Genomic DNA, 55057 nt, shown 5'->3' on the forward strand with positions numbered 1-55057 from the left:
CTCGTACCCTCCTGTCGGAAGGCCCTGCTCTCGCTCTTCTTCGCCTGTCATGCTGCCCGCCTCGCTTGAGGCTCAGAAAAGATACACCCCACCCCAGCGTCTGTCAACACCCCCCGCCCGAGTTCGGGGGATATCCCAAAACCAGCGGCTGGGTGGGCATACTTGGGCATGTTCACAATCGAGGCCGCCGAAATCACGCTGGTGCGTCTGCCCCTGAAGTTCCGGTTCGAGACCAGCTTCGGGGTGCAGACCGAGAAGCTGGTGCCGCTGCTGACGCTGCACGGCGAGGGGGTGTCGGGGCTGAGCGAGGGGACGATGGAACCCGCGCCGATGTACCGGGAGGAGACGATTTCGGGGGCACTGGCACTGCTGCGCGAGGTCTTCCTCCCCCGCGTGCTGGGCCGGACTTTCGCCAACCCGCAGGCGCTGGAAGCGGCGTTAGGACCCTTCCGGGGCAACCGCATGGCCCGCGCGATGGTGGAGATGGCAGGCTGGGACCTGTGGGCGCGGACGCTGGGCGTGCCGCTGGGCACCCTGCTGGGCGGCACGAAGACGGAAGTGGAGGTCGGCGTGAGCCTGGGCATCCAGCCGGACGAGGCAGCGACGGTGGACATCGTGCGGCGGCATGTGGAGCAGGGGTACCGCCGCATCAAGCTGAAGGTGAAGCCGGGCTGGGACGTGCAGCCGGTGAGAGCGGTGCGGGAAGCCTTCCCCGACATCCGCCTGACGGTGGATGCCAACAGCGCCTACACGCTGGCCGACTCCGGGCGGATGGCCGCGCTGGACGCCTACGACCTGACCTATATCGAGCAGCCGCTCGCCTGGGACGACCTCGTGGACCACGCCGAGTTGCAGCGGCGGTTGCGCACACCCCTCTGCCTCGACGAGAGCGTGGCGAGCGCCGCCGACGCCCGCAAGGGGCTGGCGCTGGGGGCCGGGCGGGTCATCAACGTGAAGGTCGCGCGGGTGGGCGGGCACGCCGAGGCGCGGCGAGTGCATGACGTGGCGGCGAGCTTCGGCGCCCCCGTGTGGTGCGGCGGGATGCTGGAAAGCGGCGTGGGGCGGGCGCACAACATCCACCTCTCGACGCTGCCGAACTTCGCGCTGCCGGGCGACACCAGCTCTGCCAGCCGCTATTGGGAGACGGACGTGGTGAACGAGGCGCTGGAAGCCACCGATGGGCTGATGCCAGTGCCCGCCGGACCCGGCATCGGGGTGACGCTCAACCGCGACTTCGTGGCGACGCGGGCCGAATTGCACGAGGAGTGGCGGGCTTGACGGGGCGGGCCTTCGTGGTCCGGGACGTGACCGACCCCTGGGCGATGCGGGCGCTGGAGGACGTGCAGGTGGCGGCCTGGGGCTACGCCGACCGCGAGGTGCTCCCCGCGACCATGTTCCGCATCGGGGCGCACACGGGGGCGGTGGTGCTGGGCGCGTACCCGGAGGACAACTCGGAGACGCCCTTCGGCCTGGCTTATGGATTCCCGGCGCTGCGGGGCGGCGAAGTCTGGCACCACTCGCACCTCCTCGCGGTCCAGCCCGACTGGCGTGGGAGCGGTGCCGCCGTTGCGCTCAAGCACGCGCAGCGGGAGCGGGTGCTGGCGCAGGGCCTGACGCGAATGACCTGGACCTTCGATCCCCTCGTGACCCGCAATGCCCGCCTGAACCTGGGAAAGCTGGGAGCGCGGGCGGTGAGTTATCACCCAGACTGGTATGCGCTGGGGGAAGCGCGGGAGACGGCCTTTCCCGCCGACCGCCTGATGGTGGAGTGGGACCTGACCCGGCCTCATGCCGAGCGGCCCTCCCCCGGACCGGAGGGGGAGGCCGTGCTGGAGGGAGACGGCGACGTTCCTCATCCGCCCCGTCTGGACGCCACCTCCCCACGCCTCCTCGCGGAAGTCTCCCCCCACGCCGAGCATCTGCCAGCGGAAACGCGGCTGGCCTGGCGGCTCGCGTTGCGGGCGGCGCTGGGGACCTATCTGGAGCGCGGTTACACGGTCACCGATCTCGCGCGGGAGGGCGAGCGGGCCTTCTACGTCCTGACCAAGTGAAAACGGGCACCCCGCAGGATGCCCATTTCAAGTCAAGAGTCCTCAGCGCACGGCGTTGAAAAAGGCGATGTCGCTGATCCAGTCCTGCTGGGGAATGGGCTGAGTGACCGGATTGACCACGATGCTCAGGGCCTGCGCGAGCTGCTGGCTGCCCTGAGGCTTGACGGTGGCGAAGGCGTCGCCCGCGCTGAAGGTGCTGAGTTCGGAAAGGTTGAGCTGGCGGCGGCTGGCGATCAGCAGCACCTTGTTCAGCCCGGCGGGGCCGCCGACGTTGAAGACGAAGTTGTCGCCCGCCGACGGGAAGCTGCGGACCTCGCCCTTGCGGACGTAGTTGCCGCCGCCCAACCGGTTGGGGAAAATCTGGTCCACGCTGCCGTCGGGGCTGAGGCAGAACAGGTAGACGTAGGCGTTCTCGTTCACGCTGACCGAGAGCTGGATGCGGTCGCCGATGCGGTAGGTCGGCGTGCGGGTGCCACTGGTGTCGCGGTCCACCCAGACGCGGCCCTCCAGCGTGGTGGGCACCGGGTTGACGATGATGCTCTGGGTGCTGAGCTTGGGGGCGGCCTGCGCGGGCAGGGCGAGGCTGGAGAACACGGAAGCGGTCAGGGCGAGGATCAAGGCGGGCTTCTTCATGGCGTCTCCTTGCAGCGAAAGCCGGGCGCCGACTGCGGCCTGCCGCTGGCTTTCCGGTCTGCTGGGGCCAGCGTAGGCCCGCCCGCCTGACGCGGCGTGAACGCTGGCTGACTGAACGTGAGGAAGGTCGCCTTTGGACCTCATGGAGCCGGGCGGAACAGCAAAAAGCCGCCCGGAGGCGGCTCTTGTGGCAGGGATACTAGGATTCGAACCTAGACAAACAGATCCAAAATCTGTTGTGCTGCCATTACACCATATCCCTATTGGGCAGCGCGGCCCCGTACGTGGGGCGCAGTGGAGTATAGCCACGTCCCGCGCGGAGGGTCAACCGCCCGGCGCGGCGGCGGGCGCGGCCTTCTCCACCACCGTCAGCCCCGCGAACTTCAGCAGCAGCCGTTTCTGGCCCACGCCGGGGAAATAGACGAGCACCTCGCGGCGGTCCCCGGCGTGGAAGCCTTGCAGGAAGACGCCCTCCCCGAACTTGACGTGCCGCAAGCGCAGCGGCTCGGTGGTGCTGACCGCCCGCTGCAACTCGCGGCTGGGGATGCCGAGACGGGCGCTGACTTCCGGCAACGAGAGGCCGTGCAGGTCGAGGAGTTCACGGGCTTGCAGCGGCCACGAGGGGGGCAGATCGGGCACCTCGGGCAGGGTGGCCGCGTCGGGTTCGGGCTGGGGTGCCCGCTCGACGCCCAGCAGGGCTTCTAAAAAGGCGCGGGTGGCGGGTTTGTCGGTGGGCCGCCGCTCGCCGCTGGCGAGAAAGGGGCTGTAGCAGCGGCTCACGGCGATGCACTCGTAGCAGCCGTGCGCCTCCTTGCAGCAGGTCTTGGCGGCGAGGTCGAGTGAGCGCCGCAACAGGTCCTCCAGACTTTCGAAGGCTCGGCGGCTGACGCCCAGGCCCCCCACCCAGTCGTCGTACAGGAAGAAGTAGTTGTCGCGGTCCTGCCGGAAGGCTCCCGCGAGATCGTTCTCGTCGCAGGCGACGCGCTCGGGCGTGACCTTTTGCAGCAGGTGCTTGAGGGTGTGGGCGACCGCCGTGGGCTTCTCGGTGGCGCGGGCATCCACGCCGACCTCCAGGGCCGAGGTGCGAAAGGGGGGCAGTTCCAGCGGCTCGTCGTAGAGGTGTTCGGAGAGCTTGTGGTCCTGCATGCGGTCCTGAATACGGCCTCCGCAGGCGCGGCACACCCGCTCGGTGGGGTCGGGCACCCGGTCGCAGCCGGTGCAGACGCGCTCGAAGACCTGCCGCATCATCATGTAGCCCGCGTAGCGCCGCCGGATGACCACCTCGCCGTGCCGGTACGCGAGCGGCCCCCGGCGCACCCACTCGCCCATCTTGACCGGGCTGACCTCGATGGCGTACAGCCCGCGCGTAAAGAGGTTGGCCGCGTCGAAGCGCTGCACCAGAATCGCGGTTCCGGCGGGGTGCGCCTCCCAGCGGGTGACCTTGTAGCCCTGGCCGTCGAGGGTGAACACCGCCCCCTCGTGCTTCTCGGTCAGGGCGTAGTGCTGGCTGGGGGACTCCAGCGGCGTGTCGAAGGCGCGGGGGCCTTTCTGCGCCCAGTCGGTTTCCTCGATCACCGCAAACTTGGCACTCCCCTCCCCCCGCAGGTTCCAGTAGCGCGGCCCCGGCGCGAGGTCCGCCGGAAGCCCCGCCGCTCGGCATTCCTCGTTCGCGCGGGCACGATGGCGGGGCGCGAGGTAGGGATTTTCGGCCTCCACGACCGCTTTTTCGATGGGGCCGGTTACGAGTTCGCGGAAGTTCTCGGCGTTGGAATAGAACGCGTCCACCGGCTGCGGCACCCCCTGCTCGTTCAGCGCGGGGAGGTACAGCACGAGGCCCGGCGCGATCCGCCCCGCCCGCCCCGCCATCTGCCGAAAGGCCATCCGCGAGCCGGGGTAGCCGTCGATGATGACGACCTCCAGGTCCCCGATGTCCACCCCCGCCTCCAGCGCGTTGGTGGCGAACATCACCCCACTTTTCGCGCGGCGGAACTCGGTGAGGCGGCCCTCGCGGTCGGAGGTGCCCGCCATGTAGAGGTGGACGTGCGAGCGGTTCAGCGGCTGCGCCCGGTAGGTGGAATACAGCCGCGCCGCCCGCGAGCGGCCCCGGAAAAAGGCGAGCACCTTGAGATTGCGCTGCACACTGGCACTGATCACCGCGTCCCAGAACCGCCGGGGCTGCCCCCGGTGGTCCGCAAGGTAGTAGCGCTTGCCGTGCCGGGCGGCTCCCGACTCGCTGACCTGGGTGGCCTCCACACCCACCAGCTCGCGGGCGAACTCGGCGGGGTTGCCGATGGTGGCGGTGGAGAGGACGACCTGCGGGTTGGCCCCCAGCGCCCGCGCCAGTCCCAGCAGCCGCCGCAGCATCCCGGCGACCTCCGACCCGAAGCCGCCCCGGTAGGTGTGCGCTTCGTCCAGCACGAGGAAGGAGAGCCGCCGCAGGAAGTCGCGCACGCGGGGGTGGGTCAGCGACCAGTGCAGCTTGTCGGGCGTGGCCGTGACCATCCGCACGTCGTCGCGGAAAACCTCGCCGGGCTGCGCGGTGCCCTGAAAGGCGGCGATGTCCCACCCGAAGCCGCCGCGCTCGCGGAAGGCCGCCAGCTTGTCGCGCTGGTCCTGCCCCAGCGCCACCAGGGGATAGACGAAGAGGGCCGTCGCCCCCGAATCACGCTCCAGCCGCTCAAAAACGGCTGGGAAAAAAGCGCCCGTTTTGCCACTCGCGGTCGGCGTCGTCAGAATGACGTGCTCGCCATCCCGCATCCGGCGGTACGTCTCGGCCTGATGGCTGTAGACCTCCGGGAAGCCGAAACCGCGCTGCACGGCGGGGGACCAGCCGAGGTCGGTGGCCCCCACCGTGCGGGCGGGGGCGGGGTCCTCCTGATGCAGCAGCGCCGCGCCGCCCCCCAGGATGTCGCGCAAGAACCCCTCCAGTCGGGCGTAGGGGGAGCGGGCAGCAAACACGGCTCCCAGTGTAGGCGGGAGCGCGAAAGGGGCGCGGGGACGAGGGTCACGGTGGAGGATGGGGAGTGTCAGTGGGAAGTGGGAGAGCTTTTGCTGAGGCCGATGCTCTGGCACCAATAGCCTTTTCCACCGCCACTCGCAACTTCCACCTACATCACGCTGTCGCTGTCCCGGATCAGCAGCGGCGCGTCAAATGCGGCCGGAAGCCACTCGCGCTGGGGGTGCATCGCGTCCGGCGGGCAGGAGCGCACGCAGGCCATGCAGCCCGTGCAGGCGGCGAGGTCGAGGAGCAGGCGGGCGCCGCCCTCGGGCTTGAACTCGCGGGTGATCGCCTCGGTCGGGCAGACGTTGGAGCAGACCGGGCAGTCGATGCACTTCTCGTCCACCAGTGGGGCAGGCCACATCACAGGCACATCGGGGGCCGGGGCGGGCACCAGCGAACGCCGCCGCCAGCGCCATTCCTCCGGCACGCGCTCCTGCGGCTGGCTCCAGTCCACGAAGGGCAGCGGGCGCTCGGGGAGCAGCCCCACGACCTGCTGCCGCCCCGCCCGGAAAAGGGTGGCGAAGGCCCCCCGGCGGCTGACCCGGCCCGCCCGGTCGCGGTCGTCGGGGGTTGCGGGGCGAACGGTCACCTGGGCGGGGCGTCCGGTGGGAGCGCGGAGGACTTGGGCTTCCCCCAGCACGCGGGTCAGGCGCTCCGGCACATCGGGCGCTCCCACCGGGCAGCCCGCGCAGTCGCCGTGCAGCAGGGTCAGGGGCGTCCCCCAGGCTCCGGCGGCGGCGACCACGGCGGGGGTGACGCGCCCCAGGCAGGTCAGCGCCGGACCGCCCGCCCCGCTCTGCGAACAGGTGAGGGTGGCCTCGCCGTCCACCCCCTGCCCACCGTCGCGCACGCTCTGGAGAGGCGGAGTGAGGTCGTACTCCAGTGCTCCCGAGGGACAGACCTGTACGCACAGGCCGCAGCCCGTGCAGAGGGCGGGGTCAATGGCGATGCGGTGCCCTTCCAGTGCGATCGCCCCGTGCGGACAGGTGACGTGGCAGGCGTCGCAGCCGCCCACCGCCTGCCGATCCAGCAGGCAACGTGGGGGCGTGTAGCGCGGCACCTGATCGCCGTACTCGCCCAACCGCTCCAGCACCCCGCTCAACATGCGGGGAGTCTAGCGGCGGGGCACCGGGACAAGTGGGGCAGGGGTCGCGCTTGCGGGGGCCTCGGCCAGCACGTCTGCCACCGCCCGCACAACCTCGGCCGGGTGGGTCCAGTGAAGCTGGTGGCCGCCGTCGGGGAAGAGGTGCAGCCGAGCCTGTGGCAACGCGGCTGCGAGGGGGACGGCGTGCGACTCGGCCGGGGTCAGGCGGTCGTGCGCCCCGGCAAGGACGGCGGCAGGGACGTGCAACTCCGAATACCCCGGCTCCAGCCCCCCGAGTTCCTGCGCCAGCGTCCGGTTCTCCCAGGCAAGCGCGTGCACCTGCCCCCGGCGCCGGGAAAAGGCGAGCATCATCGCGTGCCACTCGGGGGGGATGGGGGCGGGGTGGAAGGCCCGGCCTCCCTCCAGCCACGCCACCGCCCGGCCAAGAGGCAGCAGCAGCACCCGTGTGAGGAGCGTCTCCAGCACGGGCACCAGCGGCACGTAGGCGAGGGGCCGGGTCAGGCCAGGCACTGGGTACGCCGTGGGCGACACCAGCACCAGGCCGCGCACCCGCTCCGGGAACTGGGCGGCAAACGCCAGCGCCACCGCCGCCCCGTAGGAGTGGCCCAGCAACAGCACGGGCTGACGCACCTCCAGCGCGTCCAGCACCGCCGCGAGCCGCCGCACATTGACTTCCACGGTCACGGGCGTGCCGGGGCGGGCGGGCGTATGGCCGTGGCCGGGGCGGTCGGGGGCGATCAGCCGGGCATGGGGGGCCAGCGCGTTCCACAGCGGCGACACCGGCCAGTCGAGTGCCACCCCGTCGCTGCCGTGAATCAGGACGACGGGGGGGGCGCCCGGCGAGCCGCCCTCGATGATGTGGGTCGGGCCGTCCGCGAGGTCCAGCACCCGCCCACGCGGGGGATAGCGCCGCTCGTGGTGGCGGATTCGCAGGGCGGTGAGAACCGCTCCCAGCGCGAGCCCGCCCACCCAGAGCCAGCGCCTCCTCATGCCCGCCGGGTGGGGACGCGCAGGGTGATGTACAGGATGCCCGCCAGCCCCACCAGCGCCCACGCCACCTGCCCGGCCACGACCGGAATCCGGGTGAGGCTGAACCCCACCGCCAGCGTGATGCAGGTGCAGGCGATCCACTTGGCCCGCAGCGGCATGCCCCGGCCCTCGCGGTAGTCTCGTACGAGGTCACCCACCACCGGCCGCGAGAGCAGCCACGCCTCCCACTTGGGGTTGCCACGGGCGAAGCAGGCGGCGGCCAGGATGAACCAGACCGTGCCCGGCAACCCCGGCAGCAGCAGCCCCAAGAAGCCCAGGCCCGTCAGCACGAAGCCCAGCGCCACCCACAGGGGCCGGACCGGGGAGGCGGGCGGAGGCGTCATGGCGGACAGGGTAGGGCAAAGCGGCCGGGAGCGGTTGTGGCCTCCGTTCAGGTTCGGGGGGCCGCCGCGTGCATGGGCGCGTCGTGAATCCGCCCGGCGTGCCCGCTCAGAAAGCCCCCGTCGTAGCCGCGCCGCCACGCCATCAGCTCGCCCAGGATGCTCAGGGCCACTTCCTCCGGGGCCTCGGCGCCCAGACGCAGGCCCACGGGCGAGCGCAACCGGGCGAGTTGATCGGGGGTGAAGATGATGCCTTCGGCCTCCAGCTCCCGCAACAGGTCCTCGGCCCGCGAGCGCGGCCCCAGCACGCCCACATACCCGGCCCCGGAGCGCAGCGCGTGCGCGAGGCAGGCCCGGTCGCGGTCGAGGTGGTGGTTCATCACGATCAGGTGCGCCCGCTCGCCCGGCGTGAATCGGCCCAACTCCTCCGGGGCGAGGTCGTGCAGGATCGCGCCCGGAAAACGTCCCGGTGTGAGGAAGGCGGGCCGGGGGTCCACGACCTGCACCGCGTAGCCCAGCGCGTGCGCCTGCGTCGCCAGCGGCACGGCGTCGTGTCCCGCTCCGTAGATCACGAGTTCGGGCGGGGGGCTGTTCACGTCGAGGAAGACCGGGGTGCCGTCCGGCGCGGTCAGGGTCGCGGCGCGAGGTTCGCGGGCCGAGAGGCGCTCGCGGGCCGCCCCCACCGCCCAGGCGTGCAGCTCGGGGTCGGGCAGGCGGCCCACCTCTCCCCCATCCGGCAGGACGAGCACGCGCCCGGCTCCCGACAGCGGCACGGCCAGCGCCGCCGCCCGGCCCTCCCGCAGCGCGGCGAGCCACCCGGCGGTCACCGGGTCGGCCGGGTCCACCCGCTCCACCCGCACGTCCACGCTGCCCCCGCAGCCGATGCCCAGGCCCCAGGTGGCGTCTTCCGAGAGGTCGTAGTGGGTCAGGGCAGGCTCAGCCGTGGCGATCACCCCCAGCGCCACCTCCACGACCTCCGCCTCCAGGCACCCGCCCGAGAGCATGCAGACCTGTTCGCCACCCTCCAGCACCAGCATCCGCGTCCCCTCGCGGCGGTAGGCGCTCCCCTGCACGCCGACCACGGTGGCGAGGGCGGCGCCCTGCCCACGGGCCAGGGCGGCGTCCAGCGCCCCCAGCAGCAGGCGGGTTTCAGCGGCATTCACGGTGCCCCCAGTGTGGCCCGCGCGGGGGACGACAGACAAGTCCGGCTGACCCTCCCCTCACCCGTCCCACCCGGCGCGGGGGAGAATGGAGCCATGCTCGACAACATCTTCGACACGGTTCGCCGGGGCGCCGAGCGGGTGCAGCGCCGGGGCGAGGAGGTGGCTCAGACGGCGCGGCTGCGGATGGAAGTCTTCGGCCTGACCCGCGAACTCGACACCCTGTATGCCCGCTTGGGCCGCGCCTACCACGCTGGGGCGGACGCCGCCATCCTCGCCGGGATTCAGGACGACCTGCGCCGGGTCGACGAGGAGATCAGCGCCCGCGAACGCCTGATCGCGGAACTCTCGGCCCAGGAGGGAGGCGAGGAAGGGGGCCGGGTGCCCACCGAGGGAATATCCACCCCTGACTCCAGCAACCCCAGCCCCACGGACGGCGCGGCGGGGTCCGGTCCCGACAACCGCCCCGACTTCACCACCGACCGCGCGGGCACGGTGGAACCCACCATCCCCGACGCGATGCCCCGGCCGGACGAGTCCTCCCGCTCGTCCTGAAGCCGATAGGGAAGCCGCCCACGCTCGGAAAGTGGGCGGCTTTCCTGTGGACCGCTACAGGTCACGCCGACTGAAGCGCCACATCGCCAGCACGACCGCCAGCACCGCGTAGGCGGCGGCCCACAGCACCATGCCCGTGGGAATAGGCGTGGTGCTGAACAGGGGATTGGCCCCCTGCGCGGCCTCGCCCAGTTGCCGCAACACCTCGGGCTGAAGGTGGTAGGTCGCGCCCAGCCACAGCGAGTTGGTGGGCATCAGGATGGACGCCGCCCGCCCCAGCGTGCCCAGGGTGGGGCTGTCCGAAAAGGAGCCGATGGCCGTCAGGATGCCGCCCGCGAAGCCCGCCCCGTACAGCACGAAGACACCGATCCCGTTGGCGAGCGTGGTGAAGAGCGTGCTGCCCAGCACGGTCAGCGCGGTCAGCAGCGTGATGGCGAGCAGGATCAGCCCCACGGCGGGCAGGGCCTCCGGCGGCACGAAGCCCGTCAGGACCGAGATGCCGCCCAGCAGCACCGCGCTGACCAGGGCCACGTAGCCCACGTTGACCACCGTGAACCCCAGCCAGCGCCCCGCCACCAGTTCGGCGCGGCGAATGGGCCGGGCCAGCACCGACTGCATCACGCCGTTTTCCACGTCGGCGCTGACCGCCCCCACCGTGGAGAGCACCGCCATCAGCGACCCCAGGAAGAACACGAGGTACATCCCGAACAGCGCCGCGTACATGATCGGGATATTGGCCGCGCCCGTCGTCGAGCGTCCCTCTAACCCCGCGTCGATGGCCCGCTGGTCGAGGGTGCCCTCCAGCCGCCACACGCCGTACAGGTAAAAGCCGACAAAGGCGGCGGTCAGCAGCAGCAGCACGACCACCAGCCGCTTGCGCACCGCCTCGCGCAGCGAGAGTTCGGCGATCAACAGGGCGTTACGCACGGGCCACCTCCGGCGCGGCGGGAGACGGCCCCTCGATCAGTTCGAGGAACATCGTCTCCAGGTCGGGGCGGCGGGGGTTCAGGGCATACAGCCGCGCCCCGTGCCCGTGGATGGCGTCCGCGAGGACGGGCAGGGTGTCCTCACGCTCCACCCACAGTTCCAGGGCAACGCGGCCGGGGACGTTCGCGTCCACATGCCGGACCTCGCCCAGCCGCCCTAGCGCCGAGCGCAAGTCGGGGCCGAGGGTGTCCACCACCACCTCCACCGGAATCACCCCGCCCATCAGCTCGCGCATGGTGCCCTGGCGCAGCACCCGCCCGGCCTTGACGAAGGCGACCCGGTCGCAGACCTGCTCGACCTCTGCCAGCAGGTGCGAGTTCAGGAAGACGGCCACCCCCTCACCGCGCAACGCCTCGATAATCTCGCGCACCTCCACCCGCCCGATGGGGTCGAGGGCCGAGGTCGGCTCGTCCAGAAAGACCAGCCGGGGCCGCGCCAGGATCGCCGCTGCCAGCCCCGCCCGCTGAAGCATCCCCTTGGAGTAGCCCCCCAGCGTCTCCCGCCCGCGCCCGGCGAGGCCCACCCGCGCCAGAACCTCCGGCACCCGCGTCCGCACGTCCGCCGCCGCCATGCCCGCGAGCCGCCCGTGGAAGTTCAGAAACTCCTCGCCGGTCATCCAGGTCTGAAAGCGGAACTGCTCGGGCAGGAAGCCCAGCCGCGCCCGCACGCCGGGGTCGTCGGGGGAGCCGCCCAGCACGCGGACCTCGCCCCCGCTGGGCCGCACCAGCCCCAGCAGCATCTTGACGGTGGTGCTCTTGCCCGCCCCGTTGGGGCCGAGAAAGCCGAAGACCTCGCCCTCCCCCACGGTCAGGTTCAGGCCGTCCACGACCGCCCGGCCCCGGTAGACCTTGCGCAGTTCCCGCGTTTCGATGGCGCTCACAGCTCCCAGCATAGGCGTGCGCTCCACGCCCAAGCGTGCGCCGAAAGAAGGAGGACTCCCCCCGCGGCTCCCCCCCGAAGGGTGTGACCACGGTGTGACGGTCTGGACAGAACCGGTGGGGCAAAATACTCCACATGCAACCGTCTCCTGCCCGCCTCCCCGCGCTGCCGGACGCACCCGCCCCGCTCCGTGCCGCGCTGGAGAGAGCGGGAGACGCCCACGCGCGGGCCGCCGCGCTGCTCGCCCTCGCGCGGCATTACCGCGAGCACACGCTGGACACGGCCCGGCGGCTGGCACAGGCCGCCCTGGACACCGCCCTGCCGCTGGACGACGCCGCGCTGGTCGTGGATACCCTGTCGGTCCTGGCCTCCATCGAAGAAAGCCAGGGCCTGCACGAGCCCGCCTTTGACCACCTCGCGCTGGCCCTCGATCTGGCCCGCAGTCACGGCCTCGACGACCTGCGCTCGCGGGTTCACAACGGGCGGGCCATCGTGCGGCTCACAGCGGGGGACCTGGCGGGTGCCCGGCGTGACTTCCTGGAAGCCCAGGACCTCGCCCGGCGCTCGGGGGACCGGCTCGACCTGGCCAATAGCCACGTCAACCTCGCCTTTCTGGAGCATCTGGCGGGCCGCGCCCCCGAGGCGCTGCACCAGCTCAACCTGCTGGAGGAACTGCTGGGCACCTGCTCTGCCGACGAGCGGCAGGCGGTCGAACCCTACCTCCACGAGAACCGCGCCGCGACCTACCTGGGCCTGGCCCGCCGTGCCCACGCGCGGGGCCGCGCAGATGCCGGGGCCGAAGCCCGTGGGCGGGCCTGGGCCGCCCTGGCGGCGACCTGGGAGGCCCTGACACGGGCGCCCTCACGCATCATGGCCCTGATCGTGGAGGCCCACACCGCGCGGCTGTGCGTGCTGGAAGGCCACCTGGACCGCGCCCTGGCCCACGCCCAGGCCGCCATGCGCCACCACCACGAGGCCGGGCAGCGCTCCTACCTCGACGCGCTGCTGGCGATGGCGGAGGTGCAGGCCGCCAGGGGGCAGCTCAGCGCCGCACACGGGTATTACCGCGAGGCACTTGCCATCGCCCGCGAGCAGGGACGCCACCGCGATATCCAGTTCCTGCTGCGGGCCATCGCGGAACTGCACGAGCGCGGCGGCGACCTCGGCTCGGCCCTTGCCGCCACCCGCGAGGCGCTCGCGGAGGCCGACGCCACCCTGGAGCGGCTGGCGGCCATCGAGCAGCGCCACGACGACCTCTTTCGCGAACTGCGGCAGGCCCGCGCCCAGGCCCGTGACTGGCAGGAGAGCGTGCGCCGCGCCGAGGAACAGGCCCGGCACGACGTGCTGACCGGCCTGCTCAACCGCCGGGGCCTGCACGACCGCCTGCTCACCCTGCCTGGGGGCAGCGGGCCGCTGCTCGTCGCCCTGCTGGACATCGACGACTTCAAGGGGGTCAACGACCGCCATTCGCACGCCGTCGGGGACGAGGCGCTGCGGGCCGTCGCCGGGCGACTGAGCGACACTGCCCCCCCAGACAGCCTGCTGGTGCGCTGGGGCGGCGAGGAGTTCCTGCTGCTGCTGCCGGAGGCCGACCCCGCGCGGGCCTACGCGACGGTCGAGGGCCTGCGCCGGGCGGTCGCGGAGTACGACTGGCCCACCCTGCCGCGCGGCCTGCGCCTCACCGTTAGCGCCGGGTACGCCTTCGCCCCCACGCCCGCCGAGACGGATGTCGGCGCGGCCACCGAGCAGGCCGACGAGTTCCAGTACCAGGCCAAACGCGCCGGGCGCAACCGAGTCTGCCCGGCGCCACCTGTTCTGGCGTAAAAGAGGCCCCGGCCCCCCTCACGGGGAAGCCGGGGCCGGGCCGAGAACTCAGCGGTTCAGAATCTCGTCGATGCGCGTGACGACGTCCTCCGTGAGCCGCACGCCCGCCGCCTTCACGGTGTCCTCGATCTGACCGACCTTGGTCGCCCCGGTGATCACGCTGCTGACCCCCGGCTGGCGCAGAATCCACGCCAGCGCGAGCTGTGCCCGCGTCAGGCCGAGGTCGTCCGCGATGGGCTTCAGGTCGCGCACCTTCTGGACGTTCTCGTCGGTCAGGAAATTCTTGCCCCAGTTCTCGTTGTCGGTGAGGCGGGCGCCCTCGGGACGGCCCTCGTCGTACTTGCCGGTCAGCAGGCCCATCGCCAGCGGGCTCCAGACGACCAGCCCGACGCCCGCCTTCGCCGTGTAGGGCAGAATCTCGCCTTCCACCCGCTCGCGGCGCAGCATGGAGTACTCGGGCTGCTCGGTGACAGGCGCGTGCAGGCCGTGGGCCTTGGCGAACTCCACCGCTTCCGCGATGCGGGCGGCGGGCCACATCGAGGTGCCCCAGTACAGGGCCTTGCCGTCGCGGATGACCTGGTCAAAGGCCATCACGATTTCATCCATCGGCACGTTCTCGTCGTAGCGGTGGGCGAAGTAGATGTCGAGGTGGTCGGTGCCGAGGCGCTTCAGGCTGCCGTCGATGGAGTGCAGGATGTGCTTGCGCGACAGCCCGCGGTCGTTCACGTCATCGCTCATGGGCCAGTAGACCTTGGACGAGATCACCAGCGTGTGCCGGGGCAACTCGCGCAGCACGGCGCCCATCAGCTCTTCGGAGCGGCCCCGCGCGTACACGTCAGCCTGATCGAAGAAGTTCACGCCTTCCTCGTAGGCCTTCATCACGATGTCGCGCACCATCGTCTCGTCGTGGACCGAGTGCCCGAAGGTGACCCAGCCGCCCAGCGAGACTTCGGAGACCTTGAGGCCACTTCTGCCGAGGTTGCGGTATTCCATGCCCGGTACTTTACCGAGTAAAGCGGAGCGCCACCCCAAAATGGGGACGCGGTTAAGAAGACTCCCGGCGCCGCCGCTGGTCCGCGTACCACTGCGGCCGCGTGCCGTCGAGGTCGGTGAAGCCGTAGAGATCCGCGAGTTCGCCCACGTCCAGAATCCGGCCGGTGTGCCGCCCCACCTCCGGGTCGGCGGCGAGGGCCACCACCCCCCGCGCCGCGTAGTGGGGCGTCTCGGTCTGCCCGGCAAGTTCGGCCTCGCTGTGGTGCTGGAGCATCAACTCAGTCCGCATCCAGCCCGGCGCAACGCCGACCACCGCGATGCCCTTACCCTGCAGCTTGTGCCCCAGCGCATACACGAGGCGGTTTTTCGCCGCTTTGCTCACCTCGTAGGGCAGCCAGCCGGGCGGTTCGTCGGTGTGCCAGGTCGTGGAGACGATCAGGCCGTGACCCTGGGTGCCCATGACGTATTTCAGCGCGAGCAGGCTGGTCAGGGAATCGCTGTACGCCCCCGCCAGCAACATGTCGCGCAGTTGCTCCGGCGGCTCGTCCCAGACCTCACCGACCGCGCCACCTCCCGCCGCGCGGTCATGGGCGCCCCAGGCGTTGTTGACGAGGAGGTCGAGCCGTCCGTGCTGCCCCGCGATGTGGCGAACCACCGACTCCACCTGCGCGGGGTCGGTGTGGTCACATCTCAGCGGAGTGGCCCCACCGCCTGCCGCGCGGATGGCGTCGGCGGTGTCGTCCACGGTGGTCTGCGGCAGGTTCGGCACCGTGCTGTGCCCGCGCGTGCTGCGGGCGGTGACGATGACGTGGGCGCCCACCGAGGCGAGTTCCAGCGCCGTGGCCCGGCCCAACCCGCGTGACGCGCCGGTGACGAGCGCCACCTGGCCCGCCAGCGGCCGGGTCACCCCTCGCGCCGCGTGTCCCCGGTGCTTCCGGCGCCCTCTTCCAGGGAGATGCTGGCCGACAGCACGACCTGATCGCCGCGCTGCTCGACTTCCACGTTGCTGTTGCCCGCCGGGAAGTAGCGCTTGACCACTTCCAGCAGGTCATGGCGCAGCGCGTCCACCTTGCCGGGGGGAATCTGGGCGCGGTCGTAGGCCAGCACGAGTTCCAGGCGGTCTTTCAGCGTCTCCTTGGAGCGGCGGCCCTTCATCCAGGAAAACATCTCAGGCCCCCCCGAACAGGCGGCGCAGCACCGCCAGGAAGCCCCGGTCCTGCTCCAGCTTGGGATAGGGCACGTCCTCCCCCTTCAGGCGCCGGGCCGTGTCCATAAAGGCCTGCCCCGCCGCCGACTTGCCCAGCACGGCGGGCTCACCCACGTTGGTGCTGACCAGAATGCCGTCGTCCTCCGGGATGATCCCGATGGGCTTGACGCCCAGGATCTCCAGCACGTCGGCCTCCGAGAGCATGTTGCCGCTGGCGACCATCTTGGGGCGCAGGCGGTTGATGACGAGGCGAATCTCACGGACCTGCTGGGCTTCGAGCAGCCCGATGATGCGGTCGGCGTCACGGACGCTGGAGACTTCGGGGTTCACGACGACCAATGCCCCCTCGGCGGGCGCGGCGGCGGTCTTGAAGCCCGACTCGATTCCGGCGGGCGAGTCGATCAGGACGCGGGTAAAGCCCTCCTCCTCGATGAGTTGCCGCACCACACCCTTGAACACCTCGGGGTCCAGCGCGTCCTTGTCGCGGGTCTGGGAGGCGGGGAGGAGGTGCAGCGACTCGACGCGCTTGTCGCGGATGATCGCCTGCGAGAGGCGGCACTTGCCCTCCAGCACGTCCACGAGGTCGAAGACCACGCGGGACTCTAAGCCCATCACCACGTCGAGGTTGCGCAGACCCACGTCCACGTCAATGACGACGACCTTCTCTCCCAGTTTGGCGAGGGCCGCCCCGATGTTCGCGGTGGTGGTGGTTTTGCCCACGCCCCCCTTGCCCGATGTGACGACGATGACCTTGGCGTTCATGCTGGGGCCGAGTGTATCAACTCTGCTCCTGCGTGCCCGGCGGTGTGACGTCCGCCCTACCTTCCGGGGAGACGGCCCTGTACACTGGCCGGTCGAGTCTCGCGCCCGGCGTGCTTCCCACGCAGCGGCGCATGCGCGTGGAGGAACCCCGATGACCGTACTCAACCCGCTGCCCCCCGTGGCAGCCCCCCAAATCACGCCGCCGAAGGTCGGTTTCATCTCGCTGGGCTGCCCCAAGGCGCTGGTGGATTCCGAGCGCATCCTGACCCAGCTCCGTGCCGAGGGCTATGAGGTTGCCCCCAGTTACGAGGACGCGCAGGCCGTCATCGTGAACACCTGCGGCTTTATCACGCCTGCGGTCGAGGAATCGCTCTCGGCCATCGGTGAGGCGCTCGACGCCACCGGCAAGGTCATCGTGACCGGGTGCCTGGGCGAGCGCCCCGAGAAGATTCTGGAGCGCCACCCCAAGGTCGCCGCGATCACCGGCTCCGAGGCGGTCGACGACGTGATGGGCTACGTGCGCGAGCTGCTGCCCGTCGAGACCGACGCCTTCACCGGGCTGCTGCCGGTTGCCGCGCCGGGGATGCGGCCTGAGGTGCAGACGCCCGAGCGCGAGGCCACCCGTCACGGCGACGTGTTCGCCCCCTCGGTCAAGCTGACGCCCCGGCACTACGCTTACGTGAAGATCGCGGAAGGGTGCAACCACACTTGCGCCTTTTGCATCATCCCCAAGCTGCGCGGGCGGCAGGTCAGCCGCGACGCGGGCGCCGTGCTGTACGAGGCCTTCCGGCTGGTTGCAGGCGGCACCAAGGAACTGATGATCATCTCGCAGGACACCTCCGCCTACGGGGTGGACGTGCGCTACCGCGAGAGCGAGTTCCAGGGGGGTCAGGTGCGGGCGCACCTCACCGACCTCGCTGTGAAACTGGGGGAGATGGGCGCCTGGGTGCGGATGCACTACGTCTACCCGTACCCCCACGTGGAGAAGATCGTGGAGCTGATGGCGCAGGGCAAAATTCTCCCCTACCTCGACGTGCCCCTTCAGCACGCCTCGCCCAAGATCCTGAGGCTGATGCGGCGGCCCGGCGCGGGCAAACAGCTCGACACCATCCGGCGCTGGCGGGAGATCTGCCCCGATCTCGTGATCCGCTCGACCTTCATCGTGGGCTTTCCCGGCGAGACGGAGGAGGATTTCCAGGAGCTGCTGACCTTCCTGGAAGACGCGCGGCTCGACCGCGTAGGGGCCTTCCCCTACTCCGACGTGGAGGAGGCGGACGCGAACGGGCTGCCCAACCCTGTGCCCGAGGAGATCAAGCAGGAGCGCCTCGCCCGCTTCATGGAGGTCGCGCAGCGCATCAGCGCCGAGAAGCTCGCCGAGAAGGTGGGCCGCGTGATGGACGTCATCGTGGACGAGTTCAACGACGACGAGGGCGATCTCCCCGGCACCCGCCTGATCGGCCGCACCAAGGGCGACGCCCCCGGCATCGACGGGCAGGTGTACCTGTATGCGGGCGACTTCGCTGGGCAGGTCAAGATCGGGGACATCGTGCAGGCCCGGATTGAGGACAGTGACGAGTACGACCTCTACGGCGAGGTGGTGGCGCGGCCGGAGTGGAAGCCCAACGTGCCGCAACTGGGGCACTTCGGGAAGCACTGAGGGCGACAAGACAGGAGGGCGGCGCAGAGAGCTTCTGGCCGCCCTTCTCTCTTGGTCCTCCGCTCAGCCTTGCGGACTCCCCCCCCCCAGCAGGTAGCGAATGACATCCTGGGCCGTGTACCCCGGCGTCCACCCGCCGAGCTTCACGAGGTCGTCACCGCTGGTCAGCAGGGGTTGTTCGACCTGTCCCCCCTTCTGAATCTGGGCGTAGCCCGCGTCGGCCATCAGCGCGTTGCACAGGCACTTGCGGCCCACGGTTTCCTCGGGCTTGCCGCCTTTGCGGACATAGTCGGCGACGGGTTCGGCGGCGCAGCGGAGGCCGACCTTCTCGCCCTCCCAATACGCTTCGCGCAGGTAGCCTATGTCGCAGATACGCATGCGGGCGGCGTACTCCTCCGGCTCGGAGAGCGTGCCGGGCAGCCGCACCACCTTGAAGGGAAACCCGGTGGGCGAGGCCAGCGGATCGGTGTACACGGCGGCCTGCCCCGCGCGGGCGGCGGCCAGCGAAGTCTGCCGGGCGTCATCGCGCAAGCCGCTTTCCCGGCAGTACTGGAAGAGGGTGCCCACCTGCACGCCCGCCGCCCCTTCCGCGAGCGCCCGTTGCAGCCCCTCGGGCGAGCCGCTGCCCCCCGCCAGCCAGAACGGGAGGCCGATCTTGCGCATCTCCGCGAGGTCCGCGAGGTCACGTTCGCCGTAGACCGGCTGCCCGGACTCGTCGTAGGTGACCTGACCGCGCGGCGGGGCGTTGTGGCCCCCGGCGGTCGGCCCCTCGATCACGAAGCCCTGGATGCTCCCGGTCGCCTTGCGGGTCAGCACCCCGGCGAGCACGTGCGAGGAGATGATCGGATAGAAGTTCGGGCGCTTCAGGCTGAGGCCCCCGAAGCCGTAGTCGGCGGGGTCGAGCGAGAGGGGCACGCTGGGCGAGGGGCCGTCGCCCTTTACGTCCACCCGGAAGGAACCGGGCTGGCCCTGCGCGAAGGCGTCCAGCACCCCCGGAATCTCGCGGGGAATCCCGGCGCCCATGATCACGGTGTCCACCCCCGCGAGCATCGCCCCGTACAGGGCAGGCATGGTGTGCAGGTGCAGCTTGGTCAGGAGGTTCAGGCCGACCGGGTTGCCGTGCCCCTCACGGGCCAACCAGACCTCCGCGAAGCTGCCCAGGATGGCGAGTTCCCAGGCGGGCTGCTGGTTGCGGAGGGTGGGCAGCGGCACGCGGGCGTAGCCCTTGCCGGGGGGACGGCCGCCCTCCAGAAAGTACTTGTCGATGGCCTTTTGCGCCCACGCCTGGTCGGGAAAGTGCGCCAGCGCCCGCCGGGTGTGCCCACCGGGATCGCCGTCCTGAAGGCGACGCACGAGCAGGTTGTCGATCCCGGTGCCCGACACCACGCCGAGCTGCCCAGTGCGCGACACCGCCCGCGCGAGTTCCCAGTTGGAGATGGCGACCCCCATGCCCCCCTGGATGATGCGGGGAAGGGCGGGAGGAGGCTGCGGGGAAGGGGTGGGAGAGGCAACAGGCAGAGTCGTCATAGGAATCTCCGGGGAGAGAAAGGGCAAAGGCGGGGCAGAATCTCAGCCCCACTCTGCACCGGATGCACCCCCGGCCCGGCCCGGTCTGAACGCGGTCAAAGGGCCGGGAGGGCAGGCTCCTGTAAGACCTCGGCCCCTACACTTCCGGGGTGAGTCCCGACCTGCTGCTCGTGGTGTTCGCTGGCGTGCTCGGCCTGCTGGTGGGGTCGTTTTCCAATGTGCTGATCTGGCGGCTGCCGCGCGGGGAAAATGTCGCCTTTCCGCCCAGCCATTGTCCCCACTGCGACCACCGCCTGTCTCCACGCGACCTCGTGCCGGTGGGGTCGTGGGTGGCACTGGGGGGCAAGTGCCGTTACTGCCGCGCTCCCATCAAGGCCCGCTATCCGGTGGTGGAGCTGCTGACCGGCGTGGGGTACGCGACCATCGCCGCGCTCTACCCCTTCGCGCTGTACGGCGGGGCCACGCTGGGCCTGTTCGTGCTGTTCACGCTGCTGCTGGTGGCGAGCGCCATCGACCTCGACACCTACACCATTCCCGACGAGCTGACGCTGCCGGGAGTGGCGCTGGGCGTGGGCTTCAGCTTTCTGAATGCGCGGTCGGGGGCGGTGGATGGCCTGGGGCTGCCCACACCCGCCGAGGCCATCCAGGGGGCGCTGCTGGGCGCGGGCCTGCTCGTGACCATCGACCTGATCGGGTCGTGGGTGCTGCGACGCTTCCGCGAGCGGCGCTACCCGGAAACGCCCATCGGCTACCAGCAGATCGCCCTCGCGCTGCTGGTGGGCGCGTGGGCGGGGCTGGGGTGGGGGGTAGCGGCGGCGGTGCTGTCGGCGGCGGCGAATCTACTCGCGCGGCGAGTCGTCCGGGTGCCGGAACTGCTCACGCTGGGGGGTCTGCTTGTCAGCGTGGGGCTGGGAGGATCGGGCTTTGGCCCTGGACTCATCGTGATGGTGCAGGGGGCGCTCGCCGCCGGGGGTGCTGTCGCGCTGCTCGCGGGCGTGTACTGGTGGCGGCGCGGGGACGACGCCGATGAGGACGCGCCCTTCGACCCCGCTGCGATGGGCTTCGGGGACGTGAAGCTGGCCGCCGTCATCGGGGCCTTCCTGGGCTGGGAGCGGCTGCTGGTGGCGGTCGTAGTCGCCGTGTTCGCGGGGGCGCTGCTGGGGCTGGTGCAGGTCGCCCTGAAACGCGAGAACCGCCTCAAGTTCGGCCCCTACCTCGCGCTGGGCGCGGTGGTGGCGCTGATCTGGGGCGGGGCCGTGGTGGAGAGCTACCGGACGCTGCTGGGCCTGTAGGGAACGGTCAACCGCGCAGGGGAGGCATCACCACCGCCTCCTCCTCTTCCCTGGGAGGCTGGGCCTGCGCTCCACCCCGGCGCGGGCGGGGGCCGACAGGCACGGGGACGCCGAGGCCGTCCTCGCCCTCGTCACGGCGGCGGGGAGGGAATGGCTCGGCGGATATGGTGCCCGTCCGGCTGTACCCCCTGTCCCTGGACGCGCTGAGTCTGTCCAGAAATGCCCGTAGCGAGAATCTGGTCATGGGCCACCGTACTCGGCCGCCGTGCCGGGCGTCTCCCCCTCCCCTTCCATTTGCCCCTGTTCGGCTGAGCCCTGTGAGCGGGCCACCACCGTCACCCGCTGGCGCTGGCGCAAGCCCACGAGGCCCACGTCGGCGGTCGCTGTGACCGTGACCCCGGCGGCGTTCGCGGCGTCCTGCGCGGCCACCTGCACGAAGACCTCCATGTCGCGCACGACCGTGTGGCCCACGAAGGCGTCCATGTAGCGGTCGAGACTGAACAGTTCCAGCAACCTCTCTGCCGCCGCGTAGCGCAGGGTCAGGGTGGAACCGGGCGCCGGGTTGCGCGTCTTCGGGCAGAGTTCGGGCAGCTCCAGCACATGCTCGACGACCGTGGGTAGGTCCGGGTGGGCGTTGGCGATGGTGCGCAGCAGGTCGGCCGGGCGCTCCATCACGCGGCGGCGCGGCTGACCTGCCGCACCCGCAGAGCGAACAGGGCCGCGATCGCGTACTTGGCGAGGATGTCCGCGAAGATGATCTGCGTGATGTCGCGGCTGCTCATGTCGCCGTAGAAGGCCAGCAGCGTGAACAGGACGGAGTCCAGCGGCACGCTGACCGCGTTGCTGGCGAGCACGCGGGTCCACCAACTCTTCTGAATCAGGCGCTGATAGACGGCGGTGTCGGCCAGTTCGCCCACCAGAATGGCGAGAAAGGACGCGCCCACGAAGCGCCAGGGCGTGTCGGTCAGGACCGCCGCCACGGTGTTCACGAGCAGGGCCAGCGCGATGGCGATATAAACGGCCCGGAGGCCCCCCGCCCGGTGAATCCGGTCGCGCAGGGTGAACACGGCCGCGAAGAAGATGGTCCCCACGCTGAGCAGCCCGAACACGGGCAGCGGGATGAACTGATTGAGCGTGAGGTTGGCGAGCAGGATGCTCAGGGCGTACAGCGCGGTCAGGATGATGACCGGGCGGCCGACGACGGAATAGGTCATGGCGTTTTTCCTCCAGCCGCAGCGACAAGACAGGTCACGGGCCAGCGCCCAGAGTAGCAGGCAGAGGGGAGCAGCTTGACCCGCCGTCAACCGGCCGCCGAACGGTCCAGCGGTGGCGTCAGCGGCGCGGCGTTCAGCACCCGCGCCAGCCGGAAGAAGGCTGGGTCATGCGCCGGGTTCGTCCACGCGGGCGACTGCACCAGCAGCAGGGCCGTGACCTCGGCGGGATCGGGGAGACCGTCGGTGGGGCTGTTCATCCGGCGCAGGGTGACCCGCTCCAGCACGTCGGGTGGGAGGAGAGACGCGACCTCGCCCCACGTGCGGCTCAGGTCGTACCCTTCCGCGACGGGCAGGTCCGCGTGCCAGTCCGGGTAGAGACAGGTGTAGTGCCGCGCCCGTCCCGACGCCAGGGCCAGCCCCGCCCAGTTGCCGGGCCGCACCCGCGCAGGATCACCGCTGAGGCTGGCGAGGTCGTGGTGGCTGTCCACGTTGAGCACGTGGGCACCGGGGAAGGCCGCCAGCCACTCCCAGGCGTCCGCGTGCGTCAGGGTGACGTGGGCGGGCACACCCGCGTAGCGCTCCAACGCCTCCCAGCCGGGGTAGAGGGGGAAGTCGGCGGCCAGCCTCTCCCAGCCCAGGCCGCCGCGCTTGCGGGCACGTGTCCGCCACGCCTCCACCCGGTCTTCCTCGCGGTCGCGGGTGCCCCAGATGGGCGCGTCGAAGACGAGTTCGCGGGTGCCGGAAAAGGCGTCCCAGTCGATGGAGAGCAGCAGGGGCGGGCGCTGGGGCACAGGCCACCTTACAGCTCCAGCCCCCAGCTCACGCTCGCGGGGTCGCGCACGAAGCCCAGGCGGTCGTTGATGGCGAGCATGGGCGCGTTGTCGCTGGCATTGTCCGTGCGAATCAGGGTGCCGCCCAGCGCCCGGCCCGCGCGGATGGCGTGCAGCTTGAGCCCGGTCGCCACCCCCTGCTCCCGCGCCGCCCGCGTCACGCCTGTCAGCCCGGTCAGCAGGTCGGGGCTGGCCTCGGTGCGGAAGAGGGTGGTCTGGCCGATCCACTCGCCCCCGGCGTTCTCGGCGATCAGGTAGGCGCCAGGGAGGAGGGCGGAGTCGCCCAGCACCGCTTCCTCGAAGACCTGCAGCGAGAGGGGTGTGGCGGGTTCGGCGCGGGGCACGTCCCGGCGCACATCGCTCATCAGGGCGTGGAGGCGGCCCGTCAGGTCGGGGGTGTCCGCCGCCCGGAGTTCCGTGAGGCTCCGCACCCGCACCCCCTGTGCCCGCAGCCGCGCCAACAGGTCGCGGAAGGGGGCCTCGTCGAAGGTGGTCAGGTCAAGGCTACTCGTGAAATATCGCTTGCCTGGCTCGAAGCCCCGCCGCGCCAGGAAGCCGGGCGCGATGGGATGGTCCTCGCGGGCCAGGGTGCGAATCCCCTGTGCCCCCACCGCCCGCAGCCGGGGCAGCAGGGCCGACCACAGCGCCCGCCCCGCCCCCCGCCCCTGCCAGCCGGGATGGACGGCGAGCTCCAGCGTGAAGCGGTGCGGGTGGTAGGCGCCGGGATTCTGGTAGACGCTGGCCTGCCCCACCACATCTCCTCCGGCGAGCGCGACCAGCGTGAAGGCCGTATAGCCCCAGTCGCGCTGCTCGGCCTCCCGCTTGCGGAGGTCGCCGCCGCTGACGGGATCATGTGGGCAGGCCAGGGTCCAGACCCGTGCGGCGGCGTCCCACTCGGCTTCCTCCACCGGACGGGCAGTGAACGTCAGCTCCTGAAAGGTCATAGCGTTCCCTCCTCCACCCGGCCCCGGCGCAGCTCCACCCAGGCGGGCTGGCGCACGAAGCCCAGGCGTCCGTTGAGGCCCAGCATGGGCGCGTTGCTGCTGGCATTGTCGGTCCAGACGCTCTGTGCGCCGCGTTCGCGGGCCAGCCGCAGCGCCGCGAGCTTGAGGGCGAGGCCCACCCCCCGGCGCCGCCACTCCTGGCGAGTCCCGGTCAGGCCCGTCTGGAGCCGGGTGGGGTCGGTGGCGTCCGCGTACAGCTCGGTCAGGGCGGCCACTTCCCCGTCCTCCGTCACGGCGAACAGCACGCCCTCCGGCCAGAAGCGCTCATCCTCCGCCCGCGTCCGGAAGTGCCCGAAGTCCAGCGGCGTGGCCTCGCCCGCGCGGGGCACGTCGGCGCGAACAGCCCTGTATACGTCGAAATAGGCCCGCCACGCGGCCTCCTCCCCCACCTCGGCCACGAGGTCGGCCAGCGAGCGCAGGCGCAGGCCCTCCGGCAACCGCTCGGCTCCGGCCCACCGCGCAGGGTCGAAGGTGGCGAGCGTCAGGGCGCTGGCGAAATAGCGCATGTGCTCCCCGAAGCCACGCCGCGACAGGAAGGCCAGCCCCTCGGGGCAGTCCTCGCGGGAGGTCGCCAGCACCTCGCGGGCGCCGCACTCCCGCAGGTGGGCCTCCAGCGCCGCCGCGAGCACCCGGCCCGCGCCCCGGCCCCGGTCCTCCGGGCGCACCAGCACCTCGGCGTGGTAGCGGTCCGGGTGGAACATGCCCGGCCACTGCATCAGCGAGCCGCTGCCCACCACTCGGCCCGCAGAGTCCTCGGCCACGACCCGCCACAGGTGGGCGCCGATGGGGTGCCGCCGCAGGTCGGCGTCCTCGTGCGCCAGCGTTTCGGCGGTCGTGGCGTGGTCGGGCCACACGGCGCCCTGCACCTCGGCCAGCGCAGGGAAGTCGGTGTCCGTCGCCTCGCGGACCTTCACTTTCCCTCCCCCAGGTGCAGCTCGTAGCGGAAGTGGGTCGGCCCCCGCTGGAAGCCCAGGGCACGGTTCATCTCCAGCATCGCCGCATTCGGCTTGTCGTTGAAGGTGCGAATCTCGCCGCCCCCCGCCCCCGCCAGCGCCCGCATCGCGGCGGCCTTGAGCGCTTTGGCGATGCCCTTGCCCCGGTCCTCGCGCCGCACCCCCGTCATGCCGATGACGTAGAACCCCGCCGGATTCCGCATCAGGGTGGAGTAGCCCACGTAGGGACCGGTGAGGGGGTCGTCCAGCCCCGGCCGCACCGCGACGAAAGACAGGTCGGCGGAGAAGGTGGGGTCGTCCAGTTCCTGCTTCAGCCACGCTTCCAGCGGGCGGCGGGTCAGGGCATTGCCCATCGGCACGTCCTGAAAGAGCAGCCAGTCGAGTTCCCACAATCGGCGGTTTCGCTGGGGATCGGCGGCGAGGTCGGCCACCGAATGCAGCTCCACGCCCTCTGCGGCGACCCCCTCCAACAACGGCCCGAACGCCCCTAGGTTCACGTCCGCCGTGTGCAGGCGCGATTCATAGCGTTCCCAGGCCACCCGGAAGCCCCGGCGGTCCAGGAAGGCGCGGCCCGCCGCGTGCCAGGGCTGGTCGGTCAGCATGGTGCGGACCTCGCGGGCGCCCCGCTCGCGGACCCGCTCCAGCAGCGCCGCGTACAGGGCCGAGCCGATCCCCCGCCCCCGCGCGTCCGGGTGGACGGTCAGGCCGCCCCAGTAGCGCCACTCCTCGAAGGCGAAGTCGTCGTGGCCGATCTGCCCGCTGCCCACGATGTCGCCCCCACGCTCGGCCACGAGTTCGGTATTGAAAAGAGAGGGGTCAGCGGCCTCGTCCCAGACGCGCAGCAGCTCAGGCGTCACGGGCCACTCGGGATCAAAGGTCGAGCGCACGCGGGCCTGGGCCGGATAATCATCCGGCTTGCGGGGTGGGCGGAGGCTGAAGGGAAGCTCGGTCACGCCTCCATCCTGTTCCGGCGCGGGGAGGGCGCACATCGGCCACCGCGCTTAGGGCGGCGTGGAGTGGAGGTGCAGCCCTGGACACGCGGCCACGAAACGGAGCGCCGTCCTGGGCCGCCCTATCCTGGGCCGCATGACCCAGCCCCTCAAGCTGCTGCTGATCGTGCCCCACCCCGACGACGAGGTGTACGGCGCCGCCGGAACCCTGATGGACTTTTTGGAAGAAGGCCACTCCTGCGGCCTCGTGACCCTCACGCGTGGCGAGGCGGGGCGCACGCTGGGGCTGTGTGACAGTCCGGAGGAGCTGGCCCGGATGCGAGCGGCAGAATTGCGGGCCTGCCTCGACGAGATCGGCCTGACCCGGCATGAACAGCACACCTTCCCCGACAAATATCTGCAAGACGAACCCCTGGAGGCACTGGTGGAAGTCGCGCGGGAGGCGATGACTCGGCTGCGGCCCGAGACGGTCCTGACCTTTCCCCCCAACGGCAGCAACGGCCACCCCGACCACGTGACCACCCACCGGGCGGTGAAGGCCGCGTGGGACCGCCTGCCGCCTGCCGGGCGTCCCCGCCTGTGGTACTACGCCAGCCCCACGCCCCCGGAACGCGAGGACCTGCGGGCGGCGTGGCTCGCGCCCACCCTGCGGCGCGACGTGACCCGGCACGTGACCCGCAAGCTGCGGGCCATCGGGTGCCACCGCAGCCAAGCGCTGAGCACGGTCGACTTCATGCGCAAGTTCCCCGAGCGCATCACCGAGGAGACGTTCTACGAGGTAGGCGAGTAACACCACAGGAAAGGGAGCCGGGGTTGACCCCCCGACTCCCCGCATGATCGGCGCTCAGTTGCCCGGCAGCGCCTTGGCCCGCGCGAGGTGGTCGGCCACGACGGGCTGAATCTTGGCGGCGTAGGCGAGCACCTGCGCGTCCTTGCCGATGCTGCGGTAGGTGACGATCAGGTCCAGGGTCATCTGGTGGCCGTTCACCTGCACGTTCTTGTAGGCCGCGTCGAAGGCCGCGCCCGAGAGCGTGGTCAGGCGGTTGTACAAGAGGCGCTGGTCGGCGCCCGGCTTGTCGGCGAGGCGCACGCCCTTGCGGGCGGCCAGGGCGTTCAGTTCGGCTTGGGCCTGGGTGTGCATGGTGATCATCATCTGCGCGAAGGCCCGCACCTGCGCGTTGCTGCTCTTTTGCAGCGCGAGGCGCGAGGTCTGAATCTCGGTGAGGTTGCTCATGGTGGCGACTTCCATGAACAGCACATCGGTGTCGTTGGACACCTGCGCGGTGCTCACCGGGCCGAGGGGACCGGTGGCGCCGCCCGCGACGGCGGCAGTGGGGAGGGCCAGCGAAAGGGTCAGGGCCGACAGGATCAGGGTACGCTTCATGGTGAAACCTCCGGTGGAACGTGCCGCAGCCTGACACCCCCAGGAGGCCCCGCGGTAGACCCGCATTGAGCCTCCATTCATGACTCAAGAAACCGTGAAAACTGCGTCCCAGCCGACGAAACTGATGCTTTGGCTACGATTCAGGTTCAGTCCGCTCGCCAGAAACGGTGCGCGGGTCCGGCGCCTCGGCGCAGGTCGCCTGCACGAGGTCGTACCATCCCAGCGGCCGCAGGCTGGGGCCACACGCGGCGAGGTAAGCCTGGGCGTAGCGCTCGGGCCACTGCTCCCAGAGCTGGCGGTGGTAGGCACTCAACCCCTGCGGGTCGGCCACGCCAAGCTGAAGGTACCGCCCCGCCGCGCAGTGCCCGTACTCGTGCGCCGCCACCCGCACGAGGTCGTGCCGCGACAGGGCCGGGTCGATGTCCACCACGCAGCCCTGCGCCAGCGGCAGGGTCAGGGTGTACCCGGCGTACGGCGTGTCTCCCCGGCGCTGGAGGGTGCCCGGAGCCACCCAGCGCCACGTGACGGTGACGCCGTGAACGGTGGTCGTCCACTGCGCCGCGTCGCGCGGAGTGCTCACGACCGTGCAGCCCGCCAGCAGGGGGGCGAGCAGGCAGAGCCGCCAGCGCTTCACGCCCATGTCACCGCAGCGTCTTGCTGATCAGGCTGTTGGTGTAGAAGGTGCTCGCCTTCGTCCCGGCGGGGAGGCTGCCCTGCTTCACCAGCGCGGCGACCGCCTTCGTCCAGGCGGCGGGGTCGCTCGCGCCCAGGCCGTTGGACCGCGTGTAGGCACTCTGCATCAGCGGGACGCTGGCCCGCAGCACCTCCAGGCTGCCGCCCCCGGTGCCGAAGACCGGCTGCGCCAGCCGGAAGGCCCGCGCGGGGTCGCCCACCGTGAACTTCAGCCCGCGCTGCGAGGCCCGCACGACCTTGCGGGCGAGGTCGCCGCCCAGCGTCTTGTCGAGGGTGATCAGGCCGACGCCCACCATCGGGTAGGCCGCGCTGAGGTCCAGGGTGTAGACCCGCTCCCCGGACTGCCGCAGCCCCACCACCTCGTTGTTGAGGTAGCCCACGGCGGCATCCACCCGCCCGGCCCGCACCGCCTCGAGCTGCGTGAAGCCGATCGAGGCCAGCCGCACGTCGCGGCCCTCGCGCAGGTCCGCCGCGTCCAGCAGGGCGCGGGTGGCCGCGTAGCTGCTGCCGAAGGTGCCGGGAATCCCCAGCGTCTTGCCCTTCAAGTCCGAAGCGCGGTTCAAGGGCCTCGTGCTGAACACTGTCACGGGCGACTTCTGGTACATCGCCATGACGTAGCGCACCGGGGCGCCCTGGTTGCGGGCAAAGACCGCGTCCTCCGGGTCGCCCACCACGAAGTCGAGTTTGCCCTGAAGGAGCAGCGGCATGAGTTCCGAGACGTAGCCGTGCTGGAACTTCACGTTTACGCCCTCGGCGCGGTAGTACCCCAGCTTGTCGGCCACGTAAAAGGGCGTGAACTGCACGTTGGGGATGTACCCCAGGCCGATGGTGACGGTGCGCGGGGAGCCCTGGGCGCACGCCGTGGAAGACGCGAGCAGGGAGAGCAGGAGGAGGGCACGCTTCATGGGGGCGAGTATAGGCAGCCCCCCTGATTTCACGGTGACCTCGCACGCGGTGCCGGGTGGGACACCCCGGCCCGGCCGGGCATGGCACCCTGGGGGTATGGACTTCAACGCCTGGCGGCCCGAGGACACGGCGCGGCGCTTCTCGATCATGGGGGCGAGCAGCCTGGGGACTTTCCTGTGGATCGGCCTGTGGCTGGGGTCGGGCCTGAACCCGCTGCTGGCCCTCCTGGTCGGCATCCTGGTCGGGGCACTCACGCACCTGATCGCCTTTCCAATTCTGCGGGCGATCTTCCGGCGCTGAGGCCAGGGGCGCGGAGGGCCTCCCCCGCCTGGGTGCTAGACTCGGGGGTACGCCTGCGGGACGGCGGAGGCGGCCGACATCCGGCCCCCGCGTGAGCCCCAGGGAAAGGACCCCCATGACCGACGACACCAGACCGCACCTCACGGACGACGCGGCGACGACCGAGGGCACGGCCCAGACGCCCATGTCCGAGCAGCACACCGACGAGCAGACCCCCGAAGAACTGCGTGACATCCTCCCCGAACTCGCGGGCGAGCCCGACGAGGACCCCGTGCTCGACGCCCAGGAAGCCGAGCAGGAGGGCGTGCTGGCCGCCAGCCTGAGCGGGGCCGATGACGCCGAAGCCGACGGCGACGAGGACGCCGACGAGTACATCGACGCCGACGACCTGATCGAGATGCTGGCCGAGATGAAGGAGATGCTCGAAGCGCAGAGCAAGGAAATCCGTGGCCTGCGCCGCGAGATGCGCGAACTGCGCGAGAGCCAGGGCACTCAGGGCGGCGGCGACCGTGGGGGCTTCCGGCCCCGCGAGGACCGTGGCGGCTTCCAGGGTGGTGGCGACCGTGGTGGGCAGGGCGGCTTCCGTCCCCGTGAAGACCGGGGTGGCTACCAGGGCGGCGGCGACCGTGGCGGCTTCCGGCCCCGCGAGGACCGTGGCAGCTTCCAGGGCGGTGGCGACCGTGGCGGTCAGGGTGGCGGCTTCCGCCCCCGTGAAGACCGCGGTGGCTACCAGGGCGGCGGCGACCGTGGCGGCTTCCGGCCCCGCGAGGACCGTGGCGGCTTCCAGGGCGGTGGCGACCGTGGCGGTCAGGGTGGCGGCTTCCGCCCCCGTGAAGACCGGGGTGGCTACCAGGGCGGCGGCGACCGTGGCGGCTTCCGGCCCCGCGAGGACCGTGGCGGCTTCCAGGGTGGTGGCGACCGTGGTGGGCAGGGCGGCTTCCGGCCCCGCGACGAGGGCGACCAGACCTTCCGCCCGCGTCCCCGCGCCGACCGGGGCTGGGGCAACAAGCGCCGCGACGACGAGTAATTCACGCTGAGGGCGAACGCCTGAACGCAGAGAGGGCCGGGAATCCCCCCCCGGCCCCTCTCCTTGTGTGGGGGCAGGCTTACGCCAGCCAGCGGTCCAGCCAGCCCAGGTACTCCTCCAGCCGTTTCAGGCGGCGGTCCGGACGGCCCGAGCGCGAGAGTTCGTGGTCCTCGCCGGGAAAGCGCACGAAGCGGGTGGGGACCCCGTGCAGGTGCAGGGCGGCGTACCACTGCTCGGCCTGCTCGACCGGGCAGCGGTGGTCGAGGACCGAGTGGACAATCAGGGTGGGGGTCTTCACCGCTTCGGCGTACTTCAGCGGGCTCATGTCCCACAGCCGCAGGGCATCCGCCGAACGGTGGAAGTTCAGCCCGAGCTCGTCGTCCCAGAAGCGCAGGCCGATGTCGGAGGTGCCCCCGAACGACAGCAGGTTGCAGATCGAGCGGTCGGTGATCGCCGCCGCGAAGCGATCCGTGTGCCCGGTGATCCAGTTCGTCATGTAGCCGCCGTAGCTGCCGCCCATCACGGCGCTGCGGGCCGCGTCAAGCTGTGGGTAGGTTTCCAGGCAGCGGTCGAAAAAGGCCAGCAGGTCGGCCATGTCCACGGTGCCCCAGCGCCCGTGAATCGCGGACGCCCACGCCTGCCCGTAGCCCACGCTCCCGCGCGGGTTGCTGTAGCACACGGCGTAGCCCCGCGCCGCCATCAGTTGAAACTCGTGGGTAAAGGCGTGCCCGTAGGCCGTGTGCGGTCCCCCGTGAATCGTCAGGATGGCGGGCACCCGCGCCTCGCCGTCCGGCAGCAGCACCCAGCCCTCGCCCTCCTGCCCTTCCTCGGTGGTGAAGGTCACGCGCTGCGGGCTGCGGGGCGCGAAGGGAAGCGCCGCGTTCAGGTCGGTGACGAGCTGCCCGTTCAGTTCCACCTCCGGAAAGCGGTCGGCCCGCTCGCGGATCAGGGCCACGCCGCCCCCCCGCGCGGTGAAGGCAGGAATGACCCCCTCCGGGTCGTGGTCCTGCGGTGTCACCGTCCCGTCCAGCCCCACCCGGAACAGGCCGCACGAGCCGCCCACCGTGCTGCTGACGAGCAGGGTGTCCGCGTCCACCCACGTGGGAAGTGCGGGAAAGGCCCCCACGTGCATGTCCCCGCCCACGATGTTGCCGACCGGAAAATCCCAGCCCTCGTCCAGCCGCCGCCACTCGCCGCCCGGCTCGACCAGGAAGAGGTGGGCGTCTTCGGGGCTGCCCTTGCCCTCGGGGCGGCCCACAATCACGAAGCGTTCGCCGTCGGGGTGCGGCACGACCGCCTGAACCGCGGAGTTCCAGCGGCTCACCTGCTCGCGCTCGCCGCTGTGGGCGAGGCGGTAGACCTCCTGCCGCCACTGCGCCGCGTCCATCTCGCTCTCCGAGGAGATCAGCAGCACGCCGGAGCTGTCGGGGAGCCAGGCGTAGCCCGTCACCTCGACCTCGGGCGCGTGCCACTCCTCCAGCCGCTCGGCCGCCACGTTGTAGCGCCACAGCCGCGCGGGACGTTCGGGCAGCCAGTCGCGGCCGTTGAAGCGGTAGCGCGGGCGGGTGATCACGCGGGCCTCGCCGCGCTCGTCCCGCTTGTCCTCGTCGTCGGCGGTGGTCAGGAAGGAGAGGAAGCGGCCGTCCGGGCTCCACTGCACGTCTTGCACGGGGTTCTTGAACCGGGTGACCCGCCGCGCCTCACCGCCCTCCAGCGGCAGCAGGAACAGCTGGCCCTTCTCGCCGCCCCCTTCACGCACGAAAGCGAGCGCGGTCCCGTCCGGCGACCAGCGCGGCGAGGTGTCGCGGCCCTCGCCCCGTGTGAGCGGGCGGGCCTCCTCGCCGCCACCTGCGAGCCACACCGCCGAGCGGTAGCGCGGCTTCGGGAACTCGGGGTCGGTCTTGCGGGGGTCGTCCTCCTCCACCCGCGTGAGGACGTAGGCGACCCGTGCCCCGTCCGGGCTGACCTGGGGGTCGGAGGGGAACTGGAGGGCGAGCAGGCTCTCGGGGCCAGGGGGCACGGGGCCGGATTGTGACATGCCGCAGTCAAGCACAGCGGCGCGGCGTCCGGCCAGTCGGGGGGAGCGGTCTCATGAGGCCGGACTCAAGGCCTGCCCGTCCCCGCCTGACCGCCGGGCTCAGGGGCAGCACTTACGCTGAAGGAACCGGAATGTCCGGAACGTCCTCTGCCCGCTTCCCGGCAGAGGCCCCACCGCCTTTCCCCTTCAGGAGGCCCCCATGCAGGAACTGTCGTGTACCTGGGTCCCGGGCACCCTCAATGTCGTGCGGGTGCGCCTGCGCCCCGGTCGGTCGGCCCAGGCGGTCACCACCACCATCGAACTCACGAGCACCCGGCTGGCCCGCATCTTCGGCCCGCAGGCGCTCAACGACCTGTATCTCAAGGGCCGCGCCACCGTACAGGCCGACCCGCAGCAGGTCGCGCTGCTGACCTGACCGCGCCTGTTCTTCACGCGCCCCCCCTGACTCCAGGCGGGGGCGATGCGTTTGGCCCTGGCAGCGCCGCTATACCATGACCGCATGGTGTCCCTGCCCCCTGCTCCGGACCTCGCCGCCTTGCTGGACGACCTGCGGGTCTTGACCGAAATCGAATCGCCCTCCACGGACCCCGCCGCCATCGCCCGCGTGATGGACGTGGCGGAAGCCTGGGCGCTGGACCTGGGGGCCACGGTCGAGCACCTCTCCGGCGGGACCCGGCGCTTCGCCTTCGGGGTGACGGGAGCGGCGCGGCCCCTGCTGATCCTCGCGCACGCGGACACCGTGTGGCCGCACGGCACCCTGGGGACGATGCCGTGGCGGGTGGAAGGCGACCACGCCTATGGCCCCGGCACCTACGACATGAAGGCGGGGCTGGTGGGGGCTTTCCACTCGCTGCGGGCACTGAAAGGTGGCTGGCCGCGCGGCGGCGTGGTGCTGCTGCTGACTCCCGACGAGGAGATCGGCAGCCCCAGCAGCCGGGAGCACATCGAGGCCGCCGCCAAGGGGAGCCGCGCCGTCCTCGTCGTGGAGCCTCCCGTGGCCGACACCCACGCGCTGAAGGTCGGCCGCAAGGGCGTGGGCGACTTCCACCTGCACTTTCAGGGGGTCGCCTCGCACGCGGGCAATAAGCCGGAGGAGGGCGCGAGCGCGATCACCGAAGCTGCCCGCGCCGTTCTCGCGGTGCAGGCGCTCGCCCGTCCGGAGGTGGGCACCACCGTCAGCGTCGGGCGCATCGTGGGGGGCGGGGCTGTGAACGTGATTCCGGCGGCCTGCACCCTGGACATCGACGTGCGGGTGGCGACGCTGGCCGAGGCCGAACGGGTGACGGCGGGCATCGAGGGACTGGAACCGCAGGACCCCCGCGTGGCCCTGACGGTCACCGGGGGCCTCAACCGCCCGCCCTTCGAGCGCGGCCCCGGTACCGAGCGCCTCTTCGAGCAGGCGCAGGCGGTGGCCCGCGAACTCGGGTTCGAGGTGACGGGCGAGATCGTGGGCGGCGGCAGCGACGGCAACTTCACCGCACCGCTGTGCCCCACGTTGGACGGGCTGGGCGCTCCCGGTGACGGGGCACATGCCGCCCACGAACACGTACGCCTTGACCGCTGGCCCGATCATGTCCGGCTGCTGACCCGGCTGATGCAGGGGCTGTGATGTTCGGCTGGCTCAGGCGCGGCTCTAGCGGGGCGAGTCATCCCCTCGTCCGGCAGGACGACCCCGGTACCTTCCGGGTGCGGGTGCGCACGCGCGGGCACGGCGAGGTGGTCGAGTTCCGCTTCACCAAGGCCGCCCACATCGGCGCGGACGACGGGGGCGGCTACCTCTTTCGCAAGCCGGTCATCAGCCCGCAGCATTTCGACCGGGGCGAACTCGTGGTCCGCTTCGACGACCGCTACCGGGTGACGGGGACGGAGGCCGAGGGGCTGGACTTCATTCCGGTGGCCCAGTGGGAAGACTGACCGCTAGGCCGGAACGGCTTGCAACAGGTCGTGGTCCAGCACGAAGCCCAGCGAGAGCGTTTGATACCCCTGCTGGTCGAACAACACCGTCACCTTTTCGCCCTCGTAGCGCATGACGAGGCCTTCCCCGAAGGTGGGGTGCGCGACGCGGGTCCCGAGGGCGAAGGGCAGGGTCTCGGGGTCGGGGGCGGGAGCCGCCAAGCCCGCCTCGCAGCGGTCGCAGCCTCCGCAGGGGGCGGGGTAGCCTTCCCCGAAGTAGTTCAGCAGAAACTCGCGGCGGCAGCCTTCCGTCTCGGCATAGGCCCGCATCATCTCCAGCCGCGAGCGTTCGTAGGCGCGGCGATGCTCCTGCGCGAGCGCGGCCTGGGCCGCCGCCTCCGGGGACACGCCGCTGCCCACCGCCGCGACCTCCCCGCCCGGCAGCACCTCCAGCGCCCCGACCTCCTCCAGGCGGCTCACGGCGCTGAGCAGTCGGCTGGGGGACAGGCCGGTCTCCTCGCGCAGCTCGCCGGGATCGACCGGGCCATCGGCGTCCTGGGCGGCCCGCAACACCTGCTCGACCTGATCGGCGTCGATCAGGGCACTCCCGGCAAAGAAACGGCGCAGGTTGAGGTCGCCCGGCGTGTAAAAGAGGGTCGCCTGCGCCGCCCCGCCGTCACGCCCGGCCCGCCCGATCTCCTGGTAGTAGGCGTCGACCGAGCCGGAAATGTCGAGGTGATGCACGAAGCGCACGTTGGGCTTGTCAATGCCCATGCCGAAGGCCGTGGTCGCCACGATCACCTCCAGCGCGTCGGCCATGAAATCTCCCTGCACGCCCTCGCGGGCGGCGGTGCCCATGCCCGCGTGGTAGGCGGCCGCCCGCACCCCCCGCGCCGCGAGGGCGGCGGCGAGGGCCTCGGCCGCCTTGCGGGTGGCGGCGTACACGATGCCGGGACCCTGGGTGCCCACCACCTCGTCTACCAGCGCCGCGCGTTTGGTGCCCGCGTCGGCGAAGGGCCGCACCGAGAGCCGGATGTTGGGCCGGTCGAAGCCGCGCACCAGCACCCGCGCCTCCCGCATCCCCAGACGCTCCACGATCTCCGAGCGCACTGGGGGCGAGGCGGTCGCGGTCAGCGCGAGCACCGTGGGGTGCCCCAGCGCCTCGACCACCGCCCCCAGCCGCAGGTACTCGGGCCGGAAGGCGTGGCCCCACTCTGAGACGCAGTGCGCCTCGTCCACCACGAACAGGGACGGCTCGGCCGAGCGCAGCCGCTCCAGCGTCTCCTCGCTCGCGAGCTGCTCGGGGGCCAGGAAGATGAATTCGAGGTCGCCCTCCTCCAGCGCCTCCCACGCGGCCTCCCGGTCGGCGGGGCGCACCGCCGAGTTGATCAGGGCGGCCTGACCGGGGGCGGCTTCTTCCAGCGCTTCTACCTGATCGCGTTGCAGGGCGATCAAGGGCGAGACGACCACCGTGGGGCCGGGCAGCGAGAGCGCGGCGATCTGATAGATGGCCGATTTGCCGCTCCCCGTGGGCATGATCGCCAGGGTGTCGTGGCCCAGCAGGACGCTCTGGATGGCCTCCTGCTGGGCGGGGTGGAGGTGGTCGTAGCCGAAGACCTCGCGGGCGAGCCTCTCGGCCCGCTGCATGTCCTTGGAGGGGCGGCCCCGGCGGGCGGGTGGGGCCGGGGGCGGCGCGGCCACCTCCAGTTGCGCGACCGGGCGGGCGTCACGGGGGGGCGGGGCAGGCGGCTCCGGCTCGGGCAGGACGGCGACTTCGGCGGAGGCAGGCTCGGGCTCGGGGGCGGGGTCAGGCAGGCGGACCCGGATTCGTTGGGGCATGGAGCAAGCGGTCCTTTCGGGGCCGCAGGAGGGCAGTCGCCAGACCGGGGTCCGGAGCTGCTCCCGTGGGCCACGGGGCAAATGGAGCCCCAGTCTCGTCAGCGACCGGGCCGGGCCGATGTTGACGACCCCAAGGCCGGTTTAGGGAAATCGTGCGGGGGGCTACGGCGGGGGTGAGGGATACCCATCTGCGTCCAACTCCGGAGCCTTGGAGAGGCGATCAAGCCCGGTTCACTCGGCTGTCCCCCAAGTCTTCGGAAGAGGACCAGTTGACCCGTCTCCCCGAGAGAGGGGCGCTGCGCAGCAGCAAGGTGAGGGGTTTTCCTGTACGCCTGATGGCCTAGCGCCCGCGCCAACTGTGGCAGAGGTGGGATTTGCCTGCTACGGTGGGCACATCACCGAGAGGAGGTGCTGCATATGACCGACAACCCGATTGTCCGCCGGACCGCGACCCAGGGGACCCCCCCCGCCGCCCCCGCCCGACCCGACAGGAGCCGCTTTGCTGCATCTTCCCTCTGGACCATGTCTCACCGCACCCCCTAATCCCCCGGGGCGCCCATGAAGGGCCGCTTCCACGACACCGACGACGCCCCCGGCGAGGAGAAATTCCGCCGCCAGCGCCGCGCTCCCCAGGGCCGCCGCCGCGTCGCCGCCCTGACCGCCGAGGGGGAGGGCACCCCCGAAGACGACGTGATCGCCCGGCTCAAGGGGCTGGGGCACGTCCACGAAGTTCTCGCCGAACTCAAGAGCGGCAAGGAAGCCACCGCCTACGTCGCCCGTGGGCCGCGCGGCACGCTGCTGCTCAAGCTCTACCGCGACCTTCAGGCCCGCTCCTTCCAGCGCGACGAGGTCTACCGCGCCGGGGTGTATATCCCTGACGCTCGGGCGGCCAAAGCGATGGCGGGCCGCAGCCGCAAGGGCCTAGAGATGCTGCATCAGGGCTGGGTCTGCGCCGAGTACGCGCACCTGTGGCACCTCTGGGAGGCGGGGCTGAGCGTGCCCGAACCGCTGGTCGGCCCCTCGCCCTTTGACTACAGCGCGACCGCCCCCGCCGTCCTGATGCGCCTGATCGGGGAAGAAGACCAGCCCGCCCCCCGCCTGAGCGAGGCCTCCCTGACGCCCGCCGAGACCCGCAGCGCCTGGGACCAGGCCGTCTCCGGCATGGCGAACATGCTGCGGCTGGGCTACGCCCACGGCGACTACAGCACCTACAACCTCCTCTGGTGGGAGAACACCGTGACGATCATCGACTTTCCGCAATTGACCACCCGCACCAACCCCAATTTCCGCGACCTGCTCGCCCGCGACGCCCAGAGCCTCGCCACCTCCTTCCGGCGCCACGGCGTGCAGGAAAGCGGCGACGCCACCCTGCGCGAGGTGCAGCGCCGCGCCCTGGGACCCGGGCCGACGCCGCGTGTGCTGCTGCCGTGACCGTCCACCTTCGCCCCGAGCGACCGGCCGACGCGGACACCATCGCCGAGGTGACCCGCCTGGCCTTCACCTCCAACGGCGGCGTCCGCGAGAACGAGATGATCGGGGAGATTCGCGCCTCCGGCCGATTTCTCCCGGACCTGTCCCTGGTGGCCGAGCTCGGGGGCCGGGTGGTCGGTCATGTCCTCGTGTCCCCGACCGACTTGCAGGGCGACCCGGAGCAGCCCGAACGCCCCCGGCGCGTGCTGCTGCTGGGTCCCCTGAGCGTGCTGCCCGAGTTCCAGCGGCGGGCCATCGGCAGTGCCCTGATGCGGGGGGTGCTGGCGCGGCTTCAGGAGCGTCCCGAACCGATGGTGGTGCTGTGGGGCCATGAGGCCTATTACCCCCGGTTCGGGTTTCGCCCCGCCAGCGACTTCGGTCTGGAACCGGACAGCCCGGCCGCGATGGTCTACCCACTGCGCCGCGATCTCAGTGCCTATGCGGGCCTCAAACTTCCCCATTGAAACCAGCCTCTAAGCTCTCCCCATGCGTGCCTTGGAGACCTGCCTTTACGTGGACGACCTGGACCGGGCCGAGCCCTTCTATTCGGAGGTGCTCGGCCTGCCTCTCTTTGGCAAGGTGGCGGGGCGGCACCTCTTCTACCGGCTGGAGGGAAGCATGCTGCTGATCTTCCATCCGGAGGCGAGCGCCCAACCCGGCGACCTGCCGCCGCACGCGGGGAGGCCGGGCGGGCACGCCTGCCTCACCATCGGGCGCGAGGAGACGGACGCGTGGCAGGCCCGGCTGGAGGGCCACGGCCTGACCGTCACCCGCTACGCCTGGGGCGAGCGGGGCGAGAGTCTCTACTTTCACGACCCGGCGGGCAACGTGCTGGAACTGGCCCCGGCGAGCATCTGGGGGCTGGGGGATGCGGGTCAATGACCACAAATCACCCCTCTCCGGAGAGAGGGGCGGACACCGGAGAGGACTTTACCCGTTACAAGTGCCCTCGGGCAGGGCGGTGGGCTGAGTCACAGTCACGTTGCCGTTCTGATCGACCGAGACGTCGAACTTCAGCTTGAAGCCGAAGTTGTCGGTCGGTCCCTGGCTGATGAGGCGCACGTTGACCATGCCGCTGGCGGTGGCGGGCAACAGGGTGGAGGCGAGGTCCAGGGTCGCCTTGCCATTGAGCTGGGCGCGGTAGAGCCGCCCGGCTTCCGTGCGCCCGCCGAAGTTCTGGAGATTGACATTCAGCCGCGCGGTGGTTCCGGAGTCGTCGGTCCGCACCTGTCCGACGAGATGCACGGTGCCGCTGAGGGTCACGGTGTCGCCGGGGGCGCAGGGATTGGGCACGCTGAGGGTAAGAGGCACCCGCACGTTGACGTTGGTCGGAGCCGCCGCCGAGGCGACACCGAGGGAAGCGAGGGCCAGCAGGGCAAGCCGGTAGGACATGAGTGTTCCTCCTTCGTGTAAAGGGGCGAGCCGCGCGGAGTTGTGGGGGAATTCCACTCGCCAGCGTAGGCTCCCGGCTCGCCTGCGGAATGATGGTGAACAGAAGCTCACGTGTCTTCTCTCCTCATCTGGCCGTCAGCCTGGGGACCTGGGCGGCCATAATCGGGGGCATGACACGCCCCCTGCGCTTCCTGCTGGCCCTGCTGCCCTTCCTGCTCGCGTCGAGCGCGGCGCGGTCTCGGCGAAGGGAGGAGCAGCATGAGCGTTAGGCCCTGGCGCTCGGTGTTATACGTGCCGGGCGACAAGCCCCACGCCATCGAGAAGGCCCGCACGCTGGGTGCGGACGCCGTGATTCTCGACCTGGAGGACGCCGTCGCGCCCGAGCACAAGGACACGGCCCGCGAGAACGTGGCCGCCGCGCTGCGGACGCCGTGGCGGGTGCCCGTGCTGGTGCGCGTCAACGGCCTGGGCACCCCCTGGGAACATGCCGACCGCGAACTGGCGCTGCGGGCCGGGGCGGACGGGCTGGTGCTCCCCAAGGTGGAGGACGCGGGCGTGGTGCGCGACCTGCACCTGCGCGTGCCCCTCTGGGCCATGATCGAGACGCCAAGGGGGGTGCTGCACGCCGCCGAGATCGCCGACGCCCCCGGCGTGGCGGGCCTGATCGTGGGGGCCAACGACCTCGCGCGGGCGCTGCGGACCCGGCCCGACCCTTCCCGGACGCCGTTCCTGCACGCCCTCTCGGCGGTGGTCCTCGCCGCCCGCGCCCACGGCAAGGTGCCGCTGGACGCCGTCTACAACGACGTGCGCGACCCCGAGGGCTTCGGGCACGAGTGCGAGCAGGGCCGGACGCTGGGCTTTTCCGGCAAAACGGTCATCCATCCCGGCCAGGTGGAGATCGCCAATCGGGCTTTCGGCGTGTCGGAGGCGGAGGTGGAAGTGGCGCGGGGCCTCATCGCGGCATGGACCCAGGCAAGGAATGAAGGGCGCAGCGTGGCGACCTACCAGGGGGCCTTGGTCGAACAGATGCATGTGGACGAGGCGCAGGAAACGCTGGCCTTGTGGGAGGCGACAGGAGCAGATCGGCCTCTTGCTTAACCCCTCTCAAGAGGTTTATGCTGATTAAGCCATGCCCCCGTCCCTGACCGACCGCGAACGCGACCTGCTGGCCCTGATCCGCGAAGCCCCGCTGAGCACGCCCGAGGAACTGGCCCGGCGGCTGGGCACCTCGCGGGGGGCGGTGAATGTGCATGTCAGCAGCCTGATTCGCAAGGGGGCGCTGCTGGGGCGCGGGTACGTGGTGGCCCCGGACGTGGCCCCCTACGTGGTGGTGGTGGGCGGGGCGAACATGGACATCAAGGCCCGGACGCTCGCGCCCGCCGTGCCCGGCACCAGCAACCCTGGCACGGGGACCCAGGCCCCCGGCGGCGTGGCCCGTAACATCGCGGAGAACCTCGCGCGGCTGGGCGTGGACACCCGCCTGATCACGGCGGTGGGCCGCGACCCCCACGGCGACCTGCTGCTGCGCGAGACGGAAGCGGCGGGCGTGGACGTGCGCTCGGTGCTGCGCCTGGACGGCCCGACCGGCACCTACACGGCCGTGCTGGACGACCGGGGCGAACTGCTGATCGCCGTCGCCGCGATGGGGAGCATGGACGCGCTGACCCCCACTGCGTTGCAGGAGCGCCGGGCGGTATTGCGCGGAGCGGCGTGGGTCGTCGCGGACGGCAACCTGAGCCCCGAGACGCTGACGCACCTACTCTCCCTCTGCACCGAGGCGGGCGTACCGGTGGTCTTCGAGCCCGTCAGCGAGCCTAAGGCCGCGCGGCTGCTTCCGGCACTGGCGTCGGGCCTCACGCCCCACACCGTCACCCCGAATGTCGGGGAACTCGGGGCACTGGTGGGGCGGGCGGTTCCGGACACAGTGGAGGCGCTCCGGGACGCGGCGAGCGAATTGCACGGCCGGGGCATCGCCACCGTGTGGGTGCGCCGGGGCGAGCGGGGCAGCTTGCTGTCCACCCCGGAAGGCGTGACCGAACTCCCCGCCCTGTCTGCCGACGTGGCCGACGTGACGGGGGCGGGGGACGCGATGCTCGCCGCCTCCCTCGCCGCGCTGCTGGGCGGGGCCAACCCGGAAGAGGCCGCCCGGCACGGCCACGCCGCCGCCGCCCTCACCGTCGAGAGTCCGCACACTGTCTCCCCCACCCTCACGACCGCCGCCGTGCGCTCGCGCCTCGGGCGCCCGCAGCCCTAAAGCCCCCGCCCCTCACCCCCCAAGGAGTCCCCATGCCCACCTCTGCCCCCCTCCGCCCCGAAGTCGCTGCCCTGACCGACCTCCACCCCGAGGTCGCCGACGCGCTCGCGGGCGGCCAGGCGGTCGTCGCCCTGGAAAGCACCATCATCAGCCACGGCATGCCCTACCCCCAGAATGTCGAGATGGCGCGGGGCGTGGAGGCCGTCGTGCGCGAGCACGGAGCCGTTCCCGCCACCATCGCCGTGCTGGGCGGGCGGCTCAAGGTGGGCCTCACGCCCGACGAGCTGGAGTTGCTGGCGACCGACAAGAACGTGCAGAAGATCAGCACCCGCGACCTTCCCGTCACGGTGGCGCTGGGGCGGCACGGGGCGACCACGGTGGCGTCCACCATGCGGATCGCTTCGCTGGCGGGCATCCGCGTCTTCGCCACCGGGGGCACGGGCGGCGTTCACCGGGGGGCAGGCGAGACGATGGACATCAGCGCGGACCTGATGGAACTCGCCCGCACCGACGTGTGCGTGGTCAGCGCCGGGGTCAAGAGCATCCTCGACATCGGCCTGACGCTGGAGGTCCTCGAAACCCAGGGCGTGCCCGCGATCACGCTGGGCAGCGAGGAGTTCCCCGCCTTCTACTCGCGCCACAGCGGGTTCGCCTCGCCGCTGACCGTCGCCTCGGAAGCCGAGGCCGCCCGCGTCCTGCACGCCAAGTGGTCCCTGGGCCTGACGGGCGGCGTAATGCTCGCCAACCCGATTCCCGAGGACGCCGAGATTCCTGCCGGAGAGATCACCCCCCACATCGAGCAGGCGCTCACGGATATGGCCGCCCTGGGGCTGACGGGCAAGGAGACGACCCCGTACCTGCTGGGCCGCATCGTGGAGATCACGGAGGGCCGCAGCCTCGCGGCCAACATCGCCCTGGTGCGCCACAACGCGGCGGTGGCCGCACGGGTGGCGTCGGCCTACGCGGCGTTGCAGAGCTGAGCCGCCTCTCCCTCTGTGTGCTCCTCCCCCCTTGCGGGGGAGGCTGGGTGGGGGTGGACGGCGCAGCCGTCCCAGGCTGGAGTCGCCCTTTCACACTGCTCTTTCCGACCCCCCTCCCAACCCCCCCCAAGCCGCGCCCGGACTCCCCCCGGCGCGGCCTTCCCCTTCTGTCCCCCTCTCGGGAACGCGCCGCAATCCGCCCCGGAGGGGGGTGGTACGCTCGGAGGCGGTATGGACGCATATGACGTGATGGTGATTGGCGGCGGCCCCGCCGGGTACGTGGCCGCGATCCGGGCCGCGCAGCTCGGCTTCCGGGTGGCCTGCGTGGACGCCTTCGAGCGCGGGGGCAAGGCCAGCCTCGGCGGCACCTGCCTCAACGTGGGCTGCATTCCCAGCAAGGCGATGCTGGATTCCAGCGAACGCTTCGAGATGATTCAGCACGACGCTGCCGAACACGGCATTCAGGTGGACGGCGCCCGCGTGGACCTCGGCAAGATGCTGGGCCGCAAGGAAGGCGTCGTGGACAAACTGACGGGGGGCATCGCCTACCTGTTCAAAAAGAACAAGGTGACCTCCTTCCACGGCCTGGGCCGACTGGTCCGGCAGGACGAGGGCGGCTGGGTCGTCGACGCGGCCGGAACCGAAGTCGTCGCCCGGCACGTCATCGTGGCGACCGGCAGCAGCCCCCGCGAGCTGCCGCTGGCCCCCTTCGGCGGGCATGTGGTGGAAAACAGCGGGGCGCTCGCCTTTGAGCAGGTCCCCGGCAAACTCGGCATCATCGGCGCGGGCGTGATCGGCGTGGAACTCGGCAGTGTGTGGCGCCGCCTGGGGGCACAGGTGACCATTCTGGAGGCCCTCCCCGGCTTCCTGATGGCCGCCGACGAGGCCGTGAGCAAGGAAGCCCTCAAGCAGTTCCAGAAGCAGGGGCTGGAGTTCCACTTCGGCGTGCAGATCAGCGCGGTGCAGCAGGACGAGTCCGGCGTGACCGTCACCTACACGGAAAAGGAGCAGGAGGTCACCGCCCGCTTCGACAAGCTGATCGTGTCCATCGGCCGCGTGCCCCACACGGCGGGCCTGGGGGCCGAGGCGGTCGGGCTGGAGCTCGACGAGCGCGGCTTCGTGAAGGTGGACGGGCACTACCGCACCAACCTTCCCGGCGTCTACGCCATCGGGGACGTCATCGGCGGCGCGATGCTGGCCCACAAGGCAGAAGAGGAAGGCGTGGCCCTCGCCGAGATGCTGGCGGGACAGGCCGGGCACGTGAACTACGACGTGATTCCCTGGGTGATCTACACCTCGCCCGAGATCGCCTGGGCGGGGCTGACCGAGAAGCAGGCCAAGGAGAAGGGTCTGAAGGTCAAGGCCGGGCAGTTCCCCTTCAGTGCCAACGGCCGGGCACTGGGCCACGGCGACCCGCGCGGCTTCGTGAAGGTCGTGGCCGACGCCGACACCGACAAGATTCTGGGCGTCCACATGGTCGGCCCCAACGTCTCTGAGCTGATCGGGGAAACGGTCGCCATCATGGAGTTCGGCGGCAGCGCCGAGGACCTCGCCCGCACCGTGCATGCCCACCCCACCCTCTCGGAAGTGGTCAAGGAGGCCGCACTGGCCGCCGACAAACGCGCCCTGCACATGTGAGGCACCTGGGGGCGTGGCCTGCGACCGCGCCCCCTGTTGACGAATGTGCGGCTGACCGGTATTCTTCCGTGCGTGCCGGAAACGGCGCCCCTTGAAAGGCAGTCAGCGGAGGCCCTGCGCCAAAGCAAACTGAAGTGGTGTGGCCCCATCGTCTAACGGTTAGGACACTACCCTTTCAAGGTAGCGATACGGGTTCGAATCCCGTTGGGGTCACCACGAACAGAAGCCTCCGCCTCCCGGCGGGGGTTTTTGTTTGGGCCGTGGCGGACTCCGGCCGCGCCCGCTGGCCGCGCTGGGCGGTGATCTCTGCACCTTTTCTCAAGTCGCCGCCGGGGGACCGCGTGGAATGATGCGGGCAATGAAAGCGATCATTCCCGCCGCTGGCCTGGGCACCCGCCTGCGTCCCCTGACCTACACCCGCCCCAAGCCGGTGCTCCCGGTGGCGGGGGCGCCCATCATCGTGCATGCGCTGCGGACCCTGCTCGCCGCCGGAATCTCCGAGGTCGGCATCATCGTCTCGGACGCTACCCGCGCCGAGATCGAGCAGACGCTGGAGCAGGCCCCCGGCGCCCACGTCACCCTGATCGACCAGCACGAGCAACTCGGGCTGGGGCACGCCGTCCTGACCGCCCGCGAGTGGGTGGGCGGGGACACCTTCTGCGTGTACCTGGGCGACAACCTCTTCGAACACGGGGTGCGGCCCTTTATCGAGCGCTTCGAGGCCGAGGGGCCAGCGGCCGTGATCGCCCTGGTGGAAGTGGCCGATCCCACCGCCTTCGGGGTGGCCGAACTCGACGGCGACCGCATCACACGGCTGGTGGAAAAGCCCAAGACTCCGCCCAGCAACATGGCGGTGGCGGGGCTGTACTGCTTCACCCCGCAGGTGTTCGGGGTGCTGGACGGCATGCCCCCCTCAGCCCGGGGCGAGTACGAGATCACCGACGCCATCCAGGGGCTGATCGAGCGCGGCGAGCGGGTGCTGGGGCAGCGGGTGGAGGGCTGGTGGAAGGACACCGGGCGCCCCGCCGACCTGCTGGACGCCAACCGGTTGCTGCTCGAGCAGATCACGCCCGACGTGCAGGGCGAGGTCGAAGAGTCGCGCCTGACCGGTCGGGTGATCGTGCCCGCCTCCGCGCGGGTGGTCCGCAGCAAGATCGTGGGGCCGGTGCTGCTGGGCGAGGGCGTGGTCGTGGAAGACGCCTATATCGGCCCCTTCACCAGCGTGGGCCAGGGGAGCGTGATCCGCCACGCCGAGGTCGAACACAGCGTGGTGGACGCCGAAGCCCGCATCGAGAACGTCCACACCCGGCTTCAGGACTGCCTGCTCGGCGTGCGGGCACAGGTGCGCGGGGGGCGCACCGTCCCCAGCACCCACAAGCTCACCATCTCGGACGGCAGCATCGTCGAGCTGGCCTGAACCGGGTGGCCCAAGCACCCGACCGTGCCCCGCCCCCCGTCCTGCGGTGAGGGCGGGCCTATCATGGTCCGATGACCGACACGCCCCGCATTCACCTGGGAACCGCCCTGCGGCGCGACGCCGACGCGCACGCCGAGGGCACCCTCGACCACCTCACCTACGAGCAGGGCGGCGAGGAGCAGCGCCTCAGCTTTGCCGAACCTGCCCCCTATGAGATCGACGTCAACCCGCTGGGCGGCGGCGAGATGTACCTTCAGGGCGAGTTCTCGCCCACGCTGGTCATGGAGTGCGCCCGCTGCCTGCGCGACGTGCCCGTGCCGCTGGAGCTGCGGCTGGGGACCCTGCTGCGCTACGACCCCGCCGTCACCCTCCCCCACCTGGAAGAAGCCGAGAGCGGCGAGGACGTGCTGGTCTTCGGCGATCCCGACCTCGACCTCAGCGCCTACCTCGCGGAGACGGCGCTGCTGGCCGCCCCGCTGAGCGTGCTGCACGCCCCCGACTGCCTGGGACTGTGCCAGGTGTGCGGCCACGACCTCAATGAAGGCCCCTGCGAGCACAGCGCCCGCGTGCCCGTCGAGGAGATCGACGACCTGCTGGGCATCCCCGAAGGCACCGTCCACGCCAAGCAGAACCCCTTCGCGGGGCTGCGCGACCTGAAGCTGCCGGGGGACGACGAGTGACCCAGGAGGCCCCCGGCCTCACCCACTTCCGGGACGGCGAGCCGCGCATGGTGGACGTGAGCGCCAAGGTCCCCACCGCCCGCAGCGCCACCGCCGAGGGCTGGGTGCGCCTGCCGCCCGAGGCCCGCGCGGCGCTGGAGGCGGGCCGCACCCCCAAGGGGGACCCCCTCACGGTGGCGCGGCTGGCGGGGCTGGCGGGCAGCAAACGCACCGCCGACCTCGTGCTGCTGTGCCACCCCATCCCGGTGACTGGGGCGCAGGTCGAGGTCACCCTGGAACCGGAGGGCGTGCGCGTCGTGGCGACGGTCCGCACGACGGCCCCGACCGGCGTGGAGATGGAGGCCCTGACCGCCGTGACGGTGGCGGCCCTGAACGTCTACGACATGCTCAAGGCGAGCAGCAAGGCCCTGACCATCGACGGCGTGCGGCTGCTGCGCAAGGCCGGGGGAAAGAGCGGCGACTACACGGCTCCCGACCATCGGCCGGACACGGGAACCGGGACGGTCCCACCCGCGTAACAGAGAGGATATGGGGACGGCAGAGCGGGGAGACTGGCTCGACCTGCTGCGCCGCGAGGCCGACGGTGAACTGACCGGGGCCGAGCGGGCGCAGGTCGCCGCGTTGTCGCACGACCCCGAGTTCGGGCGCCTGCGGGCCAGCCTGACCCGCGCCGAGACGCTGCTGCGGACGCTGGAGCCGCCCCGGCCTGCCCACTCCCTGGCCCCCGATCTGGCCTCCGAGATCGCCTGGAGTGCCCACCTGACCGCCTGTGCCCTCCCCGTGCCGTCCCGCCGGGTCGCCGCCGAGGTCGCGCGGGAGGTGGGGCTGTCGGCCCGGCTGAGCGCCCCTCCCCCACCCGCGCGGCCGGTGGCCCCGGCCGTGGCGAGCGAGATCGCCTGGAGCGCGGCGCTGCGGTCCTCCCCCGTCTCCCCTTCCCTGCCCGGCTCGCTGGCCGCCTCCGTCACGGCCCGCATCGGCGCAGACGCGCGGGGCGCCGCGCCCACCTCACCCCCACCCCGCCCCCACAACCCTGCCCCCACCCTGCTGGTGGGGGGACTGCTGGTGGGCCTGACGCTGCTGGGGGTCACCGAGGCGTGGCCCGGCCTCGCGGCGGGGGCCGACGTGCTTCGGGGGCTGGTCGCGGGGCTCTCGCCGCTGGTGGGGCTGGGGCTGGGGCTGCTGCTGCTGGTCAGCGCCCTGATCGTTTGGAAGCCCACGCCCGCTGTGCAGCGGCTGGGCGTGGGGGGGTTCGTGCTCTCGGCGGCGCTGACCCTGCCGCCTCTCTATCAGGCCGCGCAACACAGCGGGGTCACCCTGGGCCAGACCCGCACGGTGCGGGGGCCGGTCGCGGGCAACGTGATCGTGGTGGGCGGCGACGTGCGGCTGCTGCCGGGCGCCAGGGTGGACGGCGAGGTCGTCACCCTCTTCGGGGACGTGCGCCGCGCTCCTGGGGCCGAGGTGCGGGGGCAGGTCCACGCCCTGCTGGGCCGGGCGCCCGGGGACGCGACGGCGCAGCACACCCCGCCGCCCACCGGCCTGGGGCTGGCGACCGCCTCGGCCTTCCGGCCCCTGCTGGGCTGGCTGGGGGGGGCCGCCTGGGGACCCATCTTCCTGACGCTGACGGCGGGTGCCCTGGGCCTGCTGTTCGTGACGGGCGCCGCGCCCCTGCTGGCCCGGCGGCAACGGCACGCCCCGCTGCGGACCCTGGCCCTGGGCGTGCTGGCCCTCGCGGTCCTGCTTGGCCCGGCCCTCGCCCTGGCACTGAGCGGGCTGCTGGTGCCGGGGCTGTTTGCCCTCGCGGCGGCTTTCTTGCTGATCGCCACCGGCCTGAGCGTCAGCGCCTACGACGTGGGGCGCGTGGTGGCGTGCCGCCTGCGCCTGCCCCGTCCCGACACGGTGGGCAGCGTGCTGGGGCTGGGGGTGCTCGCCCTGTGCCTCGCCGTGCCGCCGCTGGCCCTGGTGGTGGCCCTCGTGGGCGGGGCCTGGGGAGCCGGAACGCTGCTGCTCACCCGGGGCGGGGCAGATGGACGAAGTCTCGCCGCCTGAGCCTGGGGGCGGCGCTCGGCTCCGTCATCCCGCCCCCAGGCAGCGGCCCCCCTCTTGCCCCACCTGCTGAGATTCGCGCCCTGCACCTCACCGTAAGCCCGTTTGGCGGCGCCGACGCAAAGGGGCCGGAAGACACGCGGTCTCCTGGCCCCCGATTCCGACCCGGACCTTAGCCCAGGATTCGCTTGAGATGCAGGTAGATCTCGTACCAGTCGCCCTTGTCACGGGGCCGCTTGCCGCGCAGTTCGATGCGCGACAGGGTCCGGATCCAGTCGGGCGTGAGCTGGGCACCCAGGGTGGGGTCGGCCACCAGATCGGCCAGGCCCTTGGGCAGCGCCCCCTCGGTGGAGTCGCCGTAGAACTCGACGCCTTCGAGCAGGTCGTGGACCGTGATGGTGTACGCGCCCGCCAGCGTCTGGAGGGTCTCCAGGCTGGGGTTGGTGCGGCCCCGCTCCAGATCGCTGAGGTAGGGCACGCTGATTCCGGCGCTCTCGGCGACGTCCTTGAGCCGCAGCCCGCGTTCGCTGCGCAGTTCGCGGAGCCGTTCATGCAGTTTCATCATTCACCTCCTTGGCTGCGGCGGCGCACTGCCCCGGGGGGCGGCGGTCGCCCGGGACGTCCCCTGCTCCGGGCAGGCGAGTTGCCTGTGGACAGAACCGGACGTTCCCAGTCGGAGTGTAACACCGTGCCCTGATACGGTCAATACAGAATAAAGGCACGTTCTTCTTGCCTCCGCCGAGGAGGCCTGCTAGGATCAGGGCCTCTGCCCGCCGTCCCCTTTTCCGCCCACCCGCCCCAGGAGGGCTTCATGCGTGCATTCGACATCATCGCCGCGAGCATCCGCAGCGGCCATGCCCACCCCACTACCGTCCTCAACACCCTGATCGAGGCCGAGAACGAGGGGGGGCTGGGGGCCATCCGGCAGATCGAGCGGCACCTCAGCGTGGGCCTGCGGGCGCTGCAAGACCGCCAGCATCCCCAGAGCCCACTGGCTCGGGCCTGGCTGAACGCCACCCGCGCCTATCTCGTGACCCAGGCCGAACGGAGACACGCGGTCTGAGTCTCACCCTTCCCTGCCCCCGGCTCCGGCGCGGGGGCTCCCGATTGAAAGGGCCTGCTATTGCCAGCGCTCCCGGGCCTCCGGCACCTCGCCCAGCAGCAGGGGCCGCACCTCCCCGATAAGGTAGAGGCTGCCGCACACGGCGGCGTCGCCCCCTTCCGGCAGCAGGGCGAGAGCGTCTTGAGGCGAGTCGGCCAGGCGCACGGGCAAGCCCGCGAAGTGGGGAGCCAATTCCTCTGGAGGAAGCGCCCGTGGACTCAGGCGGGCACGGGTCAGGATTACCTCCGAGGCGGCCTCCCGCAGTGCCGAGGCCACCCCGGCCACGTCCTTACCGGACGCCGCCCCGAAGATCAGCGGCAGAGGGCTCGCGCCCAGGTCCCGCAGCGCCGACGCGAGGGCGTGTGCTCCCGCCGGGTTGTGCGCCCCGTCCAGCAGTACCCGCCCGCCCTGCCACGGCAGCGCCTCCAGCCGCCCCGGCCAGAGCACTCCGGCGGCCCCGGCGCGGATGGCGGAGCCGTCCACCCCCAGTCGCCAGGCTGCCGCCGCCGCGAGCGCCGCGTTGTGCGCACCATGCTTGCCCAGCAGCGGCGTCCGCAGCTCGAGGGTCCCGTCCGGCAGCCCAACCCGCAGGTCCCAGCCGTCCCACCCCCTGGGCTGGGCCTCCACCCGTACCTCACGGCCCAGTGCCCACAGGTCCGCCCTCCGAGCCTCCAGCCGGGGCCAGAGGGCCGGGGCCACCCCGGTGACGGCCGGGCGCCCCGGACGGAGGATGCCCGCCTTCTCCTCCGCGATGGCTTCCAGGGTCCCACCCAGAATCTCGGTGTGGTCGAGCGCCACCGTTGTGATCACGCTGAGGTCCGGCTCCAGGGCGTTGGTGGCGTCCAGCCGCCCGCCCAGGCCCACCTCCAGCACGGCGATCTCCACCCCGACCTCCGCAAACAGCAGGCAGCCCAGCGCCGTCACGATCTCGAAGAAAGAGGCTTCGGCAGCCTCGGCGTGGGGGCGCACCCGGCGCAGCGTGTCCCCGACCCGCTCGTCGGAACATTCGCGCCCACCCACGACGAACCGCTCCGCAAACCGGGTGAGGTGGGGGCTGGTGAACAGGCCCACGCGGGTCCCCGAGGCGGTCAGCATCGCGGCGAGCGAGGCCGCCGTGCTGCCCTTGCCATTGGTTCCGCCCACCAGCACGCTCCGGAAGCGCCGCTGCGGCTCACCCAGCCGGGTCAGCAGCGCCTGCACCCGGTCCAGGCCGGGATGCATCCCGAAGCGCTGCCGGGCAAAGAGCCAGTCCAGATCACTCATGGCCGCAGGATAGGGCGGGGCGCGGCCTCAGGCCTGAGGAGCGAAATAAGCCTCCAGCAAGGGCACAAGCTGCTTTTTGCGGCTGATGCGGTTCCCGAGGTCGGCGCGGCCCTGCTGCGTTTCGACGCCGAACGCTTCCCGCAGCACCTTTTCCTCGGTGGCCGAGAGCACCAGCGTGGTGTTGTGTTCGCGCAGAATGTCCACCACCGAGAGCAGGATCCCGTTCAGGCCGCCTTCCGCCCTCGCGTGGTCCATCGCCTCCAGCAGCTCGACCTGACGCCCCAGCACGTAGCCGGGGTTGGTGGTCTCGATCACGCCGAGGCCCCAGGTCTGGAGACGCTGGGGCTGGCTGGCATCCCCAAAGGGAAAGACCTTGTAGTCCATCCGCAGCAGCGTCTCGGCGGGCGTGTCGCCCAAGTCGCTCTTGGCCGCGAACATCGCCAGGGCGTAGGCCTCTACGTCCCCGACGCCCGCGATGGGAGCCAGGAACGCCACCGCTTCCCGGTCCCTCGGCGTGGTCGTGGGGCTGCGGAAGTGCAGCGTGTCGCTGAGAATGGCGCTGAGCATCAGCCGAGCGTCCACGGGTTCGATGCTCAGTCCCGCCTCCCGGTGCATGGCCAGCAGGATGGTCGCCGTGCAGCCCACCGGCTCGAAGCGCAGCAAGGCGGGTTGCGCGGTGGTCAGGTCCCCCAGCTTGTGGTGGTCCACCACATGGGTCACGGTCAGCTCGGTCAGGTTGGCGGCCGACTGCGCACTCTCGTTGTGATCGACCAAGGCGACGGCAGTCCCCGCTGGAAGGTCCGGCAGCAGCTCAGGCGCTTCTACCCCCGCCTCCCGCAGCACGTAAGGGGTCTCGAAATTCAGCTCTCCCAGACGGTACGCCTGCGCCTCCGTGCCCAGCCGGGTCAGCAGCCGGGCATAGACGAGGGCCGAAGTGACGGCGTCCGTATCGGGGTTGGTGTGTCCAAACACAGGCAACATGCGGCGATTCTAGAGTGCGCCTGACCCACCCACAAAAAAGAGGACCCCGGAGGGTCCCCTGTCCTGCGCGAGCAGGTTTAGAAGCGGAAGGTGTAGTTGACGCGGAAGCCCTGCGCCACGCTGGTCGCGTTGGTATCGAAGTCGTTGTGACGGAAGATACCGTAGTTGGCGGTCAGGCTGTTGTAGCCGAGCTGCGCGAACACACCGCTCACCGAACCACTCTGGTCGCCGCGTTCATTGGCGATGCGGTTGTCGGCCGCGCTGAAGGCGACGCCGTTGGCGTAGTAGTCGCCCAGAGTCGAGGACGCGACATTAATGCCCTGGTAGTAGGAGTAGCCGACCCTGGCCGACGCGTTGGGCGCCAGGAACTGGTTGAGGCTCACGCCGACCTGACCGAGCAGCTCGGTGGTCGTGGTGTCGCCCACCCCGAAGGCCGTGCCGCTGTTGGTGATGCGGTTGACCACGTTCGCGTACAGGCTGGGCTGGAGGGGCAGGCCGGTCAGGGTCGCCGTGCTCAGCTTGATGCCGTACTTGATGGTGTTCTCGGTCTCGTCATCAACGATTCCGTCGGCAGGAGTGCTCCGGTCATTGATCAGACGGTCGGTCAGGAGCTGGTAGCGCACCAGCGGCTGGAGCGTGATGCCCGCCACCGTGGTCGAGTAGTCCGCGTAGGCGTAGAACTCGTTGAGGGGATCGCTGTAGTAGTACGCGTCACCCACCGTGAAGTTCAGGTTACGCACCAACGCATTCTGCGCCGAGCCGTCGTGGCTGAGCTGGGCACCGAAGGTGCTGGTCATGGTGCGCGGGACGTTGGCAATACCCATGCCCGCGTTGCCGAGGTTATCGGCGCTGCGCACAGCGTTACCGTCGACCGTGGCGTTGTTGTAGAAGCCCACGAGTTCCAGCGCACCGAGCTTGGCGCCTGCCTTCACGCCGAAGCCCTGGACGGTGCTGCCCGCCGTCACTTGGCGAACGTCATCGGCGAACGTCGCGGTGTTCTGGCGGTTGATGGTCGTGGTGGTCACCGTGTAGCGGTCAGCGTAGGCGCCCAGCGCCACCGGCCCGACGTTGGTTCCCAGGGCCGCGCCGAAGCCGGTCTGGCCAGGGGCGTAGGGCATGCTGTCCGTGGTGGACATGCCCGCGTTGGCGATCCGGTTGCCCGCAGCGTCAAACACGGCGTAGGTCGAGTCAATGGTGCGGTAGTTCGCCCCAAACTTGGCGATACCGAGGTCACCCGTCACGTCCGTGTAGAAGGCGCGGTCCGCATTTTGGATGAAGCCCTGACCGTTGCCCAGCAGGATGGCGTTCTGCGGCTCGTTGCGGGCGCTCAGCACGCCTTCACCCTTGATGGCGACCGGGCCGACCTTCAGGTTGTAATCGGTGCCGAAAGCGGTGCGGTTGTTGTCCACCTGCGCGAAGGACACACCCACCGTACCCAGGCCACCGGGGTTCACGGCGGCACGCACGCCGTAGTAGTTGGCCGTGGGGGGGGTCGCCGGAACAGGAGTGGTCGCCGAGGGAGCCGCAGGGGTGGTGCTGGCCGGGTTGCCGGTCATGGCCACACCACGGGCGTTCCCCGCCACCACCGTCAGGCTGGGCTTGAGGGGAAGCGTGTCGGCCTGCAGGGTCACGACCAGCCCGCGCCGCGTGTTGGCGCTGGTCACACCCAGCGCCGTGCTGTTGTTGAACAGGTAGTCGCTGAACTTGAAGGTGCTGTCGTAGGCCGCGTAACGGGCGCTGAACTTCTGGCCACCGATGGTACCGTCGGCCGTGATGTCATTGATGCTGACCAGCGGGGCGCCGCCGTTCACGTTGAAGGCGTTGTTGCCGCCGTTGGCGTTGCCAATACGGAAGTTGATCGCCGCGTTGTTGACGATGATCGACCCGTTGGTGGTCGCCAGGTTGCTGGCCCGCACGCCGAAGCTCAACGAACCCAGGGCGCTGAATGCCGAGCCGTTGGTGTCAGCAACGGAGATGTCGCGCCCCGTACCGATGTTGCTGAAGATTCCCTGAGCGAACGTGGCGTCTGTCAGGCGGTCCACGTCGAAGTTGTCCGTGCCGCTCACCAGCGCGAGGCTGCCGTAGCCCAGGCTGTTCAGCGTGCCCACCACGCTGAAGCGCGGAGCGTTCTCGAGCGCCGTCACGCGGTTGGAGACGCCCGTCACGCGCGCGTCGACAGCGGTCACGCGGCCCGCGAGGTTGTCGAAGTCGCTGCGGGTCACGAAGTCGGCCTGGGCGGTCTCCACGGCGCTGACGCGGTCCTGGAGGTCCAGGATGTCCTGATTTAGCAGGACGGTCAGCTCGTTGAGGGCCGTGATCTGGGCTGCGTTGTCGTCGATGTCGCCGCGCAGGGTGTCGTACTCGTCGGCACGGGCCGTGAGTTCCTCGATCTGGGTCTGGATCGCGGCGATGGCGGCGGCGTCACCGTTGGCGGCGGCCAGTTCCTCGACGCGGGCCTCCAGGCGGGTGAAGTCGTCACGGTTGACCGCGTTTTCCTCGAGGTCGCTGACGCGAACACCCAGGGCCGTCAGGTCGGCGGCGAGTTCCTGGATGGCGTTTTGCAGCGCCGTCAGGGTCTCGGTGTTGTCGATGACAACCTGACCGGTGCGGACCTGATCGAGCAGGCGGGCGATGATGACGGCGGCCTCATAGCGGGTCAGGTTCTGGGTGCCCCGGTAGGTGCCATCGGGGTAGCCCAGGATGATGCCCTGGCTGACGAGACGGTCGATCGCGTCCTTGGCCCAGTGACCGGCAGGCACGTCGGTCAGCGTGGACACCTGGGGCGCCGTCGCCGGAGCGGTGGTCTGCGCCGCAGCGGCCCCAAAGGACAGCGCAGCAGTCAGAACGAGCAGGCTCTTCTTCATAAAACCCCCAAAACGTCGCGCGAGAACCACGTCGGGCACTGGAGTAGACGGTGGGGCGAGTTGCCGAGTTTCCTCTCCCGGAGTGAGCCGCCGTCCGCGTTCTTCCGCGCAACCTGACACCCCTCGGCCTGAGACCTCAGAAAGTCAGATCAACGGGATGATACCTGTGTGAAGAAGTATGGGTCAACCCTGAGACAGTGATAAATCCGCTGAGGGCAGCGAGAAGCGCCCTTTCTGACCTAACCGTGAAGGCTTTGTGCTCTGGCAGACTGCGCTCAGCCTATGGCATCAGCTCCCTGTGTCCGGAGTGCCGTCCTGTATCCAGGGCGAGACGAAACCAATCTGGGATTCCCTTCGCGAAATACTGCTCCGCCCACGCCGTGGCCCACTCGGTAAAACGTCCAGCTTCGATGGCTGACCGTGCCCGTTCCACCAGCCGGTGGAGGTACCGGAGGTTATGGAGCGAGAGCATTCTCGGGGCTAGCATCTCCTCGGCACGGACCAAGTGGGCCAGATACGCCCGGGAGTAGTGACGGCAGGCATAGCAGTCGCAGTCAGAGTCTATGGGGCCGAGTTGCTGACGCGGAGCGCTGGAATTCATGTTCAGGCGCCCATGATCCGTCAAGGCATACCCGAACCGTCCGGTGCGTGTGGGATACACGCAGTCGAACATGTCCACTCCGAGGGCCATCCCCGCAACCAGATCCTCGGGGTGCCCCACCCCCATCAGGTAGCGGGGCTTGTGCTCGGGCAGCCGCTCGGCCGTGAAGGCAACGGCCGGGAACATCTCCTCCTTGGATTCCCCGACCGCCAACCCGCCGATGGCGAAACCTGGGGTGGCGAATGGCAGCGTCTTTTGCAGACTCAACTCACGCAGTTCGGGATGGATTCCACCCTGCACGATGGCAAAGAGTGCCTGGTCCTCGCGAGTTCTGGCGG

At 70.8% G+C, this 55057-nt stretch carries 54 protein-coding genes and 2 tRNA genes (1 of these 56 cut by a window edge); 25 read left to right on the forward strand and 31 right to left on the reverse strand.

Going from position 1 to position 55057, the window contains the following annotated elements; all coding sequences use genetic code 11:
• Positions 1 to 168: 168 nt before the first annotated feature.
• Positions 169 to 1278: an o-succinylbenzoate synthase gene (gene menC, locus L1280_RS15000; protein ID WP_253583154.1), complete on the forward strand. Its 1110-nt coding sequence runs from the start codon at positions 169 to 171 to the stop codon at positions 1276 to 1278.
• Between the two features lie 44 nt (positions 1279 to 1322).
• On the forward strand, positions 1323 to 2051 hold the full coding sequence (locus L1280_RS15005) for an acyl-CoA acyltransferase (RefSeq protein ID WP_256488409.1): 729 nt from the start codon (positions 1323 to 1325) through the stop codon (positions 2049 to 2051).
• A gap of 42 nt (positions 2052 to 2093) precedes the next feature.
• On the opposite strand, the gene L1280_RS15010 is transcribed toward L1280_RS15005, so the two are convergent.
• From L1280_RS15010 to L1280_RS15040, 7 genes are all read right to left on the reverse strand, one after another.
• Positions 2094 to 2684 (reverse strand): DUF4384 domain-containing protein, encoded by a 591-nt coding sequence (locus tag L1280_RS15010; protein WP_253583157.1) that lies wholly within the window; start codon positions 2682 to 2684, stop codon positions 2094 to 2096.
• A gap of 188 nt (positions 2685 to 2872) precedes the next feature.
• Positions 2873 to 2946, reverse strand: a tRNA-Gln gene (locus L1280_RS15015).
• Between the two features lie 62 nt (positions 2947 to 3008).
• The gene (locus L1280_RS15020; protein WP_253583158.1) at positions 3009 to 5642 is read right to left on the reverse strand and encodes a DEAD/DEAH box helicase; all 2634 of its coding nucleotides are present in this window, start codon (positions 5640 to 5642) and stop codon (positions 3009 to 3011) included.
• A 149-nt stretch (positions 5643 to 5791) separates the two neighbouring features.
• On the reverse strand, positions 5792 to 6790 hold the full coding sequence (locus L1280_RS15025) for a 4Fe-4S dicluster domain-containing protein (RefSeq protein WP_253583159.1): 999 nt from the start codon (positions 6788 to 6790) through the stop codon (positions 5792 to 5794).
• 9 nt (positions 6791 to 6799) lie between these two features.
• Entirely contained in the window at positions 6800 to 7780 is a 981-nt protein-coding gene (locus L1280_RS15030; protein ID WP_253583161.1) for an alpha/beta fold hydrolase, read from the reverse strand.
• The gene (locus L1280_RS15035; RefSeq protein WP_253583162.1) at positions 7777 to 8163 is read right to left on the reverse strand and encodes a YbaN family protein; all 387 of its coding nucleotides are present in this window, start codon (positions 8161 to 8163) and stop codon (positions 7777 to 7779) included. Before L1280_RS15035 ends, L1280_RS15030 begins: the two co-directional genes overlap by 4 nt.
• A 47-nt stretch (positions 8164 to 8210) precedes the next feature.
• The gene (locus L1280_RS15040) at positions 8211 to 9323 is read right to left on the reverse strand and encodes an XdhC family protein (protein WP_253583164.1); all 1113 of its coding nucleotides are present in this window, start codon (positions 9321 to 9323) and stop codon (positions 8211 to 8213) included.
• A 93-nt stretch (positions 9324 to 9416) separates the two neighbouring features.
• On the opposite strand from L1280_RS15040, the gene L1280_RS15045 reads away from it, so the two are divergent.
• Positions 9417 to 9875, forward strand: a complete 459-nt coding sequence (locus tag L1280_RS15045; RefSeq protein WP_253583165.1) for a hypothetical protein — start codon at positions 9417 to 9419, stop codon at positions 9873 to 9875.
• Between the two features lie 54 nt (positions 9876 to 9929).
• Here L1280_RS15045 and L1280_RS15050 read toward each other — a convergent pair whose 3' ends face one another.
• Together L1280_RS15050 and L1280_RS15055 are read right to left on the reverse strand one after the other, a co-directional pair.
• Complete coding sequence (locus tag L1280_RS15050) at positions 9930 to 10802, reverse strand: ABC transporter permease subunit (RefSeq protein WP_253583167.1); 873 nt, start codon at positions 10800 to 10802, stop codon at positions 9930 to 9932.
• Complete coding sequence (locus L1280_RS15055) at positions 10795 to 11754, reverse strand: ABC transporter ATP-binding protein (protein ID WP_253583168.1); 960 nt, start codon at positions 11752 to 11754, stop codon at positions 10795 to 10797. The genes L1280_RS15050 and L1280_RS15055 overlap by 8 nt, the downstream gene beginning before the upstream one ends.
• Before the next feature lie 122 nt (positions 11755 to 11876).
• On the opposite strand from L1280_RS15055, the gene L1280_RS15060 reads away from it, so the two are divergent.
• The gene (locus L1280_RS15060) at positions 11877 to 13565 is read left to right on the forward strand and encodes a diguanylate cyclase domain-containing protein (protein ID WP_253583169.1); all 1689 of its coding nucleotides are present in this window, start codon (positions 11877 to 11879) and stop codon (positions 13563 to 13565) included.
• Positions 13566 to 13613: 48 nt separating this feature from the next.
• Here the strand turns inward: L1280_RS15060 and L1280_RS15065 are convergent, their stop codons facing one another.
• From L1280_RS15065 to minD, 4 genes are read right to left on the reverse strand one after another with little or no spacing between them, the layout of a single operon-like run.
• A complete protein-coding gene (locus tag L1280_RS15065) occupies positions 13614 to 14558 on the reverse strand; it encodes an aldo/keto reductase family protein (protein ID WP_253583171.1) in 945 nt (314 codons plus the stop codon).
• Between the two features lie 52 nt (positions 14559 to 14610).
• Positions 14611 to 15465, reverse strand: coding sequence for an SDR family NAD(P)-dependent oxidoreductase (locus L1280_RS15070; protein WP_253583173.1), 855 nt, complete (start codon positions 15463 to 15465; stop codon positions 14611 to 14613).
• Positions 15462 to 15725 carry a cell division topological specificity factor MinE gene (gene minE, locus L1280_RS15075; RefSeq protein WP_253583174.1) on the reverse strand — a complete coding sequence of 88 codons (264 nt, stop codon included), beginning with the start codon at positions 15723 to 15725 and terminating at the stop codon, positions 15462 to 15464. Before minE ends, L1280_RS15070 begins: the two co-directional genes overlap by 4 nt.
• 1 nt (position 15726) lies before the next feature.
• Positions 15727 to 16527: a septum site-determining protein MinD gene (minD, locus tag L1280_RS15080; protein ID WP_253583175.1), complete on the reverse strand. Its 801-nt coding sequence runs from the start codon at positions 16525 to 16527 to the stop codon at positions 15727 to 15729.
• A gap of 151 nt (positions 16528 to 16678) precedes the next feature.
• On the opposite strand from minD, the gene rimO reads away from it, so the two are divergent.
• Complete coding sequence (rimO, locus tag L1280_RS15085) at positions 16679 to 18184, forward strand: 30S ribosomal protein S12 methylthiotransferase RimO (RefSeq protein WP_253583176.1); 1506 nt, start codon at positions 16679 to 16681, stop codon at positions 18182 to 18184.
• 63 nt (positions 18185 to 18247) lie between these two features.
• On the opposite strand, the gene L1280_RS15090 is transcribed toward rimO, so the two are convergent.
• Positions 18248 to 19711: a nitronate monooxygenase gene (locus L1280_RS15090; RefSeq protein WP_253583178.1), complete on the reverse strand. Its 1464-nt coding sequence runs from the start codon at positions 19709 to 19711 to the stop codon at positions 18248 to 18250.
• A gap of 149 nt (positions 19712 to 19860) precedes the next feature.
• On the opposite strand from L1280_RS15090, the gene L1280_RS15095 reads away from it, so the two are divergent.
• On the forward strand, positions 19861 to 21003 hold the full coding sequence (locus L1280_RS15095) for a prepilin peptidase (protein ID WP_253583179.1): 1143 nt from the start codon (positions 19861 to 19863) through the stop codon (positions 21001 to 21003).
• Positions 21004 to 21243: 240 nt separating this feature from the next.
• On the opposite strand, the gene L1280_RS15100 is transcribed toward L1280_RS15095, so the two are convergent.
• The 6 genes from L1280_RS15100 to L1280_RS15125 all read right to left on the reverse strand — a co-directional run bounded on the left by L1280_RS15100 (position 21244) and on the right by L1280_RS15125 (position 25957).
• Entirely contained in the window at positions 21244 to 21675 is a 432-nt protein-coding gene (locus L1280_RS15100; protein ID WP_253583228.1) for a hypothetical protein, read from the reverse strand.
• Complete coding sequence (locus tag L1280_RS15105) at positions 21675 to 22217, reverse strand: VUT family protein (protein WP_253583181.1); 543 nt, start codon at positions 22215 to 22217, stop codon at positions 21675 to 21677. The genes L1280_RS15100 and L1280_RS15105 overlap by 1 nt, the downstream gene beginning before the upstream one ends.
• A gap of 86 nt (positions 22218 to 22303) precedes the next feature.
• Positions 22304 to 22990, reverse strand: a complete 687-nt coding sequence (locus L1280_RS15110; protein WP_253583230.1) for an arginase — start codon at positions 22988 to 22990, stop codon at positions 22304 to 22306.
• Between the two features lie 26 nt (positions 22991 to 23016).
• Positions 23017 to 23991, reverse strand: coding sequence for a GNAT family N-acetyltransferase (locus L1280_RS15115; protein ID WP_253583183.1), 975 nt, complete (start codon positions 23989 to 23991; stop codon positions 23017 to 23019).
• Positions 23988 to 24965, reverse strand: a complete 978-nt coding sequence (locus tag L1280_RS15120) for a GNAT family N-acetyltransferase (RefSeq protein ID WP_253583184.1) — start codon at positions 24963 to 24965, stop codon at positions 23988 to 23990. The genes L1280_RS15115 and L1280_RS15120 overlap by 4 nt, the downstream gene beginning before the upstream one ends.
• Positions 24962 to 25957 (reverse strand): GNAT family N-acetyltransferase, encoded by a 996-nt coding sequence (locus L1280_RS15125; RefSeq protein ID WP_253583186.1) that lies wholly within the window; start codon positions 25955 to 25957, stop codon positions 24962 to 24964. Before L1280_RS15125 ends, L1280_RS15120 begins: the two co-directional genes overlap by 4 nt.
• A 133-nt stretch (positions 25958 to 26090) precedes the next feature.
• Here L1280_RS15125 and L1280_RS15130 point away from each other — a divergent pair, with 133 nt between their 5' ends.
• Complete coding sequence (locus L1280_RS15130; protein ID WP_253583188.1) at positions 26091 to 26744, forward strand: PIG-L deacetylase family protein; 654 nt, start codon at positions 26091 to 26093, stop codon at positions 26742 to 26744.
• Positions 26745 to 26798: 54 nt separating this feature from the next.
• On the opposite strand, the gene L1280_RS15135 is transcribed toward L1280_RS15130, so the two are convergent.
• The 3 genes from L1280_RS15135 to L1280_RS15145 form a co-directional block, all read right to left on the reverse strand.
• Positions 26799 to 27338, reverse strand: coding sequence for a DUF4142 domain-containing protein (locus L1280_RS15135; protein WP_253583189.1), 540 nt, complete (start codon positions 27336 to 27338; stop codon positions 26799 to 26801).
• Between the two features lie 133 nt (positions 27339 to 27471).
• Positions 27472 to 27978 (reverse strand): hypothetical protein, encoded by a 507-nt coding sequence (locus L1280_RS15140; protein ID WP_253583190.1) that lies wholly within the window; start codon positions 27976 to 27978, stop codon positions 27472 to 27474.
• Position 27979: 1 nt separating this feature from the next.
• Positions 27980 to 28936 (reverse strand): ABC transporter substrate-binding protein, encoded by a 957-nt coding sequence (locus tag L1280_RS15145; RefSeq protein ID WP_253583191.1) that lies wholly within the window; start codon positions 28934 to 28936, stop codon positions 27980 to 27982.
• Between the two features lie 97 nt (positions 28937 to 29033).
• Between L1280_RS15145 and L1280_RS15150 the strand changes: the two genes are divergently transcribed.
• A complete protein-coding gene (locus L1280_RS15150) occupies positions 29034 to 29237 on the forward strand; it encodes a hypothetical protein (RefSeq protein ID WP_253583193.1) in 204 nt (67 codons plus the stop codon).
• A gap of 115 nt (positions 29238 to 29352) precedes the next feature.
• A complete protein-coding gene (locus L1280_RS15155; RefSeq protein ID WP_371922924.1) occupies positions 29353 to 30264 on the forward strand; it encodes a hypothetical protein in 912 nt (303 codons plus the stop codon).
• Between the two features lie 79 nt (positions 30265 to 30343).
• Here the strand turns inward: L1280_RS15155 and L1280_RS15160 are convergent, their stop codons facing one another.
• Entirely contained in the window at positions 30344 to 32302 is a 1959-nt protein-coding gene (locus L1280_RS15160) for a S9 family peptidase (RefSeq protein ID WP_253583195.1), read from the reverse strand.
• Between the two features lie 199 nt (positions 32303 to 32501).
• Between L1280_RS15160 and L1280_RS15165 the strand changes: the two genes are divergently transcribed.
• The 3 genes from L1280_RS15165 (at position 32502) to L1280_RS15175 (ending at position 34216) form a co-directional block, all read left to right on the forward strand.
• Positions 32502 to 32717, forward strand: coding sequence for a hypothetical protein (locus tag L1280_RS15165; RefSeq protein WP_253583196.1), 216 nt, complete (start codon positions 32502 to 32504; stop codon positions 32715 to 32717).
• An 84-nt stretch (positions 32718 to 32801) separates the two neighbouring features.
• Positions 32802 to 33911 carry a M20 family metallopeptidase gene (locus L1280_RS15170; protein ID WP_253583197.1) on the forward strand — a complete coding sequence of 370 codons (1110 nt, stop codon included), beginning with the start codon at positions 32802 to 32804 and terminating at the stop codon, positions 33909 to 33911.
• Complete coding sequence (locus L1280_RS15175; RefSeq protein ID WP_253583198.1) at positions 33911 to 34216, forward strand: hypothetical protein; 306 nt, start codon at positions 33911 to 33913, stop codon at positions 34214 to 34216. Before L1280_RS15170 ends, L1280_RS15175 begins: the two co-directional genes overlap by 1 nt.
• Before the next feature lie 3 nt (positions 34217 to 34219).
• On the opposite strand, the gene L1280_RS15180 is transcribed toward L1280_RS15175, so the two are convergent.
• A complete protein-coding gene (locus L1280_RS15180; RefSeq protein WP_253583199.1) occupies positions 34220 to 36034 on the reverse strand; it encodes a RecQ family ATP-dependent DNA helicase in 1815 nt (604 codons plus the stop codon).
• 558 nt (positions 36035 to 36592) lie between these two features.
• Here L1280_RS15180 and L1280_RS15185 point away from each other — a divergent pair.
• Genes L1280_RS15185 through L1280_RS15195 form a run of 3 tightly spaced genes read left to right on the forward strand, consistent with a single transcriptional unit; the run spans position 36593 to position 38386 of the window.
• Positions 36593 to 37465 carry an RIO1 family regulatory kinase/ATPase gene (locus L1280_RS15185; protein ID WP_253583200.1) on the forward strand — a complete coding sequence of 291 codons (873 nt, stop codon included), beginning with the start codon at positions 36593 to 36595 and terminating at the stop codon, positions 37463 to 37465.
• A complete protein-coding gene (locus L1280_RS15190; RefSeq protein ID WP_253583202.1) occupies positions 37462 to 37968 on the forward strand; it encodes a GNAT family N-acetyltransferase in 507 nt (168 codons plus the stop codon). Before L1280_RS15185 ends, L1280_RS15190 begins: the two co-directional genes overlap by 4 nt.
• A 22-nt stretch (positions 37969 to 37990) precedes the next feature.
• Complete coding sequence (locus tag L1280_RS15195; protein WP_253583203.1) at positions 37991 to 38386, forward strand: VOC family protein; 396 nt, start codon at positions 37991 to 37993, stop codon at positions 38384 to 38386.
• Positions 38387 to 38434: 48 nt separating this feature from the next.
• On the opposite strand, the gene L1280_RS15200 is transcribed toward L1280_RS15195, so the two are convergent.
• Entirely contained in the window at positions 38435 to 38896 is a 462-nt protein-coding gene (locus tag L1280_RS15200) for a hypothetical protein (RefSeq protein WP_253583204.1), read from the reverse strand.
• A gap of 258 nt (positions 38897 to 39154) precedes the next feature.
• On the opposite strand from L1280_RS15200, the gene L1280_RS15205 reads away from it, so the two are divergent.
• The 9 genes from L1280_RS15205 (at position 39155) to L1280_RS15245 (ending at position 47911) form a co-directional block, all read left to right on the forward strand.
• Positions 39155 to 39994 carry a CoA ester lyase gene (locus L1280_RS15205; protein ID WP_253583205.1) on the forward strand — a complete coding sequence of 280 codons (840 nt, stop codon included), beginning with the start codon at positions 39155 to 39157 and terminating at the stop codon, positions 39992 to 39994.
• 31 nt (positions 39995 to 40025) lie between these two features.
• Complete coding sequence (locus L1280_RS15210) at positions 40026 to 41150, forward strand: carbohydrate kinase (protein ID WP_253583207.1); 1125 nt, start codon at positions 40026 to 40028, stop codon at positions 41148 to 41150.
• Positions 41151 to 41182: 32 nt separating this feature from the next.
• Complete coding sequence (locus L1280_RS15215; protein WP_253583208.1) at positions 41183 to 42130, forward strand: pseudouridine-5'-phosphate glycosidase; 948 nt, start codon at positions 41183 to 41185, stop codon at positions 42128 to 42130.
• A 231-nt stretch (positions 42131 to 42361) separates the two neighbouring features.
• The gene (lpdA, locus tag L1280_RS15220; protein ID WP_253583210.1) at positions 42362 to 43768 is read left to right on the forward strand and encodes a dihydrolipoyl dehydrogenase; all 1407 of its coding nucleotides are present in this window, start codon (positions 42362 to 42364) and stop codon (positions 43766 to 43768) included.
• Positions 43769 to 43909: 141 nt separating this feature from the next.
• Positions 43910 to 43984: transfer RNA gene (locus L1280_RS15225), tRNA-Glu, on the forward strand.
• Between the two features lie 142 nt (positions 43985 to 44126).
• Positions 44127 to 45185 carry a glucose-1-phosphate thymidylyltransferase gene (locus L1280_RS15230; protein ID WP_253583212.1) on the forward strand — a complete coding sequence of 353 codons (1059 nt, stop codon included), beginning with the start codon at positions 44127 to 44129 and terminating at the stop codon, positions 45183 to 45185.
• Between the two features lie 71 nt (positions 45186 to 45256).
• Positions 45257 to 45865, forward strand: a complete 609-nt coding sequence (locus L1280_RS15235; RefSeq protein WP_253583214.1) for a DUF177 domain-containing protein — start codon at positions 45257 to 45259, stop codon at positions 45863 to 45865.
• The gene (moaC, locus tag L1280_RS15240) at positions 45862 to 46383 is read left to right on the forward strand and encodes a cyclic pyranopterin monophosphate synthase MoaC (protein WP_371922925.1); all 522 of its coding nucleotides are present in this window, start codon (positions 45862 to 45864) and stop codon (positions 46381 to 46383) included. The genes L1280_RS15235 and moaC overlap by 4 nt, the downstream gene beginning before the upstream one ends.
• A 10-nt stretch (positions 46384 to 46393) precedes the next feature.
• Positions 46394 to 47911, forward strand: coding sequence for a polymer-forming cytoskeletal protein (locus L1280_RS15245; RefSeq protein ID WP_253583216.1), 1518 nt, complete (start codon positions 46394 to 46396; stop codon positions 47909 to 47911).
• 169 nt (positions 47912 to 48080) lie between these two features.
• On the opposite strand, the gene L1280_RS15250 is transcribed toward L1280_RS15245, so the two are convergent.
• Positions 48081 to 48470: a helix-turn-helix domain-containing protein gene (locus L1280_RS15250; protein ID WP_104991524.1), complete on the reverse strand. Its 390-nt coding sequence runs from the start codon at positions 48468 to 48470 to the stop codon at positions 48081 to 48083.
• 249 nt (positions 48471 to 48719) lie between these two features.
• On the opposite strand from L1280_RS15250, the gene L1280_RS15255 reads away from it, so the two are divergent.
• The gene (locus tag L1280_RS15255) at positions 48720 to 48971 is read left to right on the forward strand and encodes a hypothetical protein (protein WP_253583218.1); all 252 of its coding nucleotides are present in this window, start codon (positions 48720 to 48722) and stop codon (positions 48969 to 48971) included.
• 57 nt (positions 48972 to 49028) lie between these two features.
• On the opposite strand, the gene L1280_RS15260 is transcribed toward L1280_RS15255, so the two are convergent.
• The 4 genes from L1280_RS15260 to tgt form a co-directional block, all read right to left on the reverse strand.
• Positions 49029 to 50273, reverse strand: coding sequence for a folylpolyglutamate synthase/dihydrofolate synthase family protein (locus tag L1280_RS15260; RefSeq protein ID WP_253583220.1), 1245 nt, complete (start codon positions 50271 to 50273; stop codon positions 49029 to 49031).
• Positions 50274 to 50300: 27 nt separating this feature from the next.
• On the reverse strand, positions 50301 to 51254 hold the full coding sequence (locus L1280_RS15265; RefSeq protein ID WP_253583222.1) for a manganese-dependent inorganic pyrophosphatase: 954 nt from the start codon (positions 51252 to 51254) through the stop codon (positions 50301 to 50303).
• A 77-nt stretch (positions 51255 to 51331) separates the two neighbouring features.
• Positions 51332 to 54118 (reverse strand): S-layer homology domain-containing protein, encoded by a 2787-nt coding sequence (locus L1280_RS15270; RefSeq protein WP_253583224.1) that lies wholly within the window; start codon positions 54116 to 54118, stop codon positions 51332 to 51334.
• Between the two features lie 280 nt (positions 54119 to 54398).
• On the reverse strand, positions 54399 to 55057 hold the 3' portion of the coding sequence (gene tgt / locus L1280_RS15275) for a tRNA guanosine(34) transglycosylase Tgt (RefSeq protein WP_256488408.1). 532 nt of this gene lie beyond the right edge of the window; only the last 659 of its 1191 coding nucleotides appear in the window; its start codon lies off the right edge, out of view; its stop codon occupies positions 54399 to 54401.

The organism is Deinococcus sp. HSC-46F16, assembly GCF_024171495.1.
Classification (GTDB): domain Bacteria; phylum Deinococcota; class Deinococci; order Deinococcales; family Deinococcaceae; genus Deinococcus.

Excerpts from the sequence above, each read along its gene's own strand:
- menC (WP_253583154.1), top strand. The coding sequence starts at position 169 with ATGTTCACAATCGAGGCCGCCGAAATCACGCTGGTGCGTCTGCCCCTG.
- L1280_RS15030 (WP_253583161.1), bottom strand. The coding sequence starts at position 7,780 with ATGAGGAGGCGCTGGCTCTGGGTGGGCGGGCTCGCGCTGGGAGCGGTT.
- rimO (WP_253583176.1), top strand. The coding sequence starts at position 16,679 with ATGACCGTACTCAACCCGCTGCCCCCCGTGGCAGCCCCCCAAATCACG.
- L1280_RS15010 (WP_253583157.1), bottom strand. The coding sequence starts at position 2,684 with ATGAAGAAGCCCGCCTTGATCCTCGCCCTGACCGCTTCCGTGTTCTCC.
- L1280_RS15175 (WP_253583198.1), top strand. The coding sequence starts at position 33,911 with ATGTTCGGCTGGCTCAGGCGCGGCTCTAGCGGGGCGAGTCATCCCCTC.
- minE (WP_253583174.1), bottom strand. The coding sequence starts at position 15,725 with ATGTTTTCCTGGATGAAGGGCCGCCGCTCCAAGGAGACGCTGAAAGAC.
- L1280_RS15270 (WP_253583224.1), bottom strand. The coding sequence starts at position 54,118 with ATGAAGAAGAGCCTGCTCGTTCTGACTGCTGCGCTGTCCTTTGGGGCC.
- L1280_RS15215 (WP_253583208.1), top strand. The coding sequence starts at position 41,183 with ATGCCCACCTCTGCCCCCCTCCGCCCCGAAGTCGCTGCCCTGACCGAC.
- L1280_RS15230 (WP_253583212.1), top strand. The coding sequence starts at position 44,127 with ATGAAAGCGATCATTCCCGCCGCTGGCCTGGGCACCCGCCTGCGTCCC.
- L1280_RS15035 (WP_253583162.1), bottom strand. The coding sequence starts at position 8,163 with ATGACGCCTCCGCCCGCCTCCCCGGTCCGGCCCCTGTGGGTGGCGCTG.
- L1280_RS15165 (WP_253583196.1), top strand. The coding sequence starts at position 32,502 with ATGCAGGAACTGTCGTGTACCTGGGTCCCGGGCACCCTCAATGTCGTG.
- L1280_RS15200 (WP_253583204.1), bottom strand. The coding sequence starts at position 38,896 with ATGTCCTACCGGCTTGCCCTGCTGGCCCTCGCTTCCCTCGGTGTCGCC.
- L1280_RS15025 (WP_253583159.1), bottom strand. The coding sequence starts at position 6,790 with ATGTTGAGCGGGGTGCTGGAGCGGTTGGGCGAGTACGGCGATCAGGTG.
- L1280_RS15005 (WP_256488409.1), top strand. The coding sequence starts at position 1,323 with ATGCGGGCGCTGGAGGACGTGCAGGTGGCGGCCTGGGGCTACGCCGAC.
- L1280_RS15260 (WP_253583220.1), bottom strand. The coding sequence starts at position 50,273 with ATGAGTGATCTGGACTGGCTCTTTGCCCGGCAGCGCTTCGGGATGCAT.
- L1280_RS15185 (WP_253583200.1), top strand. The coding sequence starts at position 36,593 with ATGAAGGGCCGCTTCCACGACACCGACGACGCCCCCGGCGAGGAGAAA.
- L1280_RS15210 (WP_253583207.1), top strand. The coding sequence starts at position 40,026 with ATGCCCCCGTCCCTGACCGACCGCGAACGCGACCTGCTGGCCCTGATC.
- L1280_RS15060 (WP_253583169.1), top strand. The coding sequence starts at position 11,877 with ATGCAACCGTCTCCTGCCCGCCTCCCCGCGCTGCCGGACGCACCCGCC.
- L1280_RS15130 (WP_253583188.1), top strand. The coding sequence starts at position 26,091 with ATGACCCAGCCCCTCAAGCTGCTGCTGATCGTGCCCCACCCCGACGAC.
- L1280_RS15145 (WP_253583191.1), bottom strand. The coding sequence starts at position 28,936 with ATGAAGCGTGCCCTCCTCCTGCTCTCCCTGCTCGCGTCTTCCACGGCG.
- L1280_RS15160 (WP_253583195.1), bottom strand. The coding sequence starts at position 32,302 with ATGTCACAATCCGGCCCCGTGCCCCCTGGCCCCGAGAGCCTGCTCGCC.
- minD (WP_253583175.1), bottom strand. The coding sequence starts at position 16,527 with ATGAACGCCAAGGTCATCGTCGTCACATCGGGCAAGGGGGGCGTGGGC.
- L1280_RS15180 (WP_253583199.1), bottom strand. The coding sequence starts at position 36,034 with ATGCCCCAACGAATCCGGGTCCGCCTGCCTGACCCCGCCCCCGAGCCC.
- L1280_RS15195 (WP_253583203.1), top strand. The coding sequence starts at position 37,991 with ATGCGTGCCTTGGAGACCTGCCTTTACGTGGACGACCTGGACCGGGCC.
- L1280_RS15090 (WP_253583178.1), bottom strand. The coding sequence starts at position 19,711 with ATGACGACTCTGCCTGTTGCCTCTCCCACCCCTTCCCCGCAGCCTCCT.
- L1280_RS15255 (WP_253583218.1), top strand. The coding sequence starts at position 48,720 with ATGCGTGCATTCGACATCATCGCCGCGAGCATCCGCAGCGGCCATGCC.
- L1280_RS15235 (WP_253583214.1), top strand. The coding sequence starts at position 45,257 with ATGACCGACACGCCCCGCATTCACCTGGGAACCGCCCTGCGGCGCGAC.
- L1280_RS15100 (WP_253583228.1), bottom strand. The coding sequence starts at position 21,675 with ATGGAGCGCCCGGCCGACCTGCTGCGCACCATCGCCAACGCCCACCCG.
- L1280_RS15135 (WP_253583189.1), bottom strand. The coding sequence starts at position 27,338 with ATGAAGCGTACCCTGATCCTGTCGGCCCTGACCCTTTCGCTGGCCCTC.
- L1280_RS15265 (WP_253583222.1), bottom strand. The coding sequence starts at position 51,254 with ATGTTGCCTGTGTTTGGACACACCAACCCCGATACGGACGCCGTCACT.
- L1280_RS15250 (WP_104991524.1), bottom strand. The coding sequence starts at position 48,470 with ATGAAACTGCATGAACGGCTCCGCGAACTGCGCAGCGAACGCGGGCTG.
- L1280_RS15115 (WP_253583183.1), bottom strand. The coding sequence starts at position 23,991 with ATGACCTTTCAGGAGCTGACGTTCACTGCCCGTCCGGTGGAGGAAGCC.
- L1280_RS15140 (WP_253583190.1), bottom strand. The coding sequence starts at position 27,978 with ATGGGCGTGAAGCGCTGGCGGCTCTGCCTGCTCGCCCCCCTGCTGGCG.
- L1280_RS15205 (WP_253583205.1), top strand. The coding sequence starts at position 39,155 with ATGAGCGTTAGGCCCTGGCGCTCGGTGTTATACGTGCCGGGCGACAAG.
- L1280_RS15245 (WP_253583216.1), top strand. The coding sequence starts at position 46,394 with ATGGGGACGGCAGAGCGGGGAGACTGGCTCGACCTGCTGCGCCGCGAG.
- L1280_RS15065 (WP_253583171.1), bottom strand. The coding sequence starts at position 14,558 with ATGGAATACCGCAACCTCGGCAGAAGTGGCCTCAAGGTCTCCGAAGTC.
- L1280_RS15150 (WP_253583193.1), top strand. The coding sequence starts at position 29,034 with ATGGACTTCAACGCCTGGCGGCCCGAGGACACGGCGCGGCGCTTCTCG.
- L1280_RS15155 (WP_371922924.1), top strand. The coding sequence starts at position 29,353 with ATGACCGACGACACCAGACCGCACCTCACGGACGACGCGGCGACGACC.
- L1280_RS15045 (WP_253583165.1), top strand. The coding sequence starts at position 9,417 with ATGCTCGACAACATCTTCGACACGGTTCGCCGGGGCGCCGAGCGGGTG.
- L1280_RS15105 (WP_253583181.1), bottom strand. The coding sequence starts at position 22,217 with ATGACCTATTCCGTCGTCGGCCGCCCGGTCATCATCCTGACCGCGCTG.
- lpdA (WP_253583210.1), top strand. The coding sequence starts at position 42,362 with ATGGACGCATATGACGTGATGGTGATTGGCGGCGGCCCCGCCGGGTAC.
- L1280_RS15170 (WP_253583197.1), top strand. The coding sequence starts at position 32,802 with ATGGTGTCCCTGCCCCCTGCTCCGGACCTCGCCGCCTTGCTGGACGAC.
- L1280_RS15055 (WP_253583168.1), bottom strand. The coding sequence starts at position 11,754 with ATGCTGGGAGCTGTGAGCGCCATCGAAACGCGGGAACTGCGCAAGGTC.